This is a genomic window from Micromonospora sp. NPDC003197, assembly GCF_053590565.1.
Map to the genome: position 1 here is coordinate 57,672 of NZ_JBSFTE010000016.1, position 56,679 is coordinate 114,350.

Consider the following 56,679-nt stretch of genomic DNA (forward strand, 5'->3'; position numbering starts at 1 on the left):
AGACCAGCCGGTGGCCGTCGAAGGTGTTCGCCGTCACCGCCCGGTCGAAACGCAACTCCAGCCCGTCGGCGGCGGCGACCTCGGTGGTGTGGTCGAGCATCTGGCGCGCCCGGTCCGCGTCGCCGAACTTCTTTGCGAGCGAGTCGATCAACGGTCGGGGCTCGGAGACCGGTGACGGGTCGAGCTGGAACGGCCGGAAGTGCACGGTGACATGCTGATCAGTGGATTCGAGGGCTCGTTCGAGCCGGTGCTTACCGATGTAGCACCAGGGGCAAACCAGGTCCGCGTAGATTTCCAAGTCCATGATCAAGGAGAACGTCCCGGGTCAGCTCGTCTGTTCCCGTACCTGTCGCTTGAGTCGGGCCAGGATGGCGGTGCCACCGCGTACCCGCAGCGGGCTGATCGCCTCGGCGAGCCCCATCCGCTGATAAAGATCGTCGGGTACGGCGAGCACCTCGTCAGCGCTCGCGCCCGCCAGCCCTTCCGCCAGGATGCCGGCGAACGCCCGAGTGGTGGGCGCCTCGGGCGGGCAGTCGAACCAGGTGGTGACCGTCCGGTCCGGTGCCACCTCGGCCCGTAGGAAGAACGCCGTCTGGCACTCCGGCACCTGCTCCATCCCGGCCCGGTCGGCCAGTGCGGCGGGCAGCGGCGGGACGCTGTCGGCGAACTCCAGCAGCATCTCCAGTACGACGTCTCGCGGAGCGGACGCGAACTCCTCGACGATCTCGGCGAGCTTCGGTGGCATGAGGCCCAGGCTACCGGTGTTAGGAAGGGGCCCTTTACCGGCAGAAAGCGATAAGAAGGGGCCCTTCCTAACATCTGGGCGGGCGGTATCGTTTGCGGTTGCCGCACACGCGAGAGGTGAACAGGTGAAGGCCACTGAGCTGTCGATCTCCGGCGCATGGGAGTTTCTTCCGCAGCAGTTTCCCGACGATCGCGGCAACTTCGCAGTCTGGTACGACGCTGCCGTCTTCGCTGACGCCCTCGGTTTCGAGTTGCATGTCGCGCAGACCAACCACAGCGTCTCCCGGCGGGGCGTGGTCCGGGGCGTGCACTGGGCAGATGTGCCCGTCGGGCAGGGCAAGTACGTCTACTGTCCGCAGGGCGCGCTGCTGGACATCATCGTCGACCTGCGAGTCGGCTCGCCGACCTTCGGACAGCACGAGGTGGTACGGCTGGACCCCGTCGACTTCCGGGCGGCCTACCTGTCGGAAGGGCTGGGCCACGCCTTCGTCGCACTCGAAGACAACACGGTGATGAGCTACCTCTGCTCGGCCGGCTATGCGCCCACCCGGGAGCGGATCGCCAACGTCTTCGACCCGGACCTGGCGCTGCCGATCCCCGCCGACATCACGCCGATCCTCTCCGAGCGCGACGCCGACGGGCCGGGCCTGAACGAGCTGCGGGATGCCGGACTGCTGCCGTCGTACGACAAGTGCCAGCAGCTCTACCAACTGCTGCGCAGCGGTCAGCGGCCCCAACTGGACAGCTGAAGCCAACGAGCGCCCGCCCGCCGTGCACAGCCGCGGCGGGTGTCGGCGTCGCCACTTCCGTACCGGCCCAGGGGCTGGTACGGGATGGGTGGCTGACACACTCCGATGGATCCTGGTGACAAGCTCGGGAAGTAGGGGCAAGGAGGAGTAGGTGCGCTGGCGCAGCTTCGTGGCGGTCGGGGACAGCTTCACCGAGGGAATGGACGACGCGTACCCGGACGGCACCTACCGGGGATGGGCGGACCTGGTCGCAACGCGGCTGGCCGTCGAGGCCGGCCCGGAGTTCGGGTACGCCAATCTGGCGATCCGGGGGCGACTCTTCCCCAACGTGGTGGCCGAGCAGGTGCCGGCCGCGATCGCCATGCGCCCCGACCTGATCAGTTTCGCCGCTGGCGGCAACGACGTGCTGCGCCGCAACTTCGACCCGCACGCCCTGGTCGAACGCTTCGACGAAGTGATCGGCGAGCTGCGGGCGACCGGAGCCGACGTACTGATCTTCCGCTTCGCCGACGTGATGGCCCGGCTGCCCGGTCAGCGACTGGTGGCACCCCGGGTGTCGGTACTCAACCAGGCGCTGGGCGAGACAGCCGAACGCCACGGCGCGATGCTGGTGGACCTGTACGCCGATGATGCGTTCCAGAACCCTGCGCTGTGGGGTGAAGACCGACTGCACATGTCGGCTGCCGGGCACCGGCGGGTCGCTGCACGGGTGCTCGGCACCCTCGGGCTGGCACCGGACGAGCAGTGGCTGGTCGTACCGCCCCGGCCGGCGCCGACGCCGTGGCTGGCGGCGCGCGGTGCCGACCTGCGGTGGGCTGGGCAGCACCTGGCACCGTGGATCAAGCGACGGCTGACCGGCCGGTCCTCCGGCGACACGGTGACCGCGAAGCGCCCGACGTTGGCCCCGGTCACCGACTGAGCGGGTTCAGGTTCGGGTGGCGGGGCGGGGTAGACGGCGTACCGTGGGCTGATGGCAGTACCGAACGATCCCGCGCCCGACCTTCAGCCGTACGCCGACCCGCAGCGCCTGGTGACCACCGAATGGCTCGCCGCCAACCTCGGCACGGACGGCCTGGTCGTCGTGGAGTCGGACGAGGACGTGCTGCTCTACGACACCGGGCACATCCCCGGTGCGGTCAAGGTCGACTGGCATCTCGAACTTAACGACCAGGTGACCCGGGACTACCTGCACCCGACGGACTTCGCCGAGTTGTGCTCCGCCAAGGGCATCGGACCGGACGACACGATCGTCTTCTACGGCGACAACTTCAACTGGTGGGCGGCGTACGCGTTCTGGGTCTTCTCCCTCTTCGGCCACGCGGACCTGCGACTACTCGACGGCGGCCGGCAGAAGTGGGTGGCCGAGGGGCGCGAGCTGACCCGCGACCGGGCCACCCGACCTCGGACCGACTACCCGGTCCCGGATCGCGACGACGCGCCGATCCGTGCCTTTCGCGATCAGGTGATGGCGCACATCGCGGCCGGCCGACCGCTGGTGGACGTCCGGTCCCCCGCCGAGTACACCGGCGACATGCTGCACATGCCGGACTATCCGCAGGAGGGGGCGCTGCGCGGCGGTCACGTGCCGGGGGCGGTCAACGTGCCGTGGAAGTCGGCCGCCAACCCCGACGGTACGTTCAAGCGCCCCGACGAACTGCGCGCGATCTATGTCAACGAGCAGGGCCTGACCCCCGCCGACGACGTGATCGCCTACTGCCGGATCGGCGAGCGGTCCAGCCACACCTGGTTCGTTCTGCGCCACCTGCTTGGCTATCCACAGGTACGTAACTACGACGGCTCGTGGACAGAATGGGGCAACCTGGTCCGCGCCCCGGTGGTCCGCGGCGACCAGCCCGGTGGCCTGCCCCGATGACGGATGGCGCGGGACCGGTGGGTGGTCCTTGTCTGCCCGCTGGATGGTCGCGGCACGTTGATCGATAGCCTGCGGGGATGGGGCAGGTGTGGCGGGACTGGGGTGGCGTCGTACTGGTTTCGTTTGCCGGCCTGCCGCTGGCCGCCCTGATCGCCTTCCTCCTGGCCCGGGTGCGCATCACCCGATCGATGCCGGTACGGCAGGCATGGTGGCGCAGCGTCGCCGAGGTGGGCATGGTGGTGGGCACCCTGCCCTGGGTGTGGATGATCCTTACCCCGCTGGACGCACCCCGACTGGTGCATCTGATTCCGTTGCGCGACCTGTACCTCCAGGTGACCACCACCTCGCCCACGTTCGTGGCGGTGCAGGCCGGCGGCAACCTGTTGGTCTTTGCCGCGCTGGGCTTCTTCGCACCGATCCGGTTTCCCGCCCTGGCTGGGATGGGAAGACTCCTCGCTCTCGGCGCCGCCGGGTCGATCGTGGTCGAAACCCTCCAGTTCGTACTTGACATCGGGCGGGTGACCTCTGTGGACGATGTGCTGATCAACGCCGTCGGAGCGGCGCTCGCCGGCCTGCTGTCCCGCCCATGGTGGGCGTCGGGCGCGCCAGTTTCGGTCGATGCCGCGCCTGTCCCCGCCGGGCCGGGCTATTAGACCTGATCCACGCCGGGCCGGGGGCTAGCCGACCTGATCCGATCGGGTTTCCCGGCCCAGCGTTCGCCACGAACCGATGGTGGCGAGGGCGAGGATGGCGGTCGCGGCGTAGACAACCACCGGCAGCCCGTACGCCTGCGCGGCGAAGCCGCCCAACGTTGCGCCGACCGGGGCGCTGAGCAGGCCGACCGTCCGCTGTGCACTACCCACCCGACCGAGCAGTTCGGCCGGTACGTTGCGCTGGCCGTACGCCACCCACAACGCGTTCCACATTGCCGTGCCGGCGGAGAAGACGGCCAGCGCCACGGCCCCCGGGACCGGGTGTCGGGAGAACGCGAGCCCGGCCAGCGCCAGGGTCTGCCCAGCCAGCACCCAGCGCAGCCCGGCGAGGGTGCCGAACCGTCGGGCCAGCCGACCGGCGCCGAGCGCCCCGAGTAGCCCGCCGATGACCGCAGCGGCCATGAACACGCCGTAGCCCGCCTCGGTGACGCCGAGTACGTCCAGTGCGTACAGCACCAGGACCGCGATCATGGCGCTGATGGCGAGGTTGGTGACCGCGGACAACCCGGTGATGATGCGGAGCGTGGCGTCCTGCCTGATCCAGCGCAGCCCGTCGCCGGCTTCCCGCCACAGGCTTCGCCGGCCGGGCTGCGACGTATTGCCGAATGACCGGCTGGGCACTGCCCCATCGGCGGAAGACCGGCCCGCCGCGCCGGACGTGTCGGTCGACGGGCGGACGGGACGCAGGGTCAGGGCCAGCAGGGCGGCGACGGCGAAGGAGACCGCGTCGACGGCGAACGGCAGCGCTGCTGCGATCGCGAAGAGCACCCCGGCGATGGGCGCACCGACAAAGCCACGGCTCACCGTCGTACCGGCCTGCAACCGTCCGTTGGCCTGCGCCAACCGGTCGGCGGGCACCAACGCGGGCAGCATCGCGAAGGCGGAGGCGTCGAAGAGCGTACCGAGGGTGGCCAGGAGAAAGGCACACCCGGCGAGTACGACGATGCTCGCCTGCCCGGTGGCCACCAGCACCGCGAATGCGGCGACCAGGACCGCCCGCAGCCCGTCCACCAGCGCCATGGTGCGCCGACGGTCCCACCGGTCGGCGTACACCCCGCCGATCAGGCCGAACAGCAGCGGTGGCAGTTGCCCGGCGACGACCACCGCCGCGATCGTCCGCGGGTCCCGGCTCAGTGTGGCGGCGAGCAGGGCGAGCGCCGGGGTGCGCAACGCATCCCCGAGTTGGGAGAGCACCGCTGCCGACCAGAGTCGCCAGAAGGCACCGCCGAGCCGTCCGGCGTTGCGCGGGGTTTCCGGGGTCGCCGCTACCGCAGTGTCCGTCATGCCTGCTTCCTCCCGTCCGCCGCCGCCCGGATGGGCGGCTCGCCATGCGGTGTGACCCTGGGGGGTGGAGCAGGTCGAGGGTCAAGTCGCCGACCTGGAGCATGCTCAGGAAATCGGGGCGGCGGACTGTCGGTGATCACCGGTACGGTAGTCGCCGGCATCGCACCGGGAGAGAACCGACCGGCACGGACCGGGAGAGTAGAAGAGCGTGGATCACACCTTCCAGGTCGACCTGCGGGGCATCGTCGACCTGTTGAGCCATCACCTGTACGGCAGCCCTCGGGTCTACCTGCGGGAACTGCTGCAAAACGCGGTCGACGCGATCACCGCGCGCCGGGCCAACGAGCCTGCTGCCCCGGCGGTGGTCCGGATCCAACCGCCCGCCGCCACCGGGGACGGCACCCTGCGGATCACCGACACCGGCATCGGGCTCACCGAGGCGCAGGTACACGAGCTGCTGGCCACCATCGGCCGCAGCTCCAAACGCGACGAGTTGGGCTTCGCCCGGCACGAGTTCCTCGGCCAGTTCGGCATCGGCCTGCTCTCCTGCTTCCTGGTCGCCGACGAGATCCGGGTGCAGACCCGGCACGGCGACGAGCCGACCGTCCTGTGGACCGGCTACGCCGACGGCCGGTACAGCATCGAATTGGCGCCAGCCGGCACCGGCCGGGCGGAGCAGGGCACGACAGTCACCCTGGTGCCCCGCCGCGACGCCGACCAGTGGTTCGCGGTCCAGACCGTGACCGAACTGGCCCGACTCTTCGGCTCACTGCTACCGGTGACCGTCTACGTCGACGGTGTCGAGACGACCGCCGGACCACCGCCGTGGGCCGTTACCGCCGGCGGCTCACCCGCCGCCCGTCGGGACGAACTCATCCGGTACGCCCGGGAGACGCTTGGCTTCACCCCGTTCGACGTGGTGCCGCTGTCGGTTCCAGAGGCGGGATTGACCGGTGCGGCCTTTGTGCTGCCCGCCCCGGTCAACCCGGCGGCGCGGGCCGGGCACCGGGTCTACCTCAAGCGCATGCTGCTCACCGAGGGGGCCGAGGGGCTGCTGCCCGACTGGGCGTTCTTCGCCCAGTGCGTGGTGGACGCGAGCGAACTTCGCCCGACCGCCAGCCGGGAGGCCCTGTACGAGGACAGCCTGCTGGAGAGCACCCGGGAGGCGCTCGGTGACCAGCTGCGGGCCTGGCTGGTCCAGCTCGCCAGCACCGAACCGTATCGGCTCGGCGAGTTTCTTCAGGTGCACCACCTCGGGGTCAAGGCGTTGGCGCTGCACGACGACGAGATGCTCCGGTTGGTCGAGCAGTGGTGGCCGATGGAGACCAACTTCGGCCAGATGACGCTGGCCGAGTTCCGCCAGCGGCACGGCATCGTCCGGTACGCCGCCACGATCGATGAGTTCCGGCAGCTCGCGGCGGTGGCGGCAGCCCAGGACCTGGCCGTGGTCAACGGCGGCTACACGTACGACACGGAAATCATCGAGCGGCTGCCCAACGTGGACCGGTCGGTGCTCATCGAACGGCTGGAGCCGACCGACCTGACCACCCGGTTCGACGCACTCGACCCGGGTGTGGACCTGGCGCTGCGGCCGTTTGTCAAGGCCGCGCAGCAGGCCCTGGACCGGCTCGGCTGCGAGGTGGTGCTGCGGGCGTACGATCCGCCGTCACTGCCCGCCCTCTACCTGGTCAGCCGGTCGGCGGCCTTCCACGACCAGCTGCAGGCAACCCGTGATCAGGCCGACGAGGTGTGGGCCGGGGTGTTGGACGCGCTCGCCTCCTCCGGCCCGCCGGAGCGTCCCCAACTGGTGCTCAACCACCGCAACCCGCTGGTGCGTCGGGTCACCACACTGGGCGACCCGGAACTGGTCGGGCTCGCCGTGGAGGCCCTGTACGGCCAGGCGCTGCTGCTCGGTTACCACCCGATCCGCCCGGCCGACGCCGCCCTGTTGAACAGTTCCTTCCTCGGCCTGCTCGGCCGGGCCGTTCCCGGACAGGAGTGATCGGATGACCTCCAGCCACGACGATCTGTGGCGGCAGTTCCGGCATACGGCGAACATGCCGTACGGCGCGGGGCAGATCGCCACCGTCGAGCAGTTGATCCGGCAGGCGGACGCCGCCGGTGACGAGGAGATGGCGTTCGCCGCCCGGATGCTCGGCACGAACGCCTACGTCTACGGCGGCGAACCGGTCAAGTCGTTCGTCACCTTCTCCTGGTGCCTGGCCGACTTCGACCGGAACCCGCGCCCCTACCACCAGCAGTACCTGCACAACCTGCTCTGGCACTTCAAGTACATGATCAACGCGTTGCTCAACTTCCCCGAGGTGCCGCTCGACCGGACGTACGCCGTACTGGACGACATGGAACGCCGGTACCGGGCGGGCGGGCACAGCCCGCAGGCGGTCTACAAGTACCGGCACCGGGTGGCCCGACACCTGGGCGACGTCGAGCAGGCCGAGGAGTGGTACCGGAAGTGGATCACCACACCCCGCGACGACCTCTCCGACTGCGCCGGCTGTGACCCGTCGGCACAGGCCACCTACCTGGCCGAGAACGGGCGGGACGAGGAGGCGATCGCGTTGGCCGAGCCGGTGCTCGCCGGTCGACTCTCCTGCAGCGAGCAGCCGCAGGGCATCCTGACCTCGCTGCTCCTGCCCTACCTGCGGACCGGGCGGCGGGATGCGGCCCGGGACGCGCACCAGCGGGCCTACCGGGCGGTGCGGGGCAGCCTCGCCGACCTGTGGGACATCGGGGAGCATGTCGAGTTCTGCGGACTGACCGGCAACGACGCACGCGGTCTGGAGATCGTCGAGCGGCACCTGGACTGGTTGGACCGGGCACCCTCCCCGGCGGCGGCGATGGCGTTCGCCGCCACGGCGGTGCCGGTGCTGCGTCGGTTGGACCAAGCTGGGCACGATGAGTTGACTGTGCACCGCCGGGCGTACGGGGATCGGCCGGCGGCGGACGTACCGCTGGGGGTGCTTGCCGACGAGTTGGCCCGGGTGGCCGCCGAGATCGCCGCGCGCTTCGATGCCCGTAACGGCACCACCAGCCAGTCGGCAGGGGTGACCGACCGGATGGCGATGGAGCCGATCGGCGAGCACCTACCGCTGTCGGCGACCGCCCGTCGGCAGGCGGCCCGGCACGCCCCAGCGGAGACCGGCGCGACCGCGACGGACCAGATCGTCGACCCGGACGAGCCGACGACAGTCGGCAAGATCTTCGAGCCCTTCTCGATGCGCGTACTACTGGCGGTGGAGCTGTCCGAGGACGCCACCCCGGACGAGTTGTTGGACCAGGCCGAGGAGCTGTGGCGGACCGAGCGGATCGAAGACGTCGTCGCGGTCGTACGCACCTTCGACGAGCGCTTCGGTGAGCAGGAGCTGCCGCCTCGCACGATGGCCCGGCGGGCCGAGTTCCAGGCGCTCGAGTGCAGTGTCGCCGACGATCTGACCGGCGCGGTGACGGCGAACCGGCAGGCGGTTGCCGGCTACCGAGAGCTGCCGGATCCGGTACGCGAGCAGATCGTGACCGGGCGGCTCGGCGTACTGCTCTGCCAGACCGGCGCGGAGGACGAAGGGCTGCCCCTGGCGGCGGCGTCGGCGACCTACCTGGCCGAGCACGGTACGCCGGCCGAGCGGGCCAGCGCGTACGACCGGCTCGCGGTGGCGCTGTTCACCCAGGAGCGTTGGTCGGAGGCGGCCACCGCGATCGAGCCGGCGGCCGAGGCCGCGAGCGAGGTCGACGACCCCTATCTGACCGCCCGGATCACCCTGCGTCGTGCGGTCTGCTTGCAGGCGTTGGAGCAGCGTACGGAGTCGAGCCGCGCGGCAGCCGAGGCCCGGGACCACTACCGCGCGTTGGGCCTGCCGGACGGATTTGCCGCCGCGTGCATCTGCTACGCCCAGTCGTTGGACGACCCGGCCGAGGTGGTGGCCGCGCTGGACGAGGCTCTTCGCGTGCCCGCCGACGAGGCGATGTTGCCGGCTCGGACCGGTCGGGCTCGGGCGTTGCTGGCGGCGGAGCGGCCGGCCGAGGCGGTCGACGACTTCGTCGAGGCGGTGGCGCTCTGCGCCGAGCGCGGAATCGCCGACGGTGCCGCCTACCTGCGGTGGGAGTTGGCCAACGCCTACCAGCAGGCCGGGCAGCTGCTGGATGCGGCGGAGGCGGCCGAGGAGGCGGTCACCGAGCTGACGAAGCTGGGCTACCAGGCCGACGCGGACCGGTGTCGGCATCTGCTGGCCAACGTCTACCTCTCGCTCGGTGAGATCGACCTGGCGCTGGGGCTGTTCGACCAGTTGGCGGAGAACCTGGACGGGCCGGACAATCTGGGCCCTCGGGGGCAAGTGCTGGAGGAGGCCGGTGACCTGCTCTATCGCACCGACCGGGACAGTGTCGCCGCGCAGCGGTTCGCAGCGGCGGCCGAGGCGTACCGGTTGGCTGAGCTGCCTCTCGACGAGATGCGGGCGCGCCGCCGGGAGATGGACGCGTTGAACTGGGCCGGCTCGGCGGAGGCGGCGCTGGCTGCGGTCGAGCGGGCGGATCGGACGGCGACGGGCCTGTCGGCCGAGCTGGCGGGCGAACCGGCCGCGGTCTGGGAGAAGTCGATGTTGGCCGCCGCCGGGGCGCGGGTGTTGTTCAACGTCGACCGGGCCGATGAGGGTCTGGCCCGACTGGACGGGGTGCCGGAGCGGCTGCGGGAGATCGAGGCGTTCGGCGAGGCGACCCAGGTCGACCTACTCGTCGGTGAGGGGCTGCTGCGGCTGGACCGGCCGGCCGAGGCGGAACCGATCCTGCGGCGTACCGTGGCCGGCCTGCCCACCGGGTCCGGACCGGTACGCCCGGCGGCGTGGCTGCTGTTTCAGGCGCTCGTCGCGTTGGGCCGTGCCGAGGAGGCGGAGGCACTGCGGGTGGAGCACGACCTGGAAACCGACGAGTGACCGTAGCGGGCTGTTCAGGCAGCCAGGCAGAACGGGCGGCCCGACAGTCAGGCAGAACGGGCAGCAGGGGGCGACGGTAGGCGGTGGGCGACAGGTGGGATGGCGGGAAACCGCTCGGTAACCATCTGTCGTTCGCTGGCTAGGCTGACTGGGTGACGGTGGAACAGCAGGTGACATCGGCGGCGGCCGTAACGGTCCCCGCCGCGACTCGGCGGCGGTCCCGCCGTGACGAGATCTTGGAGATCGCGGTCGGCCTCTTCGCAGCCCGTGGCTATCACGGCGTCTCCATGGACGACATTGGTGCGGCGGCCGGTGTCACCGGCCCGGCCCTCTACCACCACTTTGCCGGCAAGGAGGCGATGCTCGCCGCCGCCCTGATTCCGGTAAGCGAGGAGTTGCTTGCCGGTGGACGTGACCGGGTGGCGGAGCGGGCGAGCGACCCGCGTGCCGCGCTGGAGTCGTTGATCGACTTCCATGTCGAGTTCGCGCTGGCCAACCCGGCCGTAATCGCGCTGCACCTGAACGAACTCGACCGGCTGCCCGAGGATCCGCGCCGGCAGATCCGTCGGCTCCAGCGGCTCTACGTCGAGGAGTGGGTCTCGCTGCTGACCGCGCTGCATCGGGGACTGTCGGCCGGCGAGGCGCGGGTGCTGGCGCACGCCGCTTTCGGTTTGATGAACTCCACCCCGTTCCTCGGTGGTGAGGTGGACCGGCAACGGCGGGCCGCCCTACTGCGGGCCGCGACCCTGGCCGCCCTGCTCATGGATCCAGACTCGTGATCGCGACGCATCCGTGATGTTCTAGTGCCCGACAGAACATCCGGACACCCCGGGGAGAGATACACATGATCGAGTCGTTGCTTGTCGCGAACCGGGGCGAGATCGCCCGTCGGATCATCCGTACCGCCCGACGACTCGGGGTACGAACGGTAGCGGTCTACTCGGAGGCGGACGCCGGACTTCCGTTCGTGGCCGAGGCTGACGAGGCGGTCTGCATCGGCCCGGCCAACCCGGCGCAGAGCTACCGCAACACCGAGGCGATCCTCGCCGCCGCGAAGTCGACTGGTGTCCAGGCGATCCACCCCGGCTACGGTTTTCTGTCGGAGAACGCCGACTTCGCCCGTACGGTGGAGAGCCTTGGCCTGATCTGGGTCGGACCCGGCGCGGATGCGATCACCGCGATGGGCGACAAGATCAATGCTCGGAATCTGATGGCGGCGGCCGGGGTGCCGGTGGCCCCCGGCACGACCGACCCGGCCGCCGACGTCGAAGCGGCGGTGGCCGCGGCGACCGACATCGGCTACCCGGTGATGGTCAAGGCCGCTGCCGGTGGCGGCGGGATGGGCATGGGCGTGGCGGTGGACGAGGCCGCGCTGCGCGCCGAGTACGACAAGGTCCGTGCGTTCGCCGAGCGGATGTTCGGCGACGGCTCGGTGCTGATCGAGCGCTACTTCCCCCGGGTACGTCACGTCGAGGTGCAGATCCTGGGGCTGGCCGACGGTCGAGTGATCGCCCTCGGTGAGCGGGAGTGCTCGGTGCAGCGCCGCAACCAGAAGCTGGTGGAGGAGTCGCCGTCGCCGGCCGTCTCGCCCGAGCTGCGGGAGCGGCTGCTGGCGGCGGCGGTACGCGCCGGTGAGGCGGTTGGCTACCGCAACGCCGGTACGGTCGAGTGTCTGCTTGATTCGAGTAGCGGTGAGTTCTTCTTCCTGGAGATGAACACCCGGCTCCAGGTGGAGCACCCGGTGACCGAGCTGGTTTACGGGGTCGACCTGGTCGAGGAGCAGTTACGGGTGGCGGCCGGGCTGGTCTCCCACTTCGACCCGGATGCGTTGACCGCGCGCGGGCACGCGATCGAGTTGCGGATCAACGCCGAGGACCCGAAGCGGTTCCTGCCCGGTCCCGGAGCGATCAAGACCTGGGTGGAGCCCTCCGGCGAGGGCGTACGTGTCGACTCCGGCTACGCGCCGGAGACCACGGTGACGCCGTTCTACGACTCGCTGATGGCCAAGCTGATCGTGCACGGCGCCGACCGGGCGGAGGCGATCTCCCGGGCTCGGGCGGCGGTGGCCGGCTTCGAGGTGGTTGGCCCGAAGTGCAACCTGCCGTTCTTCGCGGAGTTGCTGGAGAACGCCGAGTTCGTCAGCGGCGACTACGACACCGGCATCGTCGGCCGGATGCGCTGATCACCTTGACGTCAAGCTGACTTGACGATTGCTCGTCGAGAGCGGTGACCCGGCCCACGGTGCTGCCCCTGGCCGTGAGCGCCTTTGCTCTGCTTTCCTATAGGAAACGCCCGATGTCCGGTCAGCGGACAGTTGCTCACAGTGAGGTGAGGACGCATGACACAACTGCCGGACTCCGTCTCGATCCGCGAGGTCGGCCCCCGCGACGGTCTGCAGAACGAGGACCCGATCCCGACCGACGCCAAGGTGCGGCTGATCGACGCGTTGTCGGCCACCGGCGTACGACGGATCGAGGCGGTCTCGTTCGTACACCCGAAGGCGATCCCGCAGATGGCCGACGCCGACGAGGTCTGGGCGCGGGCGCAGCGCAACGAAAACATCCGCTACTCGGCTCTGGTGCCCAACACCCGGGGCGCGCAGCGGGCCCTGGCCGCCGGGTTCACCGAGATCGAGGTGGTGGTCTCGGCCAGCAACACGCACAACCAGCGCAACGTCAACCGGTCCACCGCCGAGTCACTGGACGACATCGCCGGGCTGATCGCGCTGCTGCACGAGTCGGGGGCCACCGCCGAGGTGATCATCTCGACCAGCTTCGGCTGCCCGTACGAGGGGGACATCGACCCGAACCGGGTGGCGCAGCTGGTGGACCGGGTGGTCGCCGACGGGGCGGACCGGGTCGCGTTCGGTGACACCACCGGCATGGCGACCCCGCGCCGGGTGCGGGAGCTGCTGACCGCCGTCCGCGACCGCCAGCCGGAGATCCCGCTGCTGCTGCACTTCCACAACACCCGGGGTACGGCGTTGGCCAACATCCTGACCGCGCTGGAGTACGGCATCACCGAGTACGACGCCAGCGTCGGCGGCCTCGGCGGCTGCCCGTACGCGCCGGGGGCCAGCGGCAATGTGGCCACCGAGGAGGTGGTGCACATGCTGCACGACATGGGCATCGACACCGGGATCGACCTGGACGCGTTGCTGGTTGCGGCGGCTCTGGCCGAGGAGTTGGTTGGTCGGCAGCTGCCCTCCGGGGTGCTCCGCGCTGGCCCTCGCGGGTAAGAACCTTTCGGCTCAGTCGAGAGGTGGGGGCACCGGCCAGGATTGCCATCCATCGACGGATGTGCTGCCCTGGTCAGTCGCCGTACGGTCAGTTTCCAGGCCGACCATACGAGCGACATGCGAGGTTCGTCATGACTGACGACACTGACCGGAGGCGGTTCCTACGGAGGGCTGCTGGCGCGACCCTCGGCATCGGTGCCCTGGCGACAACCGCCGGGTTGAGCGTGGGCGGGGTAGCCGAAGCGTCCCCGGGGCGCCCGTCGTCGGGCAACCCGGTCATCGGCACCTGGCGGGGCACCGTCACGTTGCCCCACGAGGTGGAGGTGGCCCTGTTCACGTTCCTGCCCGGCGGCTTCTTCCTCTCGTTCGCCGAGGGCATCCACATCGCCACCGGACGCTGGGAGTCCACCGGGCGGCGGAGCGTCACCTTCACCCTCTGGCAGGTGCTGCCGGACGACCTTCGGGGACTGCCACACCGCTACAACGGAGAGGTCCGGGCGCTACACCACGCCCAGGTGGACGGGGACGCGCTGACCAGCGAGGGGACGTACCGGGCACTCGACATCGACGGCAACGAGGTGGATCGAGGTCCGGTGACCGCCCAGGCGACCCGGTTCGACATCTCGACGTTCTGAGGGGCTGGTCAGCTGACCAGGCCGGCGTGGTGTGCCAGGATCGCCGCCTGCACCCGGTTGGTCAGTTGCAGTTTGGCGAGCAGCCGGCTGACGTGGCTCTTCACCGTCGCCTCGCTGAGGTACAGCCGCTGGCCGATGTCACTGTTCGACAGGCCCTCGCCGAGCGCCGCGAGCACCTCACGTTCCTTCTCCGTGAGGATCTCCAATCGGCGTACGGCCTCGGCACGGCGCGGGTTGGCCGGTTCGGCGAACCGGCGCAGCAGCTTACGGGTGACCTGTGGCGAGAGCATGGCGTCGCCGGCTGCCGCACTTCGTACCGCAGCCGCCATCTGTTCGGCGGTGGCGTCCTTGAGTAGGAAGCCCACCGCGCCGTGCTGGAGCGCGGTCTGGACGTACTCGTCCAGGTCGAACGTGGTCAGCACGACGACTTTCGGCGGTGCCACGAACCGGGCCAGGGCTGCGGTGGCCGCGAGCCCGTCGCTGCGCGGCATCCGGATGTCCATCAGTACGACGTCGGGGCGGAGCAGCTGGGCCTGTCGTACGGCCTCCGCCCCGTCGCCGGCCTCGCCGACCACCTCGATGTCCGGGTAGGCACCCATGATCGTGCGCAGCATCGCGCGGACCATCCACTCGTCGTCCACGATCAGGACCCGGATCATCGTTGAGGCTCCTCGGCTAGGCGCACCACCGGCAGTTGGGCGCACACCTCGAATCCGCCCTCGGGCAGCCGGTCGGTGTGCAGGGTGCCGCCGATCAGGCGGATCCGCTCGGAGAGGCCGAGTAGCCCGTGCCCGCCGCTGGCGGCGGGCACAGCTGGGGCAAGCGTGCCGCCACTGTCGCGGACGGTCACCCGCAGGCCATCCTCGGCCGGCCGAACCGTAACCGTGGCCCGGGCACCTGGGGCGTGCTTGTGCACGTTGGTCAGCGCCTCCTGCACCACCCGGTAGACCGCATGCTCGACCAGGAGCGACGGACGCAGTCCATCCTCGGCGGACCGCTCGACGACCAGATCGATGGTCAGGCCGAGCGCCCGGGAAGAGGAGACCAGTTCGTCGAGATCGGCGAGGCCGGGCTGCGGCCGTAGCGGCGCGGGGGCGTCGTCGCGGAGGACCCCGACCAGGGTACGAAGCTCGTCCAGCGCGTCGCGGCCGATGTCCTGGATGCGGCCCGCGATCGCCACCGCGTCCCGCCCCTGCGCCGATTCGATCGCGGTGGCGTGCAGCACCATCAGCGACACCCGGTGCGTGACCACGTCGTGCATGTCCCGGGCAATCTGCGCCCGTTCCTCGGCGCGGGCCTGGTCGATCCGGAGCCGCTCCTCGCGCTCGTTGCGACGGGCGCGCTCCGCGAGGTTGGCCATCACCTCGCGGCGGGAGGCCAGGTAGAGGCCGAGCAGCACGGGCGCGACGCAGAGCACGAAGCTGAGCGGCACACTTCCGTCACCGCCACTCACCCGCCACAGTGGTCCGGAGACGGCAGCCAGCATGACCGTAGTGAGGACGACCTGCTGTCGGGTCGAGCGCAGGTGGGCGCCGATTGTGAACTGTGCGATCAGCAGTGGCGGGTACGCGCTCGTGACGCACCAGAGCAGCAATGCACAGCCGTGCAGTAGCCGGGGTCGGTTGCGGCGGACCAGCGCCGCGAGGCCGGTGAGTACGCCGAGTAGCACGCCAACGGCCAGCGGTGCCCGCCGGTCGACGATCGGAGAGCCGTTGAAGAGGCCGGACTGGAGGCCCTCCCACGTACCGGCCAGCACGCAGGTCGCGGCGAGCAGTATGTCCACCGCCCGGTGCCGGTGCCGCCACATGCCGGAAGTCTACGGAGATCGATGGCTTTCCGCCTCCGTCAATGGATTCCACCGAAAGTCGCATCCTGACGCCGCGACGATCAACGATCGATCGGTGGCGCGGCTCAGCTTGGCCGATGTCGTCCCGCTCAGGCATACCTACCGTCGCGAATATGCCTTCCGAAACGTACTCCGATCTCGACCTGGCCCAGAACCGTGCTACCGACACCGCCGGACCTGTCGCGAATCGCGCTGGCCCCACCCGGGCGGTCGGGTGGTTGCAGTGGGTCTTCGTCGGCTTTTCCGCGCTGAACATCGCCCTGCTCCTGACTGGCTCCGACGTTCTGCCGTTACGAGTGGCAGCGCTGGTCGGCTACCTGGTCGCGGTGGTGCTCTCGGTGGTCGCCGTGCTGCGTGGCCCGGAACGCGGTCGCCGGATCGTGATCCCGCTGCACCTGACGATGGCGGTGGCGCAGTTCGTGTTCAGCATTCCGGTCGGGATCGCGCTGCTCGGCATACCTCTCTCGGTCACGATCCTGGCGCTGAGCAGGCCGCGTTTTCCCCGGATGTCGCCGCGCACCCGCAAGGTTTGGCTGACCCTGCACGTCGGGTTCAGCGTCGGCTGGCTCGGCGTCGCCCTCACGATGACGGTGCTGGCGCTTATCGGCAGGTTCGCCGACTCCCACGCGGCCCGGCACGGGGCCTACGAGGTGTTGCACGTCGTCGATCTGGCGGCGGCGATCCCGTCCATGTTCTTGTCGATCATTACCGGCCTGGTGGTGTCGCTCGGTACGAAGTGGGGCCTGGTCCGGCACTGGTGGGTGATCACGAAGTTCGCCATTTCGGCGAGCATTCCGTTGCTCGCCGGGACGGTGGAGAGTGCGCTTGCGGATGAGCTTGCCGTGCGGACGGTCGACCCGGCGGTTGATCCGGGCGGGACCGGGATGGCGCTGACGGCCATCCTGGCCGCGTTCACCATTGCGCTGTGGGTCGCCACCATCCTGTCGGTGGTCAAGCCGTGGGGCCGGACCCGTTGGGGTCGGGCGGCGGACGCCTGGGAGCGGGAGACCCGCCGCCGCTCGGAAGCTGGGCGGGTGGCCCGGAGTCGTTCCGTGCGATAGCCTAACGATCGTTTAGGCTGGCGTAACGGGCCGATACGGCCGAGGTCGCTGCGGGCTAGGGGGTCGTGTGACAGTCGACGGTGCGGCACCCGAGCGGGACGGCGTGGTGGAGCTGGAGCAGCTACGCAAACGGGTCCGGGCGGGGGGCGCGGACAAGTACCACGCGGCCAACGCCGCCAAGGGCAAGCTCTTCGCCCGGGAACGCATCGCGCTCCTGGTGGACGAGGGCTCCTTCGTCGAGGACGGACTGCTCGCCAACGCCACTGCCGACGGACTGCCGGCGGACGGGGTGGTTACCGGTACGGCCACCATCGACGGTCGACCGGTCTGCCTGATGGCCAACGACTCCACCGTCAAGGCCGGCAGCTGGGGTGCCCGTACGGTCGAGAAGATCATTCGGATCATCGAACGGGCGTACGCCGCCGGACAGCCGATGGTCTACCTGGTCGACTCGGCCGGGGCCCGGATCACCGACCAGGTCGACCTCTTCCCGGGCCGTCGGGGTGCCGGGAAGATCTTCTGGAACCAGGTACGCGCCTCCGGCTCGATTCCGCAGGTCTGCGCCCTCTTCGGCCCGAGCGCCGCCGGTGGGGCGTACATCCCGGCGTTCTGCGACGTGGTGGCCATGGTGGACGGCAACGCCAGCATGTACCTCGGCTCCGACCGGATGGTCGAGATGGTGACCGGCGAGAAGACCACCCTGGAGGCGATGGGCGGCGCACGGGTGCACTGTGCCGAGTCGGGCGTCGGGCACTTCCTCTGCAAGACCGAGGCCGACGCGTTGGACGTCGTCCGGCGCTACCTGTCCTACCTGCCGGCCAACTGGACCCAGTCGCCGCCGTCCGCCCCGGCCGTCGAGGCGCCGTCGAAGGTGGACCTGGCCAGCCTCGTACCGGCCAGTGAACGGCAGGCGGTCGACATGCGCCGGTACGTCAAGGGCCTGCTCGACGAAGGGTCGTTCCTGGAGATCCAGGCGCTCTGGGCCAAGGAGCTGACGATCGGCTTCGGTCGGCTCAACGGCGAGGTCGTCGGCGTGGTGGCCAACAACTCGATGTTCAAGGGCGGGGTGCTCTTCGTCGACTCGGCCGACAAGGCGGCCCGGTTCGTGCAGCTCTGCGACGCGTTCAACGTGCCGCTGCTCTTCCTCTCCGACGTACCCGGGTTCATGGTCGGTACGACGGTGGAGAAGCAGGGCATCATCCGGCACGGCGCGAAGATGATCACGGCGATCTCCGAGGCGACCGTACCCAAGATCTGTGTGGTGGTGCGCAAGGCGTACGGCGCGGGCCTGTACGCGATGGCCGGCCCCGGCTTCGAACCGGACGCGACGATCGCCCTGCCGACCGCGAAGATCGCGGTGATGGGCGCGGAGGCGGCGGTCAACGCGGTCTACGCCAACAAGATCGCCGCGATCGCCGACCCCGACGAGCGCGCTGCCTTCGTTGCCGCCCGCCGGGAGGAGTACGAGCGCGACATCGACATCGTCCGGCTGGCCAGCGAGCTGGTGATCGACGCGATTGTCGAGCCGCACGAACTGCGCGCCGAACTGGTCCGCCGGTTCGCCGCCGCCCGGGGCAAGGAACGGAACTTCTCCCGGCGTCGGCACGGCGTCACACCGGTCTAGGCACGATCCCACCGGGAAGGAAGGCCGTCCCGGCGGACCCACGGCTAGGAGACAGAAGATGGACTTCCGGCTCAGCGAAGAGCACGAGGCGTTGCGGCAGAGCGTGCGGGACTTCGCCCGTGAGGTGGTCGCACCGGTCGCCGCCGAGCACTACGAGCGGCACACCTTCCCGTACGAGGTGGTCCGGCAGATGGGCAAGATGGGTCTCTTCGGCCTGCCCTTCTCCGAGGAGTACGGCGGCATGGGCGGCGACTACTTTGCGCTCTGCCTGGCCCTGGAGGAGTTGGCCCGGGTCGACTCCAGCCTGGCCATCACCCTGGAGGCGGCGGTCTCCCTCGGTGCCATGCCGATCTACCGGTTCGGTACGCCGGAACAGCGCGAGCGCTGGTTGCCCCGACTGGTCAGCGGTGAAGCGTTGGCCGGGTTCGGGCTGACCGAGCCGGGCACCGGATCGGATGCCGGGGGCACCCAGACCCGGGCGGTGCTCGACGGTGACGAATGGGTGATCAACGGTTCGAAGGCGTTCATCACCAACTCGGGCACCGACATCACCACGCTGGTCACCGTCACCGCTGTGACCGGTGTCCGGCCGGATGGCGGCAAGGAACTCTCCACCATCATCGTGCCCTCCGGTACGCCCGGTTTCACGGTGGCCCCGGGCTACTCCAAGGTGGGTTGGTGCGCCTCGGACACCCACGAGCTGACCTTCGAGGACTGTCGGGTGCCGGCCGAGAACCTGCTTGGTGAGCGCGGCCGGGGCTTCGCCCAGTTCCTGCAGATCCTCGACGAGGGACGGATCGCCATCGCCGCCCTCGCCGTCGGCCTCGCCCAGGGCTGTGTCGACGAGTCGATCCGGTACGCCAAGGACCGGCACGCCTTCGGCCAGCCGATCGGCAACTACCAGGCGATCCAGTTCAAGATCGCCGACATGGAGCTGAAGGCGCACACCGCCCGACTCGCCTACTACGACGCGGCGGCCCGGATGCTCGCTGGCGCGGACTTCAAGCGCCAGGCCGCCATCGCGAAGCTGCACGCCAGCACGATCGCGGTGGACAACGCCCGGGAGGCGACCCAGATCCACGGCGGGTACGGCTTCATGAACGAGTTCGCGGTCGCCCGGTTCTGGCGGGACTCGAAGATTCTGGAGATCGGCGAGGGTACGTCCGAGGTGCAGCGGATGATCATCGCGCGCGACCTGGGGCTCTGACGCCGAGCAGCCCGTTCGTCCTGTACCCGGGGCAGCTGGTGTTGGTGTCTGACCGATAGCTGACTGCCTGTCGGCTCCGCCGATGCTTGCATGTCCGGCATAGGCGACCGCGCGGACGCCGTGGCGGAGGTCAGGCATGTTCGCTGGGCTCGGACGGGCGATGTTCCGCTGGCGGTGGTCGGTGCTGGCCGGTTGGCTCATCCTCACGGTCCTCGGAATCGTCTTTGGCGGTCAGGTCTTCGACCGGCTGGGACAGTCGGAGAACCTGCGTGTCAACGCCGAATCCCGAGTTGCCGAGCGGCGGATCGCCGAACTCCTGCCCGAGGGGCCGCTGGTAGTTGCCGTCGTGCGGGACCGGGACCCGTACGACCCGCCGCTAGTGGAGAGCGTCACGAAGACAGCCGCCGAGCTGCGGGCCGTGCCCGGGGTGGCCGACGTCGAGGACCTGTACGGATCCCCGGGCGGGCGAATCGGTGCCGACAACCGCAGCACCCTGGTCGTGGTCGAACTCGCCGACGGGCTGCCCGAGGCGGAGCGGGAACGGGTCGAGGACCGGGTCACCGGGCTGCTGCGCGGGATCGACGCACCACAGGTGCTGGTCGGCGGGGAGACCCTGGCCGAGCGCGCCTTCGCCGAGCAGGCGATCCGGGACGCGGCCGTTGGCGAGTCGGTGGCGCTGGTCGTACTCGTGGTGGTTTTGGTGTTGGTCCTCGGCGGTCTGCTGGCCGGTGTGATCCCGCTGGTGGCCGCGCTGGCGGCGGTGGCCGGGACGCTGCTCGGACTACTTGGCCTGGCTGCGGTGGCCGAGGTAGGTGAGTTCACGGTCAACGTGGTCACCCTGCTGGGCATCGGCCTGACGGTCGACTACGCGCTCCTGGTGATCATGAGGTTCCGGGAGGAGTACGCCGCCGACGCCGCTGCCGGCCCGGCGGAACTGCTGGCCCGGACCATGGCCACCGCCGGCCGGGCCGTCGTCGTCTCCGGGGCCGCCGTCGGCATGGCGATGGCCGGACTGTACGTCTTCGCCGAGCCGCTACTGGCGACGATGGCCCTGGGCGGGGCACTGGTCGTCGTCCTGGCCACCGCCGCCGGGCTGACCGCAGTCCCGGCCCTGATCGCGGTCGGCCACCGGCGCGTCGCCACGCTCCGCTCGGGGCGTCGGGTGACCCGGGCGGTACGGGTCGGCGGTACCTCCCTTGGTCGGCTGGCCGGTTTCGCGCAGCGGCGACCCGGTCCGGTGGCCCTCATCGTGTCGGTTGGCCTGCTGCTGCTCGCCGGGCCGTTCCTGTTCGGTGTCAACCTCGGTGACTCGGACGCGCGGGCCCTGCCGAGGTCGATGGAGACCCGCCAGGTGCACGACGTCATGCTGCGTGACTTCCAGGCGAACCGGGCGGCACCAGTGGTCGTGGTGGTGGAGGCTGATCCCACCTCGGCGGCGGTACGGGACCTGATGAACCAGCTCAACCGACTGCCGCAGGTGATCCGGATGCAGCCCCGGCCGGATGTGCCGGGGGCCGCTCTGGTGATCGACCTGACGCCGAAGGGTACGACCGGCGGGCCCGAGTCGCGAGCGCTGGTCCGCGAGGTTCGATCTCTGGACGCACCCTTCCGGGTGTTGGTCGGTGGCCCGGCGGCCGAGCTGGTGGACTATCGCGACTCGGTGGCCGACCGGCTGCCCCTGGCCGTACTGGTGCTGGTGGTGACCACCGCACTGCTGCTTTTCGTCCTGACCGGCTCGGTGCTGATCCCGGTCAAGGCGCTGGTGCTGAACGTCCTGACCCTGTTGGCCACCCTTGGGGTGCTGGTGGTGGTGTTCCAGTGGGGGATCGGTGCCGCGCTGCTCGGGGTCGAATCCTGGGGCGCGCTCGATGTCACCACCCCGGTTCTGCTCTTCGTCTTCGTCTTCGGGCTCTCGATGGACTACGAGGTGTTCCTGCTCGCCCGTATCCGGGAGGAATGGGACGGCTACCGGGGACTGCGTACCCCCGCTGCTCGGGCGGAGGCCAGCGCTCGGGCGGTGCTGGCGGGAATCACGCGTACCGGCCCGGTGGTCACCACAGCGGCCGGCTGCATGATCGTCGTCTTTTTGGGCTTCCTGCTGGGTGAGCTGACTGCGGTGAAGGAGATCGGCTTCGGCATGGCCATCGCCGTACTGCTCGATGTGACGGTGGTCCGAGGCCTTCTGCTGCCGGCGGTGATGAGCCTGCTCGGTGAGTGGAACTGGTGGGCGCCAGTGCCCCTGCGTCAGCTGCATCACCGGATCTCTGCTGGTCGAGCTCGGGTGCCGGCGGCGCGGGGGACGAGCCCGCAGCTGGTCGACAACTGAGCCGAGGGTTATCTGCGTTGGCCAGTCTGACGGGGGCTGCGAATGGCCGGTCAGTCTGACGGGGGCTGCGAATGGGCGGGCGATCCGGCGGAGCCAAGGGTGGCCCCGGGATGTACGGCATCGCGTACGGTGCGTAGCCCGTCCAGCATGATCCGCAACGTCTCGGCGTCGAGTTGCCCGGTGAACCAGCGTTCGATGATCTCCAGGTGGCCCGGCAGGGTCTCGGCGAGTCGGTCCAGCCCGGCCTGGGTGGCCACCGCATGCATGCTGCGCCGATCCGAGGGGCAGGCGCGGCGATGGAGTAGCCCGTCTCGCTCCATCCGGTCGACCACCCGGGTTACTCCGCTGGTCGAGAGGGTGGTCTGGGCGGCGAGGTCGGTCATCCGGAGCTGCTTGTTGGGTGAGCGGGCGAGCCGGGTCAGCACCTCGAACTCCACCACGGAGAGGCCGTGCTCTTCGTATTGGGCCGCAAACCGGGACAGCAGTCCGGTGTACGCCTCGACGAGCAGGCCGACGGCGGTGATGCGTGGATCGTCGAGTGGGTCTTGGCTCACCAGGCCATCGTAACAGTACTTGACACGGGGAATATTGCTGCCGCTATAGTTGCTGCCGTAGCCGTTGGCATACTCAACTAATTTGGCGGAGGATCACCATGACCACCAGCACCGGCGAACCCACCCGCGAGTGGGCGGGGTTGACCATCCCGACGGCTGGCACCTACCTGATCGACCAGGCGCACAAGCGGGTCGGCTTCGTGGCTCGGCACTTGATGGTGAGCAAGGTGCGGGGCGAGTTCGCGGAGGTGGAGGTCGCTGTCACTGTCGCGGAGGATCCGCTGCAGTCGTCGGTGACCGCGACCATCCAGGCCGCCAGCATCAAGAGTGGGCAGGACGACCGGGACGCCCATCTGCGCAGCGCCGACTTCCTCGACGCGGAACAGTTCCCGACGCTGGAATTCCGCAGCACCGGGGTCAAGTCGCAGAGCGGCAACGAGTTTGTGCTCACCGGTGAGCTGACCATCAAGGGTGTTACCCGGACCGTGGACCTCGACGTCGAGTTCGAGGGGGCCGGGCGCAGCCCGTTCGGACAGGACATCTTCGGCTTCAGTGCCTCGACCGAAATCGACCGTGAGGACTTCGGTCTGACCTGGAACGTCGCGCTGGAGAGCGGCGGCTTCATGGTCGGCAAGAAGGTGAAGATCGAAATCGAGGGCGAGGCGATTCGCCAGCAGTGAGCGGTCGGAGTGACGAAGGGTGCTTCCCTGACCATTCCCCGGCTTGACCGAGGGCTCCGGCGACCGGATCGGTCGCTGGAGCCCTCGGCCTTTTCGTAGCGGTAGGTCTCGGCCTTCTGGTGTCGGCAGCCCTCGGTTTCTGCCGTAGCGGTCAGTGTCCTTTGGGGAGCAGTGGGTTATCTCACTCCAGCGGCCTGACGTGCACCGGATGAAGTTGCGCGATCACCGCCTGCCAACAGGGCCCGTTTTGTCCCTGGCCGTGGGCGGTCCGCGCTTCTACCGTGTTAGTTCCACGGCGCCGTTGGGTGGGTAGGGATCCGTCCAGCCGTTGACTTTGTGCTGTGCCGGGGGAGGGCCACATGGGCAGGGACGTCTCGCAGAGTGCCTTCTCGCGGGAGGATCGCATTCGTTACCGGCAGAAGGTGCGCCGGTGCCTGGACGTCTTCGCGCTGATGCTCGACGACTTCGGCTTCGACGCCGATCGCCCCACCACCGGCCTGGAAATCGAACTCAACCTGGTCGACTCCGCCGCCGAACCCGTGATGCGGAACGAAGAGATCCTTGCCGACATCGCCGATCCGTTGTTCCAGAGCGAACTCGGCCGCTTCAACCTGGAACTCAACGCCCGGCCCCGGCTCATCGAGGGAACCGGGTTCGCCGACTACGAGCAGGACCTGGTGACCAGTCTCGGCCGAGCCGATGAGCGGGCGGCAAAGTCCGACGCCGGTATCGTGCTCATCGGCATCCTGCCCACCCTCACCCCTCGGCACCTGGTCGAGGGCAACCTCTCCGCCGACAAGCGCTATCGGGTGCTCAACGAGCAGATCGTGGCGGCCCGGGGGGAGGACATCGAGATGGACATCCGAGGGGTCGAGCGGTTGCAGACCCACACCGACTCCATCGCGCCGGAGGCCGCCTGCACCAGTGTGCAGTTCCATCTCCAGGTCTCACCGGACAACTTCGCCAACTACTGGAACGCGTCCCAGGCCATCGCCGGCGTCCAGGTGGCGATCGGGGCCAACTCGCCGTACCTCTACGGGCGGCACCTCTGGGCGGAGACCCGGGTCGCCCTCTTCGAGCAGGCGACCGACACCCGGCCCGACGAGTTGAAGGCCCAAGGCGTACGCCCCCGGGTCTGGTTCGGTGAACGGTGGATCACCTCGATCTTCGATCTGTTCGAGGAGAACGTCCGCTACTTCCCGCCACTACTGCCCATCTGTGACGACGAGGACCCGGTCGAGGTCCTGCACAACGGCGGAGTTCCCCAGTTGGGGGAGCTGCGGCTACACAACGGCACCGTCTACCGCTGGAATCGCCCGGTCTACGACATCATGAACGGCCGTCCGCACCTGCGGGTCGAGAATCGCGTGCTACCGGCCGGCCCCACGGTCGTCGACATGCTGGCCAACGCCGCCTTCTACTTCGGACTTACCCGGGAGCTGGCCGAGGCCGACCGTCCGATCTGGAGCCAGCTCACATTCAGCGCCGCCGAGGAGAATTTTCACTCGGCCGCCCGCCGGGGCATGGACGCGACCTTCTACTGGCCGCGACTCGGTGACGTACGCGTCAGCAACCTGGTCCTCGACGTACTCCTGCCCCGGGCGGCGGTAGGGCTGGACCGGTTCGGTGTCGATCCCGATCACCGGGATCGGCTGCTCGGCATCATCGAGGAGCGATGCCGTACCGGGCGCAACGGCGCGGTGTGGCAGACCGAATCGGTGTTCGCCGCCGAACAGGGCCGAGGGATGGATCGCCCGGCAGCGCTGCATCACATGTTGCGTCGCTACCGCGAACTGCAGCGCACCAACGCCCCGGTGCACACCTGGCCGGTCGACTAGTCGTCCTCCTCGATGCGGATGCCCAACGCGCCGGCGAGGACATGGGACAGGGCGACCAGATCCTGGCGGGCCACGGCCGCGCCGGACATGCTGGTGACCCCGCCGATTCCGGCCAGGGCGCAGTTCGTGAACCGGGTCCCGGCCATCTGGGCGTGGGAGAACTGCGCGCCGGTCAGGTCGCAGTCGGTGAACGCAGCACCCCGTAGGTCCGCGTTCTGGAAGTCCGCTTGGCCCAGGTTGCAACCCTGAAAGGCCACGTGCTGGAAGGTGGTGAACCGGAACGATGACAGGTCGAGTCGGCAGTCGGAGACTGTAACGTCCCGTAGTGCACCATTGATCCAGTGCAGACCGGTCATTCGGGCCGTCGACAGTCGTACCCGGAGCATCGACGACTTTTCAGCTCGGAGGTTGGCCAGGTTCGCGTGTTCGAACAGGCAGTCGTCGAGCCGGGCCCTGTCGAGTTGGGTGCTGCTCAGGTCTGACCCTTTCACCCGGCACTGGATGAACTCCACCGAATCCGCGTGGCGTCCGGAGAGGTCGAGGTCGAAGAAACCCAACCTCCGGTACGTCGCCTCGTCGGCCAGGTCGTGGTCCTCGACAGTGGCCAACTCCAGCGCCGAGGGCGGCTTCGGGGCGACCGGGTCACGTCGTGCCGGGAAGCCACTCGAACCAGGACGCGTCGACCGAGTGGACATGCCCGCACGCTACCAAGCGGGGCGGGTGGTGCGCCGGATGCGTGGACACCCGTACGATCCGGTGATCGGAGGCGAGGCGGGAGTCGCAATGACCAACGGAAGCGACAGGTTCGACGGGACACCCGGAGGGCAGTCGGCCGGGTCCGGTCGGATGTCCCTGGTAGCCGGGAGTGTCGTCGCGATCGTCCTGTTCGCCACCGTCGGTGCGGTGGGCGGCTGGCTACTGGCCAAATCCGAGCAGGGCGACGAATCGCCTTTGGCGCAGGCCACCCCCACGACCGCACCATCGGCAACCAGCGCGGCGAAAACGACCCAGAAGCCCGTGAAACCCACCACGAAGCAGACCACTCCACCCGCCGGGCAGGTTGTGATGCCCGACCTGGTCGGCCGGAACTTCAAGGATGCCCGGCAGGAGTTGCGTGACCAGGGCCTGAAATGGGTGTTCCGCTTCGGGGGTGCGGGACAGAACAACACCATCGCAAGCACCGTTCCTGCGGCCGGCGAGTCGGTACGGTCGGGACGCATCGTGCAGGTCTTCGTCATCGGTGAGGCGCCCCGGGTCGTGGTTCCCAACGTCGTTGGATTGAGCTGTCAGCAGGCGGCGGCCAAACTGGTCGAGGCTGGACTGGAACCGGAGTACGCGAAGACCGACTCCGGCACGGTCACCAAGCAGAAACCCGAGGCGACGGCGGAGAAGCGCTGGAATGACCAGGTGCAGATCCACTGCGGCCAGGACGGTGAAGAGTCCGACGACACGCCCGAAACACCCACACCCTGACGCTCTGGCGTCGCCTTGTGCCGTGCTGCCTTGTGCCGCGTCGCCTTGTGCCGCGTTGCATCGCGACGGGCGAGGCCGGGCAGTGCCGCACCGATGATTCTCCCAGTTCGGGACAAGTTACACGATTATCGCCGTCTCCCACCCATGCGATGGGAGAGTACGTGCTATGGCCGACGACCGTCAGCAGGAACCGGGCGAAGCTGGGGACCGTGACGGCCGGGCGGACGCCGAGGGCCGGGCGGGTCCCGAGGGCCGGGCGGATACCGCCGAGTCGATGGGGCAGACCGGCGAGCTGCCCCCGGTGCGCCATCCGCCGACCCCACCGGTCCGGCCGGGGCCGTGGTCTGGCCGGGCGGAGGTGCCGGCGGGTGTCCGAGGCGGTACGCCCCCAGACTGGTACGACGAGGAGGACTACGACAACGGCCGTTGGTGGATGCCGATCCTGCTCGGTGTCATAGCGCTGTTCCTGCTCGCGGTACTCGGCGTCGGTGTCTGGCTCATCGTTCAGGCAAGTCAGCGCGGTCCGGCATCCGAGCCGCCCCCGGGACCCACGCCGTCGGCCACCTCGGCACCGTCGCCCGTCCCGCAGCGCAGCCCAACGCCGTCGCCGTCGACCACCACCGAGACTCCCACGCCCCGTACGACCACACCGGGTGCCGTATCCATGCCGATCCTGGTCGGACTGCCCGAGGCGGTGGCGCGGGAGGTGCTCGACCAGCTCGGGTTGACGTACCAGGTCCGGTTCCGCACGGTCCCCGGCTGGCCGGCGGGCACCGTGATCGAGACCGACCCTCGCGCCGGCAGCCCCGTGCTCCCGAGCCAGCGGGTCACCCTGGTGGTCGCCGAACCGCCGTCGCCGTCTGCGGCGACCACCCGCTCTGGGCGTCCGACCGGGCGGCCCACCCGCTGACCTCGGGAACTGGAGCGGGCTAGCCCACCTGTACGGGCCGACGCGTCGCCGCTGGTCGTACCGTCGGCTGTCGTACCGCCGGGGTCCGGGGCGCTGGCGGCCGGGCGGCCGGCTGGCGCACGACGGTCCGGCCCGGAGCTGCGGCAGCGGGAGGGACGGTGTGCAGCCCGTCGAGTCGTACGAAGATCGAGCGGCGGTCGATGGCTTCCCCGGCCGAGTTGAGCTGGTATCCGTCGAGCCAGATCCAGCCACGGTAGGTAGGCCAGTCATGCGAGCGGATCACCCGGAAAAGGATTGGTGCGGCAAACTGCGCACTTGCCGAACGCGTCACGCGTAGCACATCACCTGAGCGGGGGAACACGGTTACTCCTGTCTGGACTGGCCGGCAGCGGCCGGCCGGAGCTGGCTATTCAGGGACGTGGGACCGCCGACCGGGCATGCTGCACTGCCGGCCGCTCGTGTGATGTAGGACGTTGGCCGGCCGATGCGCCGCGGCGGTTTTGGGCATGGCGCATCGGCCCGGCCAACATCCGTCGACTCTGGGACCGCGCCCGCCGCCATAGCTTCGTGGCGTACAGCGGCAGGGTCTGTTACCCCAGAGCGGGTCTGCCTCCTGTCATGGGTCCGGTGTGGCTGACCCGGTCGCTCCGGTGCAAAGCGGAATCACCCCTTCGATCGACCAGATCGGGACACTCTGTGACCCAAGCCATACGGACAGACTGCATCAATGGCTTGATCAATGCAAGTTGCAAGTTTGACCGTCCGGTTACCGGCCGCGGACGCTTGATGTCCGCCTTGCGTACCCGGCAGACTGGACGCCGCCCTGCCGCAGCGGCCCGGCCTGGGGTGGTCGATTCCTCTCGCCGCGAAGTCATCGTCCGCCGCCTTCGACGGTCGCGCCTCGGCGGGCGTACACCGCATGCGCGATCGCCCGGAGGTGACCCGGTGGCTGAGCGCCGGAGTCCGACTATTCGCCGACGTCGACTTGGTGCCGAACTTCGGCGGCTGCGCGAAGCGGCCGAAGTGACGATCGATGTGGTCGCGGAGCAGTTGGGCTGCTCCGCATCCAAGATCTCCCGGATCGAGACCGGGCACACCTCGGCCACGCCCCGCGACGTCCGAGACATGCTCGGCATCTACGGCATCATGGGCACCGAGAGCGAGGAGCTGGTGCAGATCGCGCGCGAGGCGCGGCAGAAGGGGTGGTGGCATCCCTACAACACCGTGCTGGCCGGCGCGTACGTCGGGTTCGAGCAGGCTGCTTCCTCACTGCGGGCGTACGAGCAGCAGGTGGTTCCCGGCCTGCTCCAGACCGAGGAGTACGCCAAGGCGATGATTCGCAGCGCTCGGCCGGACATCACCAATGAAGATGTTGAGCAACGGGTCCGTGTCCGTCAGACGCGTCAGTCGTTATTGAGCCAAGACGATCCGATTGACCTGTGGGTGGTGCTCGATGAGGCGGTGGTGAGCCGGCCGGTAGGCGGTGACGCGGTCATGTGCGCTCAGCTGGAGCGACTGGTGGAAGCGGCCGACCTGCCGAACGTGACGATCCAGGTACTTCCTTTCGAGGCCGGGGCGCATGCCGGAATGGACGGCACGTTTTCGATCCTCGAATTTCCGGAACCGGGTGATCCGGACGTGGTGTATGCCGAAAACGCCACGGGCGGGCTCTTCCTTGAGAAGAGCGAGGAACTGCAAAAATATTCATTTATCTTCGACTACATACGAGCGGCGGCCATCCGCCCGGAAGAATCCGTCGCTCTGCTGGCGAAGTTGGCAAAGGAGCCGTTGTGGAGACGCAGAAAATCGGGTTTCGAGTGGACCTGAGCCAGGCCAACTGGTTCAAGAGTTCACGGAGCGGACCCAACTGCGACAACTGCGTGGAGGTCGCCTTCGTACCGGGGGCAATCGGGGTCCGTGATTCAAAGAACCCGACCGGGCCGGCGTTGCTCTTTACTTCAGAGGAGTGGGACGCATTTGTCGGCGGCGCCAAGGACGGCGAGTTCGACCTGCGCTGACCGATGCTGTTGGCTCGGTTAGCCGATTGATGAACGTGGTCGTTTGCCCGGTAGTGGACGGGTGGGTGGCCACGTTTTTCGTGTTCCAGATTGGTGTGGCGCACTGACTCGTGTCGTTGCTGACCCCGCCTCTCGTCGTTGTACGTGGCGGACGGCGGAGGCCGGTCCGCAACAGCCGTACGGTTCGCAATCGAGCGAGGCAGGTGAGACAGATGACCATGGAGCAGGAGAACCTGGGCAACGGGTCGGGCAAGCCGGAACGGTTCGGCGGTAAGTACCGGGGAGCCCGACGCAATGGCCCGCTGGTGGATGAGCTGCCCACCAGCGACGAGCTGGACCAGCGCGATCCCGGGGCGCCGGGGCTGGAGTTGGTGGACCCGCAGGGACCCCCGTCCCTCCAGCCGCCCAGCCTCCCGTCGCTGGACCTGAGTGGGCTGACCGAGCCGGTATTTCCTGGCGGATGGCCGGAGAGTCCGATCGAGTCGCTTGCCGACCATCCACTACTGCGCGGGCTTCTGCTGGAACTGCCCCCCAAGGGCACCCTGCCCTCGCCGGTGTGGCTCGACCGCTGGTTCGAAGCGGCCAGGTCCATCCTGGAGCTGCTATACGTGCAGGACACCGGCCGGCCGAGGTGACCTCGGTCGGCCCGTGATCACGGCCTCCGCCAGCCGGCTGTGCCGCAGGGCGTGCCGTGCGCCGATGGCCACCACCACGATCACCGCCCCGGTGAGCACCAGGCCGATCAGGTTCGGGCCGGTGAGGGGCAGGAGGCCAGCGGCGGTGACCGCAGCGGGCAGCGTCGCCAAACCGGTGACCTGTATCGGCATCGCGATCATGGGGTGCGCAGCCCCGGCCGACAGTGCTGGTGCAGTGGGTGTGCCCGGTGCCGAGACGAAGGCGGCGGCGCCCGTCCACAAACGTCGCACTCGCCGTACGGTGCCGAGTGCCACCACCGTGGCCGGAACCATGGGTAGTGCGAGGCCGGCCACTGTCGCGTCGGTCAACACCAGATCCCGGCTGTTCAGCGCTTCTGCGCCGAGTACGGTGAGGCCGACCAAGCCGGTCAGGGCGAGCCCGGCCAACCATCCGGTACGGCGACGCAGTGCCCGTGCCGTGGACAGCCTGGGCAGCCCGTCGGCCACGATTCCGGTTGCCAACCAGAGTGCGGTGATCGCCAGCCGGGCGATGAGGTCGAGGTCCACGCGCCCCAGCATCGTCCGGTTGGTTGTCATCCGGATCCGGGCCGAGCCCGGTACGAACCCCCAGAACCATCCCGTAGGGGGCACGCCCAGGTGATACATCGACTTCGACATCTATATTTGATGTTCATCTATTAGTAGCCTCGCCTTGATCGGTAATCGTAGATCCCTCGTCACAAGCGAGTGGACGGTCGACCGATCGGAGGGGAGTGAGGGAGATGAATCTCCCAGGAAGGTACGTCCTTGTCGGGGTAGCCGCCCTGACAATGATGGCGGCGGCCACCCCGGCCGTCGCGGCGGAACCAGCGGGCACGATCCTCAACGCCGGTGGTGCCACCGCCGTGGCCGACAGCTACATCGTGGTACTCAAGGACAGCGCTGTGGCCAGCGCAGAGGTCGGCTCGACGGCCAGTTCCCTGGTTGAGCGGTTCGGCGGCTCGGTGGCCCGTACGTACACCGCAGCCCTGCGCGGCTTCGAGGTCAAGGTGGACGCCAAGTCCGCCGCCCGGCTCGCGGCGCATTCGTCCGTCGCGTACGTCGAGCAGAACCACACCGTGCAACTCACCGGCACCCAGACCAACCCCCCATCCTGGGGTCTGGACCGGATCGACCAGCGCAACCTGCCGCTGGACAGCTCGTACACGTACCCGAACGACGCCACCAACGTGCACGCGTACATCATCGACACGGGCGTGCGGTACACCCACACCGACTTCGGCGGTCGGGCCGTGAGCGGCTACGACGCGATCGACGGCGGCTCCGCAGACGACTGCCACGGTCACGGTACGCACGTGGCCGGCACCGTCGGCGGCTCCGCGCACGGTGTCGCCAAGGGCGTGCAGATCGTCGGCGTACGGGTGCTCAACTGCCAGGGCAGCGGCACCAACGCACAGGTCATCGGCGGCGTCGACTGGGTCACCGCGAACGCGGTCAAGCCGGCCGTGGCCAACATGAGCCTGGGCGGCGGCGCCAACACCGCGCTGGACAACGCGGTCGCCAACTCGATCAACGCGGGCATCACCTACGGCCTGGCCGCCGGCAACGACAGCGGTGGCAACGCCTGCAACACCTCGCCCGCCCGTACCCCGGCTGCGATCACCGTCGGTTCGACCACCAACACCGACGCCCGGTCGTCGTTCTCCAACATCGGCACCTGCCTGGACATCTTCGCGCCGGGCTCGTCGATCACCTCGGCGTGGGCCACCAACGACACCGCCACCAACACCATCAGCGGCACGTCGATGGCCACCCCACACGTCGTCGGTGCCGCCGCCCTCGTGGCGAGCGCCAACCCGACGTGGACGCCGCAGCAGGTCCGGGACTACCTGGTGAACAACGCCACCAACGACGTGGTCACCAGCCCGGGCACCGGTTCGCCGAACAAGCTGCTCTACGTCGTCAACGACGACACCCCGCCGCCGACCAACGACTTCTCCGTCTCGGTGTCGCCGACCTCCGGTTCGACCGCTCCGGGTGGTTCGGTCACGGCGACCGTCAACACCGCCACCACCAACGGTTCGGCCCAGTCGCTGAACCTGTCGGCCAGCGGCCTGCCGGCCGGCGCGACCGCGTCGTTCAACCCCGCCACGGTCACCTCGGGCGGCTCGTCGGCGCTCACCATCGCCACCACGGCGAGCACCCCGGCCGGGACCTACGGGGTCACCATCATCGGCACGGGGGCGTCGGCCACCCGGACGGCGACCTACACGTTGACCGTGACCGGCACCGGTGGCGGCTGCTCCGGCACCAACGGTACGGACGTGGCGATCCCGGACGGCGGCAGCGCGGTGACCAGTTCGATCGTCATCGCCGGTTGTGGGCGTAACGCCTCGGCCAGCTCGACGGTGGCGGTCAACATCGTGCACACCTACCGTGGCGACCTGGTCATCGACCTGCTCGCCCCGGACGGTTCGTCGTACCGGTTGAAGAACAGCAACCTCTTCGACGGCGCCGACAACGTCAACGCCACCTACACGGTCAACCTCTCCTCGGAGGCGGCCGACGGCACCTGGCGGTTGCAGGTCCGTGACGTCTGGGGTGGCGACACCGGCTACATCAACACCTGGACCCTGACGCTGTAGCCAGCGGTTGGGTGCGCACTGCCCCGTTGATCAAGAGGTTTGCGTCATGGTCAGAGCTGGACGGCGACGTAAATCTCTTGATCAACGCGGTGAAGCGTCAGGCGGTGAAGCGTCAGACGGCGAAGGTGGTCGGACGCTCGGCGGCCGGTGGTGGTGGGGTGGCCTTCCAGAGCCTCGTCTTCTGGGCGGTCAGCCGGGCGACGTAGGCCGGGTTGAGCACCATGTAGCGGTGCCAGAGGCGTTTTGGTTCCAGCCCGAGCCGCCACAACCACTCCAGGCCGGCACGCTGCATCCACGGCGGCGGCTTGCGCAGCAGACCGGCGTGGTAGTCGAACGCGGCACCCACCGCCATCATCGGCATGTCCAGCAGCGGACGCATGGCGTGCGTGAAGATCTCCTGCCGGGGACAGCCCAACCCGACCAGCACCAGCCGGGCACCCGAGGCCCGGATCCGGTCGGCGATCTCGACATCCTCGCCCGGCTGCACCGAGCGGAACTTCGACGACTCGACGCCGGCGATCTTCAGCGCCGGGAACATCTGCTCCAACGCCGGGATCAACCGGGACAGTGTGTCGTCGGTGGAGCCGTACAGGTAGACCGGCAGCCCTTCCTCGGCGAACCGGGCCAGTACACGCAGCGTCAACATCGGCCCGTACACCCGGTCGGTGAGCCCGGCACCGTGCAACAGGTTGAGCGCCCACCGCACCGGCTGGCCGTCCGGGGTGACCAGGTCGAAGGAGTTGAGCCGGGCGTTGTGCGGCCGGTCCAGCACCCCGGTCATCACGCCGTGTACGGCCAACGCGGTGAGCGCGAACGGCCGACGCTCCCGTCCGGCAGCAACGACCTGTTCGGTCGCGGCCTCGTAGTCCACCGCGTCGACCAGCACACCCAGCACGTTGCGCTTACCCTGAGCGATCACGGCATCTCCTCGCGGCGCTCGTCGTTGCCGTGATCTGGGCTACTGAGCCAGCTGGTTCGCTCGCTGCGCTCGCTCACGGCATCTCCTCGCTGTGCCGGGATCATGCCTGCGGCACCCACTTGTCCACGTTCGCCGCGTAGATCTCCTGGAGGATCATCGGCACGTCGTAGACCTGCTTCCAGTCCGGGTAGTCCTGCTGGAACGCCTCGTTGGAGCCGATCCACCACTGGTGGTCGCCGATCCGGTTGGCCTCGCGGTATTCGGTGACCATCTCCACACCGGTGATCTTCTCGGCCAGGGCGAACGCCTCCCGGTTGGAGACGTTCGAGTGACGGCCACCACCGAGGTTGTAGACCGCAGCCGAGCGGGGGGCGCGGAAGAACGCCTCGAACGCCGAGACCACATCCGAGCTGTGGATCGCGTCACGTACCTGCTTGCCCTGGTAGCCAAAGATGTTGTACGTCCGGCGCTCCATGTTGCAGCGCATCACGTACGCCAGGAAGCCGTGCAGCTCGGTCGCGGAGTGTGCGGGCCCGGTCAGGGTGCCGCCCCGGAAGCAGGCGGTCTTCATGTCGAAGTAGCGCCCGTACTCCTGCACCATCACGTCCGCGGCCACCTTGGAGGCACCGAAGACCGAGTGCAGGCAGGCGTCGATCGACATGTCCTCCTTGATGCCGTTGTAGTACGGGTGGTCCGGCTCCAGCTCCCAGCGCGTCTCCAGCTCGACCAGCGGCAGCGAGTTGGGCCGGTCGCCGTAGACCTTGTTGGTCGAGCAGTGGATCATCGGTGCGTCGATGCAGTGTTCGCGGACGTTCTGTAGGACGTTGAGGGTCCCGCCCGCGTTGACGTCGAAGTCGGTGAACGGGTCGCGGACCGCCCAGTCGTGGGACGGCTGGGCAGCAGTGTGGATCACCACGGCGATGTCGCGGCCGTACCGCTGGAAGATCTTCGCCAGCGCGTCCCGGTCGCGGATGTCGATGTTGTGATGGGTGTACGCCCCGCCAAGCTCATCGGTGAGCCGGGCCACGTTCCACGCGGTGGACGCCTCGGCGCCGAAGAACTCCTGGCGCATGTCGTTGTCGATGCCGACCACGTCGAGGCCGAGACCGGCGAAGTGCCGGACCGCCTCGGAACCGATCAAGCCGCCTGATCCGGTTACCAACGCGACAGTCACACGCCACTCCACGGGTCTGGGGTCGGGAACCATCGGAGCATAGCGCGCGGACTACCGGGCCCCTGGCGAAGGAAGGGTGCAGAACGGACGAAGGGCCCCGCGTTGCCGCGAGGCCCTTCGGTTAGCTGGTGGGGAAGGGGGGAGTTGAACCCCCACGCCCTTTCGGGCACACGGACCTGAACCGTGCGCGTCTGCCATTCCGCCACTTCCCCATGCGATGCATGTTGAAGCCCACCTGCACCCATGTCTAGCATGGGCATATCTAAACTTTCGTCCGGAACCTGCCCGTCAGCGGGTGCCTGGACATATTACGCTGTACCCTACTGCCGCCGCGATCGGCTTTCTCTCGCGGCGGAAGGAACATTAGCACGACTATCCCGGCCCTTCGAGGGTGGGCCGGCAGCAGGCGGTCGAGCGGCGTGCGAGCTGCACGTGCGACGGCCGGATACCATCATGTCCTCGGGACCCGAGGAGGAGCCGGTGAGCGTGCTGCAACGCTTTGAGAAGCGTTTGGAAGGTCTGGTTGAGGGGGCCTTCGCAAAGGTGTTCAAGGGTGTTGTCCACCCTGTGGAGATCCTCAACGCGATGCAGCGGGAGGCAGAGGCGCACAAGGCGATCCTGGCCGGCGGGCGCACTCTCGTACCCAACCGCTACGTGATTGATCTCTCGCCGTACGACCATAGTCGGCTCGCGCCATACGCGGCGGCACTGGCTCAGGAGCTGGCCCAGTCGCAGGCGGAGTTCATCGGCGAGCAGGCGTGGACGGTCTACGGCGACGTGATCGTCGAGATCGAGCGCGGCGACGGGCTCGACACCGGCATGTTCCGGGTCACCGCCGAGGTCTACACCGGTGGCGAGGTCGCTCCGGCGCAGCCGGCCTACGACGTTCCCGGTGGCTATCCGCACTATGACCAGGGCGGTGGCTATGGTCCCCCGCCGGGTCACGGCGGTGGCCGCAACATCCGTCTGGTTTCCGGCGACGGACGGACCTACCCTCTACAGATGGGTTCCACCGTGATCGGCCGGGGCGACCAGGCCAATCTCCGCCTGCCCGACGTCGGCATTTCACGCCGACACGCCCGACTCGACTTCGACGGTTCCCAGGTGGTGCTCACGGATCTGGGCTCAACCAACGGCACCATGGTCAACGGCCAGCGCGTCTCGGCCGTAGCACTCAACCCCGGTGACATGATCCAGCTCGGGACGACCACCCTCACGTTCCGAGTGGACGGCTAACACCTTGCCCCCTTTTGTCATCACTGTCGCGCGTTTCGGGTTCATCATCCTGCTGTGGATCTTCGTGTTCACGGTGGTCGGCGTGATCCGTCGGGATCTCTTCGCCGGAGCCAGGTCCAGTCGTCTCGTCGCCGCGCCACGGGTCGGGGCATCACTGGTGCACGGAAAGCCGGCAAAGGTGAAGAAGGGGCGGGCGGCGCGTCAGCTCGTCGTTACCGCCGGCCAGCTGGCAGGCACCCGGATCACGCTCGGCGAAGCGCAGATCACGATCGGCCGGGCGGAGGATTCCACCCTCGTCATCACCGACGACTACGCCTCGGCCCGGCACGCACGACTGGTGCCGCGGGCCGGACAGTGGTTCGTCGAGGATCTCGGCTCGACTAACGGCACCTATCTCGATCGCGCTAAGGTCACCGGACCTACCCCCGTCCCCCTCGGCGTGCCGATTCGAATCGGCCGCACTTCTCTCGAATTACGGCCATGACTCTGACCCTGCGCTATGCGGCCCACAGCGACCGCGGTCTACTTCGAGACGGTAACCAGGATTCCGTCTACGCCGGGCCGCGGCTTCTCGCCGTCGCCGACGGCATGGGCGGCATGGCCGCCGGTGACGTCGCCAGCAACATCGTCATCGGTGCGATGGCCCCGCTCGACGAGGACGTCCCTGGAGACGCACTCGTCGACGCGCTCCGGTCTGCCGTCGACACCGCCAACCAACAACTACGCGACACAGTGGATGCCAACCCTCAGATGGAGGGGATGGGCACCACGCTGACGGCGATCCTGTTCTCCGGCAGCAAGATCGGCATGGTGCATATCGGCGATTCGCGGGCATATCTGCTGCGCGACGGCGAGTTCGCCCAGATCACCAAGGACGACACCTACGTCCAGATGCTGGTGGACGAGGGCCGGATCAGCGCGGAGGAGGCCAGTAGTCACCCACAGCGGTCGCTGCTGACCCGGGCGCTCGATGGTCGCGACATCGACCCGGAATACTCCGTCCGTCAGGTGCGTCCGGGTGACCGCTATCTGATCTGTAGTGACGGTCTCTCCGGTGTCGTCAGTGCCGAGACCATCGCGGACACCATGCGTGAACTCCGGAATCCCCAGGAGTGCGTCGAGCGGCTGGTGAAGCTCGCCCTCCGTGGTGGTGGCCCGGACAACATCACCGTCGTCATCGCCGACGCCACCGACCAGGACATCGTGGAGGCGGCACCGATCGTGGGTGGCGCGGCGGCCCGCGACCGGGGGATGGCGACCTCGGCCGATGAGTCGACACCGGCTGCCCGAGCCTCCGCCCTCTCCGCGCCCCGCCCGGCCAGCCCTGAGCCGGACGACGTGGCGGACGGCCCTGAAGAAGAGGCCCCCCGGCGGCGTCCGGTACGGGTCGCCGCGATCGTGGTCGTGGTCCTGGCCCTCCTCGGTGGCGGCCTCTGGTTCGGCTGGAGCTACAGCCAACGGCAGTACTACGTGGGGGCCACCGAGGACGGTCAGTTGGCGGTGTTCCGGGGAGTTCCCGGCCAGATCGCCGGGCTGGACCTCTCCAGCGTGCACACCACCAGCGACGCCACGCTCGACGACCTGACCGCTGCCGCTCAGGAGCAGGTCAAACAAGGCATCCAGGCCAAGAACGAACCTGATGCCGAGCGTCGGCTCGCCGAGTTGACCAACGACGACCCGAGTAACCCCAATCTCAAGCCGACCTGTCCGCCGAGCTACCCCCCGGGCACCGGCCAACCCACCGCGACCCCGAGCGCCACCGCGACCACCGTCGACCCGACCGCCAACCCGTCGTCGACCGGCCGCCGATCCGCCACCGCCGCTGCCACTGTTACCCCCACCCCGGCACACTCAACAGAAGCTCTCCCCTCCGACACGATCCCGCCGGTCACCGACCCAGCGGGATGCCGGTCGGTGGACTGAGCGTCAGCTCCGACGATCCGAGGTATCGACTGTGACCGCTCCGGCCGGCCCGGCGGCCTCGCCCATGTCCACGGGTGAGATGCCGCGCTTCCGGCTGTCCCGGTCCCGGCGTAACTCGGAGCTGGCATTGCTGTTGGTGGCCATGGTGCTGGTGGCGGCCTACTCGGCAACGGTCGAGGCAAACCTCTTCAACACCGTCACGGCCGACTTCTGGGTGCCGACCGCGCTGCTGACCGCCCTGTTTCTCGGCCTGCACCTGGTGATCCGGTTTCTGGCCCCGTACGCCGACCCGGTGTTGGTGCCGGCGGTCGCCCTGCTCAACGGGCTAGGGGTGGCGTTCCTCCGCCGGATCGACCTGGCGAATGCGGACCCGGAGGAGCGTCCCGACTTCCCGATCTTCGCCGGTATCGGTGGCACCCAGCTGACCTGGACGCTGATCGCGATCGTCCTCGCCGCCGGGCTACTCATCATCATCCGGGACCACCGGTCGGTCTCCCGGTACGCGTACACCCTGGGCCTGGCCGGCATCGTGCTGGTGATGATCCCGGCGGTGCTGCCCCGGGCGTACTCGGAGCGCAACGGCGCCAAGCTGTGGATTATCGTCGGTAACTTCTCCATCCAGCCCGGTGAGTTCGCCAAGCTGGCCCTACTGGTCTTCTTCGCCTACTACCTGGTACGCAAGCGCGAGGTGTTGTCGCTGGCGAGCCGACGCTTTCTCGGCATCGACTTTCCACGGGGACGCGATCTCGGCCCGGTTCTCGTCGTCTGGGTGATCAGCGTCCTGGTCCTGATCTTTGAGAAGGACCTCGGCACCTCGCTGCTCTACTTCGGCATGTTCGTGGTCACCCTCTACGTGGCCACCGAGCGGGTGAGCTGGCTGCTCATCGGTCTGCTGCTCTTCTTCGGCGGGGCCTTCCTCGCCTACTTCCTCGGTGGCGCGTTCCCGGACAGCCCGTTCGCCAACTTCCACCTACGGGCCGAGATCTGGCTCAACCCGTTCGACGACCCGTACGACAAGGGGTGGCAGCTGGTGCAGGGGTTGCTCGGCCTCGGCACGGGCGGCCTCTTCGGCACCGGTCCGGGTGGCGGGCAGCCGCTGAAGGTGCCCGAGGTGCAGAACGACTTCATCTTCGCCGGCATCGGCGAGGAGATCGGGTTGTTCGGGCTCTCCGCCCTGCTAGTGATCTACCTGCTGATCGTCGAGCGCGGTCTGCGGGCGGCGATCGCCGTACGGGATTCCTTTGGCAAGCTGCTCGCCGGTGGCCTTTCCTTCACCCTCGGGTTGCAGGTCTTCGTGATCGTCGGTGGGATCAGCGGGCTCATCCCGCTGACCGGCCAGACCACTCCCTTCCTGTCCGCTGGCGGCTCCTCGCTGATGGCGAACTGGCTGCTCATAGCCTTCCTACTGCGGGTCTCCGATGCGGCGCGCCGGCCGATGACCGGAGTTAGTCCCCGGCCAGGCAACCGGCCAGCCGGGGTGCCGGAACAGTTGCACGGCGCTCCGACGGAGGTGATACGACCGTGAACGCGCCGTTACGTCGAGTGGGCGTTGTCGTCATGGTCCTGTTCGGCCTGCTCTTCGCCAACCTCAACTGGGTGCAGGGCTACAAGGCCGACGAATACCGCACCAGCGAATACAACGGCCGGGTCCAAGTCGCCGAGTACGACCGCAAGCGCGGCAACATCGAGGTCGGTGGCACCGCTGTGGCGGTGAGCAAGGAGACCAGCGGCAATCTGAAGTTCCTGCGCACCTATCCCAAGGGCGACACCTACGCGCACGTGCTGGGCTACCAGCCGGTCAACCTGGGGGCCGTCGGCATCGAGCGCAGCGAGAACGACTTCCTCGCCGGCAACAGTGACCAGCTTTTCGGCGACCGGGTGAAGGACCTCTTCACCGGCGAGCACACCGCTGGCGGAAACGTGTTGTTGAGCCTGTCCCGTACCGCCCAGGAACGGGCGTTCACCGAACTGGCCAACAACCGGGCTGGGGCCACCAAGGGCGCGGCGGTGGCCCTCGACCCGAAGACCGGTGCCATTCAAGCCCTGGTCTCCATGCCGAGCTTCGACCCCAATCCGCTGGCCAGCCACAACAGCAAGGAGGCGGAGGCGGCCTACCGGAAGTTGGAGGCCGACAAGAACGGTCCGCTCAGGAACCGTGCGTTGTCCGAGACGTTGCCGCCCGGCTCGACCTTCAAGGTGGTCGTCGCGGCCGCGGCTTTGGAGAATGGCTACACCAAGGACGGAATGATCCCGGCCGGACCGGTCTACCGGCCGCCGACCTCGGGTAACGACATGCGAAACGCCGCTCCCTCGATCTGTCCCGAGGCGCAGGTAACCCTGATCAACGCACTCACCGAGTCGTGTAACACCGGGTTCGCCCAGCTTGGCGTCGCCCTCGGGGCAGACAAGATCAAGGAGAAGGCTCGGCAGTTCGGCTTCGAGCAGGAGGACCTGACCTGCGGCCGACTTGACGAGGGCGGCCTGCCGGTGGCGGCCAGCCGTACCGGATCGATGCAGAACCCGGACGGCAGCGAGGACAAGGCGGCGCTGGCCGTGTCGTCGATCGGGCAGAACAACGTCCGGATGACGCCCCTGGAAGGCGCGATGATCGCCGGGGCGGTGGCCAACGGTGGTACGCAGATGCGGCCCTACCTGGTGCAGAAGCTGCTCGGTCCGGACCGGACCACCTCGCACTACACCGCCGTACCGCGCCAGTTGCGCGAGTCGGTCAGCGGCCAGGTCGCCAGCGACCTGCGGGAGATGATGACCAGCGTCGTGCAGAACGGCACCGGCCGCAACGCCCGGATCAGCGGCTACACGGTCGGTGGCAAGACCGGTACGGCGGAATCCGGGGCCCAGGTCGACGAACACGGCTGGTTCATCGGCTTCGTGATGAAGGACAACGAGCCGATCTCCGCGGTGGCGGTCATGCTGGAGTCGACCGGCGACGGCGGCAGCGCGGAGGCCGCCCGGATCGCTGCCCAGATCATGCGTGCCGTCATCCAGGACCGGGGAGGCAAGTGACATGCTCAGCCCTGGTGTCGAACTCGGCAACCGGTATCGGCTCGACGAGCGGATCGCCAGCGGTGGCATGGGCGACGTATGGCGCGGCACCGATCAGGTGCTCGGCCGTACGGTGGCGGTAAAGAGCCTGCTCCCCGCGCTGCTGGACGAGCCCGGCTTCGCCGAGCGGTTCCGCGGTGAGGCCCGCACCATGGCGACCATCAACCACCCGGGCGTGGTCGACGTCTACGACTTCGGCAGCGACCAGCAGATCGCCTTCCTGGTGATGGAGTACGTCGAGGGCGACGCCCTGTCCCGGACCCTGGGTCGGGTCGGCCGGCTCACCCCGGCCCGCACCATGGCGTTGATGGCCCAGGCAGCCGACGCCCTCCAGGCCGCCCACGACAAGGGCATCGTGCATCGGGACGTGAAGCCCGGCAACCTGCTGGTCCGGCCGAACGGCACGCTGGTGCTCACCGACTTCGGCATCGCCCGGTCGGACATGGTCGGGCAGCTCACCGCCGCCGGGTCGGTGCTCGGCACCGCGTCGTACATCTCACCCGAGCAGGCGTCCGGCGCGACCGCGACCCCCGCCTCCGATGTGTACGCCCTCGGTGTGGTGGCCTACCAGTGCCTGGCCGGGCGGCGGCCGTTCGAGGGCGACAACCCGCTCGAAATCGCGATGAAGCACGTCCGGGACTTGCCCCGGCCCCTGCCCGCCGACATTCCGCCGGCCATCCGGGCCATTGTCGAACGGGCCCTGGCGAAGGACCCGGCGGCACGCTGGCCGAGCGCCTCCGCGATGGCGGCGGTCGCCCGGCAGGCGGCGGTGGCCAAGCCCGGCTCGGCCCCGGTGGTGATACCAGCGCAGCCCACCAGCCCGCCGCGGTTCGGACCGGTGAGCGGGCCGCCCCGCCCGGGCATGGCCAGCGCTCCGCCGGCCCATCCCGGGGTCGGCGTTCCTGGCTCACCGGTGGCGGCTCCCATGCATGGCCGGGCGGCACCGCCGCGTCCACCGGTGACGGCAAGCGGCATGCCACCTCGACCGCCGGGTACGCCCCCGGGACCCGCCTACCCGCCGGTGAGTCCGGTGGCCGCCGGACAACCCCGAGGGGCCGCCGTACCGTCCGTGCCGCGCCAGCCGACCCACCAGGGGTACGCCCGTCCGCTGGCCACCCCACCGGCGGAGCCGGAGAGCGTCCTCAACCGACCATTGGTGATCGTGCTCGTGATCGCGGTGGGTGTGTTGGTGATGATCTGTGCGGGCGTGATTTCCTATCGGATGACGCAGGACGACGCTGCCATTGATCAAGGCAACCGAAGCGTGTCGATGGTGACGGGCAGGTTGCAGATGAGGAGCGGAGACGACGAATCGCGGATTGGGCCGTACCGTCAGGTGGAGCGGGCCACGCGAGCCGGCTGGGCGACAAGACTGAGCGAAGGACGAACGACGAGATGACTGCGCAGGCCCGCCTGCTGGGAGGCAGGTACCAGGTCGGCGAGCTGCTCGGCTATGGCGGTATGGCCGAGGTGCACCGAGGGCGCGACCTCAGACTCGGTCGAGATGTCGCGATCAAGATGCTGCGTACGGACCTCGCCCGCGACGCGACCTTCCAGATGCGGTTCCGGCGGGAGGCGCAGAACGCCGCCTCGCTCAACCATCCGGCGATCGTCGCCGTCTACGACACCGGTGAGGAGACCGCCCCCACCGGCGAGACGATTCCGTTCATCGTCATGGAGTTCGTCAACGGGCGCACGCTCAAGGAGGTGCTCGCGGCCGAGGGGCGGTTGATGCCCCGTCGGGTCATGGAGATCAGCGCGGACATCTGCGCCGCCCTGGAGTTCAGCCACCGGCACGGGATCATCCACCGGGACATCAAGCCTGGCAACGTGATGCTCACCCTCACCGGCCAGGTCAAGGTCATGGACTTCGGCATCGCCCGGGCGCTGGCCAGCGGTGCGACCACGATGACCCAGACGAGCGCGGTGATCGGCACCGCCCAGTATCTGTCGCCCGAGCAGGCGCGTGGCGAGGCGGTGGACGCCCGCTCCGACGTCTACGCCGCCGGTTGCGTGGTGTTCGAGCTGCTCTGCGGTCATCCGCCGTTCGTCGGTGACAGCCCGGTCAGCGTGGCCTACCAGCATGTGCGGGAGGACCCGCCGACGCCGAGCGGCATCAACCCGGACATCACCCCGCCGATCGACGCGATCATCCTCAAGGCACTGTCGAAGAATCCGCTCAACCGCTACCAGAGTGCCGGCGAGATGCGTGCCGACCTGCTCCGGGCGGCCACCGGGCGGCCCGTCATGGCCACGCCGGTCATGCAGCACGACGAGACCGTGCCGATGGCTCCCTCCGGCGGCCGGTCGGCTGCTGGTGGTGGCGGTGGTGGGCGTCCGACCCCGCCGCCGGCCCGGGTGGGCGACGGACGTCGCCGGCGTACTCCGGCCTGGGTAATGGCCACGCTCAGCGGCCTGGGCGTGCTTGCGGTGATCGCCCTGGTTGCTGGCATCCTTCTCTCCAACCAGCCCAAGAACGTCGCAGTGCCGAGCGTGCTGGACATGTCGCGGGCCGATGCCATCGCCGAACTCACCAAGGCGAAGTTGCAGTACCAAATCGGCGAGGCGGAGTTCACCTCCACCTGTAAGAAGGGGTTGGTGACCCAGCAGGACCCGCAGCCCAGCGAAGAGGTCGCCGAGCAGACCCCGGTCACCATCCGGGTCTGTGGCGGCGCGCCGCAGGTGAAGATCCCCGAGCTGGTCGGTGGGGAGTTCGACTTCGTGGAGGGCCAGCTCAAGGGCCTGAAGCTCAAGGTCACCCGCAAGGACGTGGAGAACGAGCGGCCAGAGGGCATCGTCGTCAAGCTCTCTCCGGCTCCCGGCGAAATGGTGGCCGAGAACACCGAGGTAGTCGTCGAGGTTTCCAAGGGCAATCTCAAGTCGGTGCCGGACGTGGTCGACAAGACGGAGCAGGAGGCCAGGGCGGAACTGCTTGCAGCCGGGTTCAAGGTGAGCGTGAAGTACCGGAACTCAGACGAGACCCCGGGCACGGTCCTCGACCAGAGCCCGAACGCCAACCAGAAGCGGCGTACCGGTACCACGATCACGATCACCGTCGCCCGGGAGATGCAGGCGAGTCCGGACCCGAGCGGGTCGGCGACGTCCAGTCCGCGCCCGGGCGGCTGAGGCAGCCAACACGACAGGCGGACTGACCGAAACGGCCAGTCCGCCTGAAGGCAAGAGCTTGTTGTCAGCCGGGCCTGTTGTCAGCCGGCGGCGAAGGCAAGAGCCTGTTGTCAGCTTGCGGCGAAGGCCGCCCGCCGTCGGGCGTCGACCTCGGCCGCCAGGGCGGGGGCCCGATCCACCGCCTCCGGCAGACCGCAGTTGGCCAGCCAGTTGGCCAGCATCAGATGCCCGCCCTCACTGAGCACCGACTCCGGGTGGAACTGCACCCCCTCGATCGGCAGGGTGCGGTGCCGCATCGCCATCACCACACCGGACTCGGTCCAGCCGGTCACCTCGATCTCACTCGGCAGGGTCTCCGGTAGGACGGTCAACGAGTGGTAACGGGTTGCGGTGAACGGATCAGGTAGGCCGGCGAGCACCCCGGCACCCTTGTGCCAGACCTGTGAGGTCTTGCCGTGCAGTAGCTCGGGTGCCCGGTCCACCGTGCCGCCGAAGGCGGCCCCGATGGCCTGGTGCCCGAGGCAGACGCCGAAGATCGGCAGTCGGCCGCCGTATTCCCGGATCACGTCGAGGCAGATTCCGGCCCGTTCGGGCGTACCGGGGCCGGGAGAGAGCAGGATGCCGGCCGCGTCGAGCTGATCGATCTCGGCGAGGCCGATCTCGTCGTTGCGTCGTACGTCGCACTCGGCACCCAGTTGCCCGAGGTATTGCACCAGGTTGAACACGAACGAGTCGTAGTTGTCGATCACCAGGACGCGCATCGGCTCACCTGTTCGGCGTCTTCGAGGGGGGCGGGGTGTTGTTGCGGTTCGTGTCGTACGGCAGATCGTGCTCGTCCTCGCTGCCCGGGTTGCCGCCACCGGGGGCGTCGTTCCCCGGGTTCGAGCCGTCGGGATTGGTGGAGTCCTGCGTCACCTGTACGTCGTCGAACGGCAGCAGCGGTTCGGCCCAGGGGAACACGACGTACCACAGCAGGGCGACCAGGGCGGTGGCGATCAGCACCGATCCGGCCAGTTTGCCGGGCAACCCGAACGGCAGGCGGCGCCAGATCCAGGCGTACATCGCCGATCAGCCTCCCAGCTCGGCCGGCTGCCCAGCCGACTTCGGTGTGCTGCGGACCAGTTGAGCGTGGATGATCAGACGCTCGTAGTTGTCGAACTTCGGGTTACAGGTGGTCAGCGTGAGCATGGCCTTGGTCGGCTTTGCTCCGGCCTTGCCGGGGACCGGTGCGACCACTTCCACCTGGTGTGGCTTGACGATGCGTGACTGAGATACGTGGTAGATGTGCCAGTCGGTCTTCGACTCGACGACGATCACGTCACCGGTGTGCAGCTCATCGAGCCGCCAGAAGGTGGCCCGGTTACGGTGGCCCGCCACCGAGAAGTTGCCCACCTGACCAGGTAGGGCGCTCTCGGGATAGTGGCCGGGTGCGTACCGGATGTCGTCCTGGCCGACACCTTCCACGACGATCCACTGCTTGTCGAGCTTGGGGATGTAGAGCCCGGCGATCGGTTTACCGGTGACCGGTGGCTTCGGTTTGCTGGCTGCGGTGCTCGTGGTCGGCGCGACCGTCGGATCCGCGTCCCGATCCCACTGCTGGTCCAGTTGCCCTCTGAGATCGTCTTGATGGGCGTTGACGACGGCGGACTTGCCCCACACCTCGTACCCGGCGAAGAGCAGTACGACGAGGCCGAAGGTGATCAGCAGCTCGCCACTGACCCGGATCCCCGTCCGGATCCGCGAGCCGAGGGTGGGGCGGGTCAGTTCGGAGTAGATGCTCTTGTAGCCCTCGTCGGTCCGCTCGGGGCGAAGCTTGACTACCCGCTCGCCGCGCCGGGGGCGTACCTCGGAATTGGACTCGGCCTCGGACCCGGCTGGCGCGTCGGCAGTCGGGTTGCCGGTCGGGTTGGCGGTCGAGTTGGCAGGGGCCCGGCGGTGACCGTGCGTTCCGGCCCGCTCGGATGTCGGCTGCCGGTCTGGAACGACGGGAATCAGCGCGGTGGACTGGTCCCGGCCGTCACGAATCGCCGGGATGAGCTGGGTGAACACCTCGGTACGCTGCTCGCCGGGCGATCCACCACCGGGCTTTCCGGTCGGGGCGGCGTTCCGGTGCGGTTGCCCGCCGCGCGACCCGGTGGAGCGGTCATGGTGGGCGGCGGGGGCGTCATGCTGTGCCCTGGGAGCGCCGTGGTGTGCCGTGGGAGCATCGCGGCGTGCGGCGGGAGTGCCGCCCACACGAGGGATCTGCGCCGTTGGTTCGTCGACGGGTACGCCTCGTCGACGTCCCTCGTATTCGCCGCCTGGGGGGCCGTCCAGAGGGCCGTCCGGCGTCAGTCTCACTGGGGCACCTGAGCGGAGTGCAGCGCGGTCGAGCCCTCGAAGGCCGGCACGTTCATGGTGCCGACGGTCTCGCGATAGCCGAGCTGGTAGTGCTCAACGGCGTCCCGGAACAACTGGACTCCCTGGGAGGCGGCGAGGGCCCGCTGTAACGCGGCGGGATCACCGATCGCTGTGATCTTGAAGGGGGGTGAGTAGACCCGTCCGTGTAACAGCAACGTGTTGCCCACGCAGCGTACCGCGCTGGTGGTGAGTACCCGGATGTTCATGATTGACATGGCCTCGGCGCCGCCGGCCCAGAGCGCGTTGACGACCGCCTGTACGTCGCTCTGATGGACCACGAGATCGTCGTTGGTGGCACCTTCCGGGAGCTCGTCGCTGCCCTGCCGGGGTGCGTCGTTGAGTTCGACGGTGATGCCCGGTCCGGTCAGCGCGGTCAGGCCAGCGGTCTGGCGATTGCTGTCCGCCCGGGTCTGTTGCTCGGCGATCGGCAGGTCCGAGCCGGCGAGCGTCGAGGTCTGCTCTTCGACCTGATCGCGGAGGGTGTTGGCGCGAGCTTGGCCGTTGGCGAGTTGAGCCTGACGATCCTGGATCAGCTGGGCTAGTTGCGGCCTACGGTCTTCGCGCAGTGCGGTGCCACCAGCGGTGGTCGCGGTGGCGGTGAAGAGCAGGCCAGCGGCGAAGGCGATCATCGGTACGCCGAGCGACCAGCCGCGACGGCGCTGTCGGGGCCGCCTGGGGAGTAGACCCACTGCGAGACGTCCGAGCACCTTGCGCCAGGAAGCGGCACCGGATGTGTACTCCACCGAGCCTCCCTCTCCCAAGGTGTTACCGCCACCTTGGGGTATTTCGGACAAACTTCCCGCGTTGTCCTGAATCTATCGCGGCCTGTGCTGCCGTAGCGTCATGATGGCGCTTGATCTGTCAACCGTACGTACTCAGGTGGCCCCATTCATGGCCTGATCGGCTCGTCCCGACTACGCTAGCTGTCGAACATTATTGGCCATGGACCGTCGCCCCGCGCTCCGGTTGTCAGGCCGGATGAGGATTGCCACCCCCTCAGGAGAGCGTCGTGCCAAAGTCTCAGGTCCGTAAGAAGAAGGTGTACACCCCGCCGACGGATGTCCGCCCGACGGCGACTGCGGCGAGGCAGAAGCCAAGCCCGATATGGTTGCCGATCGCCGCGGTCACGTTGATCGTCCTCGGCATCGGTTGGCTGGTGGTCTACTACCTCTCCGAGACGGCGTACCCCGTCGCGAGCTGGCAGTACTGGAACCTCGCGGTCGGCTTCGGTGCCATGGTCGCCTCGCTGATCCTGCTGTCCCGCTGGCGCTGACCCGGGCAGTCATCGGCATAGTTCCCGGCTCGGCCGCGTCACACCCGGCAGAGCCGGTGCTCGGCGTCAATCTGCGCGCATCTTAAGGTGTTCGTGGGACGTCGTGCACCACTGCGACATTCCTCACGTTACTGAGCGGTAACGTAGCGCGTAGGCTGCACTCCATGGCCGGAACCCCCGGTCACCCAGCCGCTCGCCCCGCAGATCGGGAGGCCACCGCATGGGCAGCCTACAGATTGTCACCACGGTCCTCGCGGCCGCTATCACCGCCGTAGCGGTGTATCTGGCGGTTCGCGCGGTGCTGCACATGGTGGCCGTCGTACGACTGGGCCAGCCGGACCCCGAGCGGTTCAGCGACAAGGGCACCCGGACCAAGACGATGCTGGCCGAGACGCTCGCCCACACCCGGATGCTCCGGTGGGGCGTCGTCGGCGCGGCGCACTGGTTCGTGATGATCGGCTTCATCGTGCTCTCCACGCTGGTGCTGGAGGCGTACTTCGAGGTCGTCAGCCCGACCGCCGGACTGCCGGTGATCGGCCACTGGACGATCTTCGGGCTGGTCACCGAGATCATCGGCGTGCTGGGCATCGTCGGCATTCTGGTGCTGATCGGGATCCGACTGGCCAACCGGCCGGCCAACCCCAACCGGCGCTCCCGGTTCACCGGCTCGACCATGTGGCAGGGCTACTTCGTCGAAGCCGTGGTGCTGGGCGTACTGGTCTTCGGTTTCCTGATCCGAGGCTTCAAGGTCGCCACCGACCACTTCGAGTACCCGTTCTGGGCCACCCCGGTCAGCCACGCCGTCGGCGCGGTGCTGCCGGGCTGGGAGGGCGGGGTGAGCGTCGCCGCCCTCATCAAGATCTGCATCTCGATGACCTGGCTGATCGTCATTGCCCTGAACGTGACGATGGGCGTTGCCTGGCACCGGTTCTCGGCCTTCCCCAACATCTTCTTCAAGCGCAACCCGGGCCAGCCCGGCTCCGGCCTCGGCGCGCTCCGGCCGATGATGAGCGAGGGCAAGCCCCTCGACTTCGAGGAGGCTGACCCGGAGAAGGACCAGTTCGGTGTTGCCCAGGTCGAACAGTTCACCTGGAAGGGCCTGCTCGACTTCACCACCTGCACCGAATGCGGCCGCTGCCAGTCGCAGTGCCCCGCCTGGAACACCGGCAAGCCGCTCTCGCCGAAGCTGATGGTGCTCTCGCTGCGCGACCACGCGTACGCCAAGGCCCCCTACCTGCTGGCCGGGGGCGGCAAGGACCTCAGCGGTGAGGAGAAGGCCACCGCCGCCCAGCTCGCCCACATGGACGTACTGGCCCTGGCCGAGGCCGACAAGCCGCTGATCGGCGGTGCCGAAGACGGCGGCATCATCGACCCGGACGTGCTCTGGTCCTGCACCACCTGCGGTGCCTGCGTCGAGCAGTGCCCGGTCGACATCGAGCACATCGACCACATCGTCGACATGCGCCGCTACCAGGTACTCATCGAGTCGAGCTTCCCGTCCGAGGCCGGCGTGATGCTGCGCAACCTGGAGAACAAGGGCAACCCGTGGGGCGCCCCGCCGAACACCCGGGAAGACTGGACCAAGGGGCTCGACTTCGAGGTGCCCCGGGTCGGCGAGGTCGACGACTTCGAATACCTCTTCTGGGTCGGCTGCGCCGGCGCCTTCGAGGACCGGGCCAAGCGGACCACCCGTTCCGTCGCCACCCTGCTGCACGAGGCGGGCGTCAAGTTCGCCATCCTCGGCGAGGGTGAGACCTGCACCGGCGACCCGGCCCGCCGACTCGGCAACGAGTTCGTCTTCCAGATGCTCGCCCAGCAGAACGTGGAGACCCTCAATGAGGCGTTCGGCGACCGCGAGCCGGCCAAGCGCAAGATCGTCGCTACCTGCCCGCACTGCTTCAACACCCTGGGCAACGAGTACGGGCAGGTCGGCGGCCACTTCGAGGTCGTACACCACACCCAGCTGCTGGCCCACCTGGTCGCCACCGGAAAGCTCACCCCGGTCCAGCCCATCGACGGCGGCGTCACCTACCACGACCCGTGCTACCTGGGCCGGCACAACCGGGTCTTCAGCCCGCCGCGTGAACTGCTCGACAGCGCTACCCAGGGCGTGACCGAGATGCCGCGTAACAGCGAGCGTTCCTTCTGCTGCGGTGCCGGTGGTGCCCGGATGTGGATGGAGGAGCGGATCGGCAAGCGGATCAACGTCGACCGGGTCGAGGAGGCGCTCTCCACCGGGGCGAAGACCATCGCCGTGGGCTGCCCGTTCTGCACCACGATGCTCAGCGACGGCGTCACCGGCAAGGGCGTCGCCGAAGAGGTCGAGGTGATCGACGTGGCGACCGTACTGCTCCGCTCGGTCAAGCCCGAGGGGCAGAGCCAGCCCGAGGCGGCCACCACCGCCTAGGGCTGGTCCGAAGGGTTGGGCTGGTTGAGGATTCTCGGTCGAATACTCGGCTGCGGGTGACGCTGGCTCAACCTAGACTCCGATCGGCGGGCCGATGGGTGCCTGTCGGAAGCGGTCGGTCAACCGATCGGAGATGAGCAGCAGGATGACCTGTGAACTCTTTGCGGTCAGCTTCGATGCGAGCCAACCTCAGCGTCTCGCCCGGTTCTGGTCCGGCGTCCTGGACTGGCAGCTGATCGATGATCCGCACGATGGTGCTGCGCTCCTGCCCAATGACGACACCGGATTCCGGATCCGCTTTCTGCCGACGCAACGGCAGAAGGTTGGCCAGAATCCGATGCACTTCGATCTGACGAGTACCTCGCTGGAGGACCAACAGCAGACGGTGGCCAGGGCGCTGGAACTTGGCGCCCGGCATATCGACATCGGCCAAACCCCTGATGATGGTCATGTGGTGCTTGCCGACCCCGAAGGTAACGAGTTCTGCGTCATCGAGCCGGGCAACAACTTCCTTGCCGACTGTGGATTCATCGGAGCGCTGGCCTGCGACGGTTCCCAGGAAGTCGGATACTTCTGGAGCGAGGCGCTGGGGTGGCCACTGGTCTGGGATCAGGACCAGGAGACCGCGATCCGCTCACCGCTCGGTGGTCCGAAGATCACCTGGGGTGGGCCACCGCTGATGCCAAAGCCGGGCAAGCAGCGACTGCACTTCGACCTCACTCCACCTGTCCACAGTGATCAGCAGACCGAGGTCGACCGGCTGCTCTCCCTCGGGGCAACCCGAATCGACATCGGTCAGGGCGAGGTCAGTTGGGTGGTGCTGGCCGATCCCGATGGCAACGAGTTCTGTGTGTTGACGTCCCAGTAGCGCGGCTAGGCCGGGGGAGGGGGGTACGTCACCAGGGCCCGATGGGTGCGGGAAACCACACCCGTGAACCGCAGCGCTCCCCATGGTCACCAGGACGGTCCGAGCCCTAGCGTCGACCACATGACGATCATGCAGACGCGTCTGCCCCGACACCTTCGGCTGAGATGAGCGGACCGCCTGCCTGGCTTCAAACGCTCTACCGGATCCGCGAACCGATCAGAGTGTTCACCCTGGCGGCCGGGGTCGCGTTGGGGGCAGTCAACGCGCTGTTCGTCCTGCTCTACCTCATCAGCGCGGTGCTCCCGTACGCCGTTCTCGCGGTTGCGCCGCGCGACCATCGACTGCGCGGCCGGCGGCGACTAGGCCGGGTTGCCCGCCGACTGGCCGAGTACGACCGGCGACGGGTCGAACGGTTCCTTGGCGACTGCCCAGCCGGCGTGGTCACCGACCTCCGAGCGGTGGGTTACCTCGCCGCCCGGGTGCCGCTCGGCGCGCTCGGCGGGACGGTGCTGCTGCTCCTGCTGTACGGCGCGCTGATGGCGTTCGCCGTGGTGGTCGGCTGGATCGTGGGGCGGCCAGTCGACGACATCGAGGCGACACCGTTCATCGTGGCGTACTTCGCGATCGTCGGGGTGGTGCTGCTCTTCCTCGCCGTACAGGGGATCACCGGGGTGGCAGCACTCGACCATCGGCTGGCCCGCGCGCTGCTCGGGCCGACCGAGAAGGCGCACTACGAACAGCGCATCGCCGTACTGTCGGCGGCCCGGGCCGAGATCGTCGCCGCGGTCGACGCCGAGCGCCGCCGGATCGAACGGGACCTGCACGATGGGGTGCAGCAGCGGCTCGTCGCCCTCGGCATGCTGCTCGGGCGGGCCCGCCGCGCCACCGACCCAGCCAAGGCAGACGACCTGCTCCAGCAGGCGCACGAGGAATCCGCCGGAGTGCTGGCCGAACTGCGCGAGGTCGCCTGGCGGGTGTATCCGGCCGCACTGGACGACGGCGGGCTGACCGCCGCCCTGGAGATCGTCGCCGAGCGCTCCCCGCTGCCGGTACGGATGACGCTGGAGTTACCGGCCCGACCCGGCCCAGCGATCGAGACGGTCGCCTATTTCGTGGTCTGCGAAGCGGTCACCAATGCCGCCAAGCACTCCCGGGCGCACCGCGTGGAGGTGGTGGTGGCGAGCCGCGACGACGTCGTACACGTGAAGATCACCGATGATGGGGTCGGCGGGGCCGACCCGGCCGGTAGCGGCCTCGCCGGCCTGCATCGGCGGGTGCATGCCCTGGACGGCCGGATCCACGTCCACAGCCCGGCCGGTGGACCGACCACGATCACCGCGGAGCTGCCATGCGTCTGATCCTCGCCGAAGACTCGGCCCTGCTGCGCGAAGGACTGGTCCGGCTGCTCACCGACGAGGGGCACGAGGTCCTGGCCGCAGTGGGCGACGCCGAACAGTTGTTGGCCGCCGTCGCCGCCGACCCACCCGACCTCATCGTGGTCGACGTACGGATGCCGCCCACCCACACCGACGAGGGGCTGCGGGCGGCGTTGGAGATCCGCCGCCGCTGGCCCGCTGTCGGGGTGCTGGTGCTGTCCCAGTACGTCGAGAAGCGCTACGCCGCCGAGCTGATCGGTGGCACCGCCAGCGGGGTGGGATACCTGTTGAAGGACCGGGTGGTCCAAGTCGGTGAGTTCCTGGACGCGCTGGATCGGGTGGGCGCGGGCGGGGCCGCCTTCGATCCGGAGGTGGTACGTCAACTGCTCGCTCGTACGACCCGGGTCGATCCGTTGGCCGCCCTCACTCCCAGGGAGCGGGACGTGCTGGAGCACATGGCACAGGGCTGCACCAACGCCCATATCGCGGCCCAGTTGCACGTGTCGCAGAGCGCGGTCGAGAAACACGTCAACGCGATCTTCGACAAGCTCGGCCTGGCGCATGTGACCGGCTACAGCCGCCGGGTGCTCGCGGTGCTGCGCTACCTCGGCAGCTAGTGCGGCGGTGCTGGTGCAGAGTCGGACATGGGTGGGATTGGACTGGATACGAGTTGTGGATTGGCCCGACTACGAATCGTGACGACATTGAATCGTCATGACGTCGAATCATTATGCCGAGGTCGAAATAGGACCTCTCACCTTGATTCACAGCCGAACCTTCCCTAATGTGGGGCACCGACCGTTTGCGGATAGTCGGCCTCAGCTTCCCCCTCCGCGAGGCGCCCGGCGGTCGGTCACGAAGGAGTCGCGCCGGTGCGAAGTCGGCCATCCCATCCTCGTACGCCGGAGCAGGTATCCACCCGTCGTAACGCCGCGCGTCGGGTCTTGCACCGTCTGGCGGCAATAGTCGCAGCGGCTTGTGTTGGCCTGGTGCCCGCCGCGCAGGCGCAGGCCGCGCCCACCCCGGAAGAAATCGATGCGCAGATCGAGAAGAAGTGGGAAGAACTCGAGGGCGTCATCGAGCAGTACAACAAGGTGCGCGTCGACCTGAAGGCCAACCAGAAGAAGGCGGCGGAGCTGGAAAAGAAGATCCAGCCCCTTTCCCTTCAGGTCGACGAGGCGTTGAGCCGCGTCGGTGGCCTGGCGGTGCGGTTCTACAAGAGCGGTCCGTCGTCCAACCTGAACGCATTGTTGACGACCGGTAACCCCACCACGCTGGCCGATCAGCTGACCTATCTCAATCTGTTGAACGAGCACGAGCGGCGGCAGATCGCGGATGTGGTAACCATCCGGGACAAGTACAACGCCGAGAAGACGCGGCTCGACAACCTGATCGCGCAGGGGGCCCGGCAGGAGGCCGAACTGGCCGGCAAGAAGAAGGAGATCGACGCCGAGGTCACGAAGTTGAAGGCCATGATGCCGAAGACGGTTGTCAAGGTTGCCAACTGTCCGACGATCAACGGGGTGGTCACCTCCGCCGCGCGGATCGCGATCGAGACCGCCTGCGCCCAGGTGGGCGACCCGTACGTGTGGGGTGCGACCGGGCCGAACTCGTTCGACTGCTCCGGGCTGACCCAGTACGCCTTCGGCAAGGCCGGGATCTACCTGCCCCACTACACGGGCGACCAGATCACGATGGGTAGGGGCGTCACCCGCGCTGAGGCGCGTCCGGGTGACCTGGTCTTCTTCCCGAGCCACGTCGGCCTCTACATCGGCAACGGGTTGATGGTCCACGCGCCGACGGTCGGCCAGAACGTGACGGTGGCCTCGGTGGGTAGCTTCGGTAAGTCGGTGACGGCGTACCGCCGCATCGGCTGAGGTGTTAGGAAGGGCCCCTTGCTATCGCTTTTTGCATAGCAAGGGGCCCTTCCTAACATCCAAGAACAACTCAGCGCGGCGCGCCGATCGGCGACGGCAGGATCTGCACGTCGTCGAGGTTGACGAACATGATGCGATGACCGAACTGGATCTGGACGTACCGGTTCTCGCCCCGGATCACCGTGAAGTCACCAGGGGACGTCCCTTCGAACGTCGAGGCCCGGTAGTACTCGCCCGGTAGCACGTCCCCGACCGCGTACCGCTGCCCGGCGGAGAGCGTGTACTGCAGCGGGGTGATCGTCTGGTACGGCACCCCGGCCGGGTAGGCGGCCTGCTCCGGGTAGGCCCGCCCGTACACCGGGATGGTGGCCTTGCCCGGCTTGGGGGTCACGACCAGGCCGACCGACCACTTGGCGGTCGGGGCCGAGGCCGGGTTGTGGAACCACGCCTTCTGCCCGAGGTACCAGATCGCGGTCCAGTCGCCCTGCCGGTCGGCGATGGCGTACGTCTGGCCCGTCGAACCCCGCGCCCCGTGGTCGGAGATCTGCATCGTGTTCGGGGTGCCGTCCGGCCGCAGCGCGATGTCGTTGACCAGCGGCGCGTCCGGGCTGGGCGCACTGTGCAGGATCACCGAGGACGAGCCACGCGAGGGGCAGGGCTCGGTCGGCGAGGCCGGCGGTGACTTGGCGCAGCCGTAGAAGTTCGGCCGGTTGGTGGCGAAGTCCGGGTCGAGCGTGACCAGGCCGGTACGCGGCGTGCCGGTGCCCCGGATCGGTGCCCCCAGCAGGTCGAAGTAGTGCGACCAGTCCCAGTACGGGCCCGGGTCCCAGTGCATCCCCCGGACGGTGCCCGGCACGGTGCCCGGCACGTTGTCGTGGCCGATGATGTGCTGCCGGTCCAGCGGCACATTGTGCTTCTTGGCCAGGTAGCTCACCAGCTTGGCCGAGCTGCGGTACATCGCCTCGGTGTACCAGGTGCCCTGGGCGGCGAAGCCCTCATGCTCGATGCCGACCGCCTTGGCGTTGACGTACCAGTTGCCGGCGTGCCAGCCGACGTCCTTCGTCTTCAGGTGTTGGGCGGTGTGGCCGTCCACCGAGCGCATCGTGTAGTGCCAGCTCACCCACTCCGGGTCCTGGGCCAGCCGGGTGGTGCTGTCGAAGTAGCCCTCGGCGTCGTGGATGAGGATGTACTCGATCTTCTGCTGCGTCGGCCGGTTGCCCTTGTCGTGGTTGCCGTAGTTGCCCGGGTCGGTGCCGTCGCCGAGCAGCTGGTAGGGGGCGGGCAGCCACTCGCAGGAGATGGTGGTCGGGCATTCGAGCCCGTCCGGGCGGGCGGGCGTGCGCAGGCCGAGCTTCGCCAGCCAGGCCCGGACCGGGTCGAGCTCGGGGTGCGCGGCGAGGGTGATCCGGTGCCCGTCGTCGGTGACCCGGCTGACACCCGTACGGATGGTGGCGTAGACCTCGTCGGCGAAGGCCGCGGCGGCGTCGCTGGTCTCCGCACCGGAGTACCGGGCCACCGCGCCGTACCAGGCCGCCGGGTCGCTCGCGCTTCCCGCCGGTCCGGCCAGGGCCTTCTGGTACGACGACAGCAGCGCTGCGCCGCCCCGGATGTTCGCCCGCGCGTCGGTACGTAGCGACTCCGCCCCGGTGCTGGTGAGCGTGGCGGCGGCGCCCAGGGTGCGTAGCGCTGCGCTGTCCGGAGTGGCCACGCTGGGGTGCTGGCGGGCCAGTGACCGCCGGGATTCGTCGCCGCGCGGGTCTTCCTCCGAGTCGTGGTGACCGCCGGAGGTGGGCAGGCTGGCCACGTGGGCGGCGTCGGTGAGGTGCATCGGGCCGTAGCCGCCGGCGGTGCTGGGGGTGCCGGCGTTGGTGTCCCAGCGGGACTGGAGATAGGAAACTCCCAGCAGGACGCTCTCCGGTACGCCGTAGTCGCTGGCGGCGGTGGCGTAGTCCTGCTGTCGGGAGTCGACCGGTGCGTTGGCGGTGGTGGGTACGGTCGCGGCGGCGGACGTGGGCGCGGCGGTGACGAGCGTCGCCGCGCCGAC

The 56,679-nt window shown here is 68.6% G+C and carries 50 protein-coding genes, 1 tRNA gene and 1 pseudogene (2 of these 52 running past the window's edge); 35 read left to right on the forward strand and 17 right to left on the reverse strand.

Annotated features, from left to right (window positions below):
• Both ACWDV4_RS19015 and ACWDV4_RS19020 read right to left on the reverse strand, forming a co-directional pair.
• Window positions 1-304: the 5' portion of a DsbA family oxidoreductase gene (locus ACWDV4_RS19015; RefSeq protein WP_449980532.1), read on the reverse strand. 335 nt of this gene lie to the left of the window's left edge; 304 of the gene's 639 nt are visible here — the first part of the coding sequence; its start codon is at window positions 302-304; its stop codon lies off the left edge, out of view.
• Window positions 305-325: 21 nt separating this feature from the next.
• A complete protein-coding gene (locus ACWDV4_RS19020) occupies window positions 326-745 on the reverse strand; it encodes a SufE family protein (RefSeq protein ID WP_449980535.1) in 420 nt (139 codons plus the stop codon).
• A 124-nt stretch (window positions 746-869) separates the two neighbouring features.
• Here ACWDV4_RS19020 and ACWDV4_RS19025 point away from each other — a divergent pair, with 124 nt between their 5' ends.
• The 4 genes from ACWDV4_RS19025 (at window position 870) to ACWDV4_RS19040 (ending at window position 4,019) form a co-directional block, all read left to right on the forward strand.
• Window positions 870-1,493, forward strand: a complete 624-nt coding sequence (locus tag ACWDV4_RS19025) for a dTDP-4-dehydrorhamnose 3,5-epimerase family protein (protein ID WP_449980538.1) — start codon at window positions 870-872, stop codon at window positions 1,491-1,493.
• Between the two features lie 151 nt (window positions 1,494-1,644).
• Window positions 1,645-2,412, forward strand: coding sequence for an SGNH/GDSL hydrolase family protein (locus ACWDV4_RS19030; protein ID WP_449980541.1), 768 nt, complete (start codon window positions 1,645-1,647; stop codon window positions 2,410-2,412).
• A 51-nt stretch (window positions 2,413-2,463) separates the two neighbouring features.
• A complete protein-coding gene (locus ACWDV4_RS19035; RefSeq protein WP_449980544.1) occupies window positions 2,464-3,366 on the forward strand; it encodes a sulfurtransferase in 903 nt (300 codons plus the stop codon).
• A gap of 77 nt (window positions 3,367-3,443) precedes the next feature.
• The gene (locus tag ACWDV4_RS19040; protein WP_449980547.1) at window positions 3,444-4,019 is read left to right on the forward strand and encodes a VanZ family protein; all 576 of its coding nucleotides are present in this window, start codon (window positions 3,444-3,446) and stop codon (window positions 4,017-4,019) included.
• A gap of 24 nt (window positions 4,020-4,043) precedes the next feature.
• On the opposite strand, the gene ACWDV4_RS19045 is transcribed toward ACWDV4_RS19040, so the two are convergent.
• Entirely contained in the window at window positions 4,044-5,363 is a 1,320-nt protein-coding gene (locus ACWDV4_RS19045; RefSeq protein ID WP_449980549.1) for an MFS transporter, read from the reverse strand.
• A 208-nt stretch (window positions 5,364-5,571) separates the two neighbouring features.
• Between ACWDV4_RS19045 and ACWDV4_RS19050 the strand changes: the two genes are divergently transcribed.
• The 6 genes from ACWDV4_RS19050 to ACWDV4_RS19075 all read left to right on the forward strand — a co-directional run bounded on the left by ACWDV4_RS19050 (window position 5,572) and on the right by ACWDV4_RS19075 (window position 14,176).
• Window positions 5,572-7,365 carry an HSP90 family protein gene (locus tag ACWDV4_RS19050; RefSeq protein WP_449980552.1) on the forward strand — a complete coding sequence of 598 codons (1,794 nt, stop codon included), beginning with the start codon at window positions 5,572-5,574 and terminating at the stop codon, window positions 7,363-7,365.
• Window positions 7,366-7,369: 4 nt separating this feature from the next.
• Window positions 7,370-10,303 carry a hypothetical protein gene (locus tag ACWDV4_RS19055; RefSeq protein ID WP_449980554.1) on the forward strand — a complete coding sequence of 978 codons (2,934 nt, stop codon included), beginning with the start codon at window positions 7,370-7,372 and terminating at the stop codon, window positions 10,301-10,303.
• Between the two features lie 152 nt (window positions 10,304-10,455).
• Window positions 10,456-11,082, forward strand: coding sequence for a TetR/AcrR family transcriptional regulator (locus ACWDV4_RS19060; RefSeq protein ID WP_449980556.1), 627 nt, complete (start codon window positions 10,456-10,458; stop codon window positions 11,080-11,082).
• A 65-nt stretch (window positions 11,083-11,147) separates the two neighbouring features.
• Entirely contained in the window at window positions 11,148-12,485 is a 1,338-nt protein-coding gene (locus ACWDV4_RS19065; protein ID WP_449980559.1) for an acetyl-CoA carboxylase biotin carboxylase subunit, read from the forward strand.
• 156 nt (window positions 12,486-12,641) lie between these two features.
• Window positions 12,642-13,541 carry a hydroxymethylglutaryl-CoA lyase gene (locus tag ACWDV4_RS19070; RefSeq protein ID WP_449980560.1) on the forward strand — a complete coding sequence of 300 codons (900 nt, stop codon included), beginning with the start codon at window positions 12,642-12,644 and terminating at the stop codon, window positions 13,539-13,541.
• A gap of 131 nt (window positions 13,542-13,672) precedes the next feature.
• Window positions 13,673-14,176, forward strand: coding sequence for a hypothetical protein (locus ACWDV4_RS19075; RefSeq protein ID WP_449980563.1), 504 nt, complete (start codon window positions 13,673-13,675; stop codon window positions 14,174-14,176).
• An 8-nt stretch (window positions 14,177-14,184) separates the two neighbouring features.
• Here ACWDV4_RS19075 and ACWDV4_RS19080 read toward each other — a convergent pair whose 3' ends face one another.
• Together ACWDV4_RS19080 and ACWDV4_RS19085 are read right to left on the reverse strand one after the other, a co-directional pair.
• On the reverse strand, window positions 14,185-14,835 hold the full coding sequence (locus ACWDV4_RS19080; protein ID WP_449980565.1) for a response regulator: 651 nt from the start codon (window positions 14,833-14,835) through the stop codon (window positions 14,185-14,187).
• On the reverse strand, window positions 14,832-15,983 hold the full coding sequence (locus ACWDV4_RS19085; protein WP_449980567.1) for a sensor histidine kinase: 1,152 nt from the start codon (window positions 15,981-15,983) through the stop codon (window positions 14,832-14,834). Before ACWDV4_RS19085 ends, ACWDV4_RS19080 begins: the two co-directional genes overlap by 4 nt.
• Before the next feature lie 152 nt (window positions 15,984-16,135).
• On the opposite strand from ACWDV4_RS19085, the gene ACWDV4_RS19090 reads away from it, so the two are divergent.
• The 4 genes from ACWDV4_RS19090 (at window position 16,136) to ACWDV4_RS19105 (ending at window position 22,240) form a co-directional block, all read left to right on the forward strand.
• Window positions 16,136-17,083: a hypothetical protein gene (locus ACWDV4_RS19090; protein ID WP_449980570.1), complete on the forward strand. Its 948-nt coding sequence runs from the start codon at window positions 16,136-16,138 to the stop codon at window positions 17,081-17,083.
• Window positions 17,084-17,150: 67 nt separating this feature from the next.
• Window positions 17,151-18,707, forward strand: coding sequence for an acyl-CoA carboxylase subunit beta (locus tag ACWDV4_RS19095; RefSeq protein WP_449980573.1), 1,557 nt, complete (start codon window positions 17,151-17,153; stop codon window positions 18,705-18,707).
• 58 nt (window positions 18,708-18,765) lie between these two features.
• Window positions 18,766-19,914 (forward strand): acyl-CoA dehydrogenase family protein, encoded by a 1,149-nt coding sequence (locus ACWDV4_RS19100; RefSeq protein ID WP_449980575.1) that lies wholly within the window; start codon window positions 18,766-18,768, stop codon window positions 19,912-19,914.
• A gap of 136 nt (window positions 19,915-20,050) precedes the next feature.
• The gene (locus tag ACWDV4_RS19105; RefSeq protein ID WP_449980577.1) at window positions 20,051-22,240 is read left to right on the forward strand and encodes an MMPL family transporter; all 2,190 of its coding nucleotides are present in this window, start codon (window positions 20,051-20,053) and stop codon (window positions 22,238-22,240) included.
• Between the two features lie 50 nt (window positions 22,241-22,290).
• On the opposite strand, the gene ACWDV4_RS19110 is transcribed toward ACWDV4_RS19105, so the two are convergent.
• Window positions 22,291-22,794, reverse strand: coding sequence for a MarR family winged helix-turn-helix transcriptional regulator (locus ACWDV4_RS19110; RefSeq protein ID WP_449980580.1), 504 nt, complete (start codon window positions 22,792-22,794; stop codon window positions 22,291-22,293).
• Window positions 22,795-22,892: 98 nt separating this feature from the next.
• Between ACWDV4_RS19110 and ACWDV4_RS19115 the strand changes: the two genes are divergently transcribed.
• Both ACWDV4_RS19115 and ACWDV4_RS19120 read left to right on the forward strand, forming a co-directional pair.
• The gene (locus ACWDV4_RS19115) at window positions 22,893-23,474 is read left to right on the forward strand and encodes a YceI family protein (RefSeq protein ID WP_449980582.1); all 582 of its coding nucleotides are present in this window, start codon (window positions 22,893-22,895) and stop codon (window positions 23,472-23,474) included.
• Between the two features lie 359 nt (window positions 23,475-23,833).
• Window positions 23,834-25,312: a glutamate--cysteine ligase gene (locus ACWDV4_RS19120; RefSeq protein ID WP_449980584.1), complete on the forward strand. Its 1,479-nt coding sequence runs from the start codon at window positions 23,834-23,836 to the stop codon at window positions 25,310-25,312.
• Here the strand turns inward: ACWDV4_RS19120 and ACWDV4_RS19125 are convergent.
• Window positions 25,309-26,007 carry a pentapeptide repeat-containing protein gene (locus tag ACWDV4_RS19125; protein WP_449980587.1) on the reverse strand — a complete coding sequence of 233 codons (699 nt, stop codon included), beginning with the start codon at window positions 26,005-26,007 and terminating at the stop codon, window positions 25,309-25,311. The genes ACWDV4_RS19120 and ACWDV4_RS19125 overlap by 4 nt on opposite strands.
• A gap of 88 nt (window positions 26,008-26,095) precedes the next feature.
• On the opposite strand from ACWDV4_RS19125, the gene ACWDV4_RS19130 reads away from it, so the two are divergent.
• Together ACWDV4_RS19130 and ACWDV4_RS19135 are read left to right on the forward strand one after the other, a co-directional pair.
• Window positions 26,096-26,785: a PASTA domain-containing protein gene (locus tag ACWDV4_RS19130; protein WP_449980589.1), complete on the forward strand. Its 690-nt coding sequence runs from the start codon at window positions 26,096-26,098 to the stop codon at window positions 26,783-26,785.
• Between the two features lie 166 nt (window positions 26,786-26,951).
• Window positions 26,952-27,695 carry a PASTA domain-containing protein gene (locus tag ACWDV4_RS19135; protein WP_449980591.1) on the forward strand — a complete coding sequence of 248 codons (744 nt, stop codon included), beginning with the start codon at window positions 26,952-26,954 and terminating at the stop codon, window positions 27,693-27,695.
• A gap of 19 nt (window positions 27,696-27,714) precedes the next feature.
• Here the strand turns inward: ACWDV4_RS19135 and ACWDV4_RS19140 are convergent, their stop codons facing one another.
• Complete coding sequence (locus ACWDV4_RS19140) at window positions 27,715-28,056, reverse strand: hypothetical protein (protein WP_449980594.1); 342 nt, start codon at window positions 28,054-28,056, stop codon at window positions 27,715-27,717.
• Between the two features lie 584 nt (window positions 28,057-28,640).
• Between ACWDV4_RS19140 and ACWDV4_RS19145 the strand changes: the two genes are divergently transcribed.
• The 3 genes from ACWDV4_RS19145 (at window position 28,641) to ACWDV4_RS19155 (ending at window position 30,348) form a co-directional block, all read left to right on the forward strand.
• Entirely contained in the window at window positions 28,641-29,522 is an 882-nt protein-coding gene (locus ACWDV4_RS19145) for a helix-turn-helix domain-containing protein (RefSeq protein ID WP_449980596.1), read from the forward strand.
• Window positions 29,486-29,713 carry a DUF397 domain-containing protein gene (locus ACWDV4_RS19150; protein WP_449980598.1) on the forward strand — a complete coding sequence of 76 codons (228 nt, stop codon included), beginning with the start codon at window positions 29,486-29,488 and terminating at the stop codon, window positions 29,711-29,713. The genes ACWDV4_RS19145 and ACWDV4_RS19150 overlap by 37 nt, the downstream gene beginning before the upstream one ends.
• Window positions 29,714-29,925: 212 nt before the next feature.
• Window positions 29,926-30,348, forward strand: coding sequence for a hypothetical protein (locus ACWDV4_RS19155; RefSeq protein WP_449980600.1), 423 nt, complete (start codon window positions 29,926-29,928; stop codon window positions 30,346-30,348).
• Here ACWDV4_RS19155 and ACWDV4_RS19160 read toward each other — a convergent pair.
• Window positions 30,316-30,999, reverse strand: coding sequence for a hypothetical protein (locus tag ACWDV4_RS19160; RefSeq protein WP_449980602.1), 684 nt, complete (start codon window positions 30,997-30,999; stop codon window positions 30,316-30,318). The genes ACWDV4_RS19155 and ACWDV4_RS19160 overlap by 33 nt on opposite strands.
• A 131-nt stretch (window positions 31,000-31,130) precedes the next feature.
• Here ACWDV4_RS19160 and ACWDV4_RS19165 point away from each other — a divergent pair, with 131 nt between their 5' ends.
• On the forward strand, window positions 31,131-32,993 hold the full coding sequence (locus ACWDV4_RS19165) for a S8 family peptidase (protein ID WP_449980605.1): 1,863 nt from the start codon (window positions 31,131-31,133) through the stop codon (window positions 32,991-32,993).
• A gap of 112 nt (window positions 32,994-33,105) precedes the next feature.
• Here ACWDV4_RS19165 and ACWDV4_RS19170 read toward each other — a convergent pair whose 3' ends face one another.
• The 3 genes from ACWDV4_RS19170 to ACWDV4_RS19180 all read right to left on the reverse strand — a co-directional run bounded on the left by ACWDV4_RS19170 (window position 33,106) and on the right by ACWDV4_RS19180 (window position 35,298).
• On the reverse strand, window positions 33,106-33,912 hold the full coding sequence (locus ACWDV4_RS19170) for a WecB/TagA/CpsF family glycosyltransferase (RefSeq protein WP_449980607.1): 807 nt from the start codon (window positions 33,910-33,912) through the stop codon (window positions 33,106-33,108).
• Between the two features lie 100 nt (window positions 33,913-34,012).
• Window positions 34,013-35,086 (reverse strand): NAD-dependent epimerase/dehydratase family protein, encoded by a 1,074-nt coding sequence (locus tag ACWDV4_RS19175; protein WP_449980610.1) that lies wholly within the window; start codon window positions 35,084-35,086, stop codon window positions 34,013-34,015.
• Window positions 35,087-35,212: 126 nt separating this feature from the next.
• A tRNA-Leu gene (locus ACWDV4_RS19180) sits at window positions 35,213-35,298 on the reverse strand.
• A 241-nt stretch (window positions 35,299-35,539) separates the two neighbouring features.
• On the opposite strand from ACWDV4_RS19180, the gene ACWDV4_RS19185 reads away from it, so the two are divergent.
• The 7 genes from ACWDV4_RS19185 (at window position 35,540) to pknB (ending at window position 44,434) form a co-directional block, all read left to right on the forward strand.
• Window positions 35,540-36,322, forward strand: coding sequence for an FhaA domain-containing protein (locus tag ACWDV4_RS19185; protein ID WP_449980612.1), 783 nt, complete (start codon window positions 35,540-35,542; stop codon window positions 36,320-36,322).
• A gap of 4 nt (window positions 36,323-36,326) precedes the next feature.
• A complete protein-coding gene (locus ACWDV4_RS19190) occupies window positions 36,327-36,806 on the forward strand; it encodes an FHA domain-containing protein FhaB/FipA (RefSeq protein ID WP_184535166.1) in 480 nt (159 codons plus the stop codon).
• Window positions 36,803-38,245, forward strand: a complete 1,443-nt coding sequence (locus ACWDV4_RS19195; protein ID WP_449980614.1) for a PP2C family protein-serine/threonine phosphatase — start codon at window positions 36,803-36,805, stop codon at window positions 38,243-38,245. Before ACWDV4_RS19190 ends, ACWDV4_RS19195 begins: the two co-directional genes overlap by 4 nt.
• A 64-nt stretch (window positions 38,246-38,309) precedes the next feature.
• On the forward strand, window positions 38,310-39,770 hold the full coding sequence (locus ACWDV4_RS19200; RefSeq protein ID WP_449980791.1) for an FtsW/RodA/SpoVE family cell cycle protein: 1,461 nt from the start codon (window positions 38,310-38,312) through the stop codon (window positions 39,768-39,770).
• Window positions 39,767-41,269 (forward strand): peptidoglycan D,D-transpeptidase FtsI family protein, encoded by a 1,503-nt coding sequence (locus ACWDV4_RS19205; protein WP_449980617.1) that lies wholly within the window; start codon window positions 39,767-39,769, stop codon window positions 41,267-41,269. The genes ACWDV4_RS19200 and ACWDV4_RS19205 overlap by 4 nt, the downstream gene beginning before the upstream one ends.
• A 1-nt stretch (window position 41,270) precedes the next feature.
• The gene (locus tag ACWDV4_RS19210) at window positions 41,271-42,707 is read left to right on the forward strand and encodes a protein kinase domain-containing protein (RefSeq protein WP_449980620.1); all 1,437 of its coding nucleotides are present in this window, start codon (window positions 41,271-41,273) and stop codon (window positions 42,705-42,707) included.
• The gene (gene pknB / locus ACWDV4_RS19215; protein ID WP_449980622.1) at window positions 42,704-44,434 is read left to right on the forward strand and encodes a Stk1 family PASTA domain-containing Ser/Thr kinase; all 1,731 of its coding nucleotides are present in this window, start codon (window positions 42,704-42,706) and stop codon (window positions 44,432-44,434) included. The genes ACWDV4_RS19210 and pknB overlap by 4 nt, the downstream gene beginning before the upstream one ends.
• A gap of 110 nt (window positions 44,435-44,544) precedes the next feature.
• Here pknB and ACWDV4_RS19220 read toward each other — a convergent pair whose 3' ends face one another.
• From ACWDV4_RS19220 to ACWDV4_RS19235, 4 genes and pseudogenes are all read right to left on the reverse strand, one after another.
• Complete coding sequence (locus ACWDV4_RS19220) at window positions 44,545-45,195, reverse strand: aminodeoxychorismate/anthranilate synthase component II (protein WP_449980625.1); 651 nt, start codon at window positions 45,193-45,195, stop codon at window positions 44,545-44,547.
• Window positions 45,196-45,199: 4 nt separating this feature from the next.
• Entirely contained in the window at window positions 45,200-45,496 is a 297-nt protein-coding gene (locus ACWDV4_RS19225; RefSeq protein ID WP_449980628.1) for a hypothetical protein, read from the reverse strand.
• 6 nt (window positions 45,497-45,502) lie between these two features.
• Window positions 45,503-46,623 (reverse strand): annotated as a pseudogene (locus tag ACWDV4_RS19230) (class E sortase); the annotation flags it as partial.
• A 147-nt stretch (window positions 46,624-46,770) separates the two neighbouring features.
• On the reverse strand, window positions 46,771-47,577 hold the full coding sequence (locus ACWDV4_RS19235) for a DUF881 domain-containing protein (protein ID WP_449980630.1): 807 nt from the start codon (window positions 47,575-47,577) through the stop codon (window positions 46,771-46,773).
• 266 nt (window positions 47,578-47,843) lie between these two features.
• On the opposite strand from ACWDV4_RS19235, the gene ACWDV4_RS19240 reads away from it, so the two are divergent.
• The 6 genes from ACWDV4_RS19240 to ACWDV4_RS19265 all read left to right on the forward strand — a co-directional run bounded on the left by ACWDV4_RS19240 (window position 47,844) and on the right by ACWDV4_RS19265 (window position 54,635).
• Window positions 47,844-48,107 carry a cell division protein CrgA gene (locus tag ACWDV4_RS19240; protein WP_449980632.1) on the forward strand — a complete coding sequence of 88 codons (264 nt, stop codon included), beginning with the start codon at window positions 47,844-47,846 and terminating at the stop codon, window positions 48,105-48,107.
• 220 nt (window positions 48,108-48,327) lie between these two features.
• Window positions 48,328-50,514 (forward strand): heterodisulfide reductase-related iron-sulfur binding cluster, encoded by a 2,187-nt coding sequence (locus ACWDV4_RS19245; RefSeq protein ID WP_449980633.1) that lies wholly within the window; start codon window positions 48,328-48,330, stop codon window positions 50,512-50,514.
• Between the two features lie 133 nt (window positions 50,515-50,647).
• Entirely contained in the window at window positions 50,648-51,382 is a 735-nt protein-coding gene (locus ACWDV4_RS19250) for a VOC family protein (RefSeq protein ID WP_449980635.1), read from the forward strand.
• Window positions 51,383-51,546: 164 nt separating this feature from the next.
• Complete coding sequence (locus tag ACWDV4_RS19255; protein WP_449980638.1) at window positions 51,547-52,740, forward strand: sensor histidine kinase; 1,194 nt, start codon at window positions 51,547-51,549, stop codon at window positions 52,738-52,740.
• Window positions 52,731-53,375 carry a response regulator transcription factor gene (locus ACWDV4_RS19260; RefSeq protein ID WP_449980640.1) on the forward strand — a complete coding sequence of 215 codons (645 nt, stop codon included), beginning with the start codon at window positions 52,731-52,733 and terminating at the stop codon, window positions 53,373-53,375. The genes ACWDV4_RS19255 and ACWDV4_RS19260 overlap by 10 nt, the downstream gene beginning before the upstream one ends.
• A gap of 255 nt (window positions 53,376-53,630) precedes the next feature.
• Complete coding sequence (locus tag ACWDV4_RS19265; RefSeq protein ID WP_449980646.1) at window positions 53,631-54,635, forward strand: C40 family peptidase; 1,005 nt, start codon at window positions 53,631-53,633, stop codon at window positions 54,633-54,635.
• A 70-nt stretch (window positions 54,636-54,705) separates the two neighbouring features.
• Here the strand turns inward: ACWDV4_RS19265 and ACWDV4_RS19270 are convergent, their stop codons facing one another.
• Window positions 54,706-56,679, reverse strand: the 3' portion of a protein-coding gene (locus ACWDV4_RS19270; protein ID WP_449980649.1) for an N-acetylmuramoyl-L-alanine amidase. 54 nt of this gene lie beyond the right edge of the window; 1,974 of the gene's 2,028 nt are visible here — the last part of the coding sequence; its start codon lies off the right edge, out of view; the stop codon is at window positions 54,706-54,708.

What these genes read in the sequence shown, in the direction of transcription:
- ACWDV4_RS19115 (WP_449980582.1), top strand. Translation starts at nt 22,893, where the DNA reads ATGACCACCAGCACCGGCGAACCCACCCGCGAGTGGGCGGGGTTGACC.
- ACWDV4_RS19055 (WP_449980554.1), top strand. Translation starts at nt 7,370, where the DNA reads ATGACCTCCAGCCACGACGATCTGTGGCGGCAGTTCCGGCATACGGCG.
- ACWDV4_RS19040 (WP_449980547.1), top strand. Translation starts at nt 3,444, where the DNA reads ATGGGGCAGGTGTGGCGGGACTGGGGTGGCGTCGTACTGGTTTCGTTT.
- ACWDV4_RS19035 (WP_449980544.1), top strand. Translation starts at nt 2,464, where the DNA reads ATGGCAGTACCGAACGATCCCGCGCCCGACCTTCAGCCGTACGCCGAC.
- ACWDV4_RS19195 (WP_449980614.1), top strand. Translation starts at nt 36,803, where the DNA reads ATGACTCTGACCCTGCGCTATGCGGCCCACAGCGACCGCGGTCTACTT.
- ACWDV4_RS19260 (WP_449980640.1), top strand. Translation starts at nt 52,731, where the DNA reads ATGCGTCTGATCCTCGCCGAAGACTCGGCCCTGCTGCGCGAAGGACTG.
- ACWDV4_RS19120 (WP_449980584.1), top strand. Translation starts at nt 23,834, where the DNA reads ATGGGCAGGGACGTCTCGCAGAGTGCCTTCTCGCGGGAGGATCGCATT.
- ACWDV4_RS19080 (WP_449980565.1), bottom strand. Translation starts at nt 14,835, where the DNA reads ATGATCCGGGTCCTGATCGTGGACGACGAGTGGATGGTCCGCGCGATG.
- ACWDV4_RS19165 (WP_449980605.1), top strand. Translation starts at nt 31,131, where the DNA reads ATGAATCTCCCAGGAAGGTACGTCCTTGTCGGGGTAGCCGCCCTGACA.
- ACWDV4_RS19100 (WP_449980575.1), top strand. Translation starts at nt 18,766, where the DNA reads ATGGACTTCCGGCTCAGCGAAGAGCACGAGGCGTTGCGGCAGAGCGTG.
- ACWDV4_RS19105 (WP_449980577.1), top strand. Translation starts at nt 20,051, where the DNA reads ATGTTCGCTGGGCTCGGACGGGCGATGTTCCGCTGGCGGTGGTCGGTG.
- ACWDV4_RS19220 (WP_449980625.1), bottom strand. Translation starts at nt 45,195, where the DNA reads ATGCGCGTCCTGGTGATCGACAACTACGACTCGTTCGTGTTCAACCTG.
- ACWDV4_RS19155 (WP_449980600.1), top strand. Translation starts at nt 29,926, where the DNA reads ATGACCATGGAGCAGGAGAACCTGGGCAACGGGTCGGGCAAGCCGGAA.
- ACWDV4_RS19045 (WP_449980549.1), bottom strand. Translation starts at nt 5,363, where the DNA reads ATGACGGACACTGCGGTAGCGGCGACCCCGGAAACCCCGCGCAACGCC.
- ACWDV4_RS19070 (WP_449980560.1), top strand. Translation starts at nt 12,642, where the DNA reads ATGACACAACTGCCGGACTCCGTCTCGATCCGCGAGGTCGGCCCCCGC.
- ACWDV4_RS19020 (WP_449980535.1), bottom strand. Translation starts at nt 745, where the DNA reads ATGCCACCGAAGCTCGCCGAGATCGTCGAGGAGTTCGCGTCCGCTCCG.
- ACWDV4_RS19185 (WP_449980612.1), top strand. Translation starts at nt 35,540, where the DNA reads ATGTCCTCGGGACCCGAGGAGGAGCCGGTGAGCGTGCTGCAACGCTTT.
- ACWDV4_RS19135 (WP_449980591.1), top strand. Translation starts at nt 26,952, where the DNA reads ATGGCCGACGACCGTCAGCAGGAACCGGGCGAAGCTGGGGACCGTGAC.
- ACWDV4_RS19245 (WP_449980633.1), top strand. Translation starts at nt 48,328, where the DNA reads ATGGGCAGCCTACAGATTGTCACCACGGTCCTCGCGGCCGCTATCACC.
- ACWDV4_RS19075 (WP_449980563.1), top strand. Translation starts at nt 13,673, where the DNA reads ATGACTGACGACACTGACCGGAGGCGGTTCCTACGGAGGGCTGCTGGC.
- ACWDV4_RS19125 (WP_449980587.1), bottom strand. Translation starts at nt 26,007, where the DNA reads ATGTCCACTCGGTCGACGCGTCCTGGTTCGAGTGGCTTCCCGGCACGA.
- ACWDV4_RS19250 (WP_449980635.1), top strand. Translation starts at nt 50,648, where the DNA reads ATGAGCAGCAGGATGACCTGTGAACTCTTTGCGGTCAGCTTCGATGCG.
- ACWDV4_RS19065 (WP_449980559.1), top strand. Translation starts at nt 11,148, where the DNA reads ATGATCGAGTCGTTGCTTGTCGCGAACCGGGGCGAGATCGCCCGTCGG.
- ACWDV4_RS19200 (WP_449980791.1), top strand. Translation starts at nt 38,310, where the DNA reads ATGTCCACGGGTGAGATGCCGCGCTTCCGGCTGTCCCGGTCCCGGCGT.
- ACWDV4_RS19210 (WP_449980620.1), top strand. Translation starts at nt 41,271, where the DNA reads ATGCTCAGCCCTGGTGTCGAACTCGGCAACCGGTATCGGCTCGACGAG.
- ACWDV4_RS19255 (WP_449980638.1), top strand. Translation starts at nt 51,547, where the DNA reads ATGAGCGGACCGCCTGCCTGGCTTCAAACGCTCTACCGGATCCGCGAA.
- ACWDV4_RS19085 (WP_449980567.1), bottom strand. Translation starts at nt 15,983, where the DNA reads ATGTGGCGGCACCGGCACCGGGCGGTGGACATACTGCTCGCCGCGACC.
- ACWDV4_RS19130 (WP_449980589.1), top strand. Translation starts at nt 26,096, where the DNA reads ATGACCAACGGAAGCGACAGGTTCGACGGGACACCCGGAGGGCAGTCG.
- ACWDV4_RS19225 (WP_449980628.1), bottom strand. Translation starts at nt 45,496, where the DNA reads ATGTACGCCTGGATCTGGCGCCGCCTGCCGTTCGGGTTGCCCGGCAAA.
- pknB (WP_449980622.1), top strand. Translation starts at nt 42,704, where the DNA reads ATGACTGCGCAGGCCCGCCTGCTGGGAGGCAGGTACCAGGTCGGCGAG.
- ACWDV4_RS19090 (WP_449980570.1), top strand. Translation starts at nt 16,136, where the DNA reads ATGCCTTCCGAAACGTACTCCGATCTCGACCTGGCCCAGAACCGTGCT.